This is a genomic window from Noviherbaspirillum sp. (genome assembly GCF_035254685.1).
Lineage (GTDB): Bacteria > Pseudomonadota > Gammaproteobacteria > Burkholderiales > Burkholderiaceae_D > Noviherbaspirillum.
The window spans coordinates 1-57,671 of the sequence record NZ_DATFAI010000022.1; the positions used below are offsets into that span (position 1 = coordinate 1).

The following is a 57,671-nucleotide window of genomic DNA, read 5'->3' on the forward strand; positions in this document are numbered from 1 at the left end:
GCGCTTTTCGACCACGGTGACTTCCTGCCCGAGGTGGAAGGTGGCGCCGAAGGGCTCGATCTGCTTGAGCAGGTTGTCGGTCAGTTCCTGGCCGGTGCAGCTGGGCACGGCGGGGATGTCGTAGATGGGCTTGTCCGGATAAAGCTCGACACATTGTCCACCCACGCTGGTCAGCGAATCGATCACATGTGCCTTGATCTCCAGCAGTCCCAGTTCGAAGACCTGGAACAGACCCACCGGGCCGGCGCCAACGATCACGGCATCGGTTTCGATCGGCCCTTTACCGGCGGTGCTTGCGGTATCGGGGGCTTGGGTGGATGCATTGATGCCGTTGCTGGTTTCCATACGACTATTGAGTTCCTGTTTCATTTCAAGGTTTCCACAAAATGCCGACGCTCCTTTTCGACGGCGAACGGCCTGTGGGCTGTTGCCCTGTTCTTATTGCGATTCTGTCTGCGACACGCCGGGCGCAGTCAAACTACTTGTCCAGATACGGCAGCTTGTCTTTGGTGTCCTTCCAGTCGTCGGCATCCGGCAGAGGATCCTTCGTCTTGGTAATGGATGGCCATTTGCGCGAAAGGTCGGCGTTGATCTTGATGAATTGCTGCTGGTCCGCCGGCACATCTTCTTCCGCAAAGATCGCGTTGACCGGGCACTCGGCAACGCACACGGCGCAGTCGATGCATTCGTCCGGATCGATCGTGAGAAAGTTTGGGCCTTCGCGGAAGCAGTCTACCGGGCACACATCCACGCAGTCGGTGTACTTGCAACGGATGCAGGATTCGGTCACAACGTGGGTCATAACAGTCCTATCTGAAAATTTTTTGAAACTGATCTGTTTTGAAGCCGGGGTGAAGGATGGGGCGCTGCAAGAATCAAAGGATCGTACAAAGGATGACATCACCGCGCCCTGTACACGCAACCCGCTGCAAAGCCTTGTATTTTAAGACAAGCGGGGGTTTCTAACAAACCGAACTTAGACAGAATACGCATAAGCAAATGTGACGGATCCGGGATGCTACCAAGGCTGAAAGGGTTATTCGCCGCGTGTGCAGGCGATGTGCTTCGCGTGTTTCTTGCCCCAATGGCAATTGCGCTCCGTTCCCTGTATCAAAAACAGGTGTTTGTCCTACGCAAAAAATGGAGGTGCATGAATGGCCGGGCACTTCAGTTGAATTATTTGCGGCCGCCGTTTGAAATTAAATCAAGCGCGACACAATCATGGTCTTCGCGCGATTCGGGTAGACTTTGGGGCTTGTCATCAAGGGGATATGCATGGACACGTCAGCAGCACGCAAAGCCATTTTCAGCCGTATTCGGCAGGCGCAGAACCGGCCGGTCGAGCCGACGCAAGCCGAGCGTGATGCCGTCCGCGAGTACGTCAGTGCACATTCGCAGGGGCCTCGGCCGGCGCTTGGCGACGACCTGGTCGAACATTTCAGGCAGCAGGCGCTGCGCATGTCCGATACCGTCGACGAAGTGGCATCCCTGGACGAGGTGCCCCAGTCGGTGGCGCGCTACCTGGACAGTATTGGCGTTGCGCGACAGGCCATCGCGTGGAAAACGCTGGACAGCCTTGCGTGGAGTGGAGCGGGCATGCAGATGGAATTCCGCGCACCGCGCAATGAAGATCTGGTCGGCATTACCGGTGCCTTCTGCGCGGTGGCCGAAACCGGCAGCCTGATGGTGCTGTCCGGGCCGGATACCTATTCGTCCGCAAGCCTGCTGCCAGAAACACATATCGCGATCCTGCCGGCCTCACGCATTGTCGGCGCCATGGAAGATGCGTTCGCGCTGGCGCGCAAGGAGCACGGCGATCTGCCGCGCGCGGTCAATTTCATTTCCGGGCCATCCCGCACCGGCGACATCGAGCAGACCATCGTGCTCGGCGCACACGGGCCTTACCGCGTCCACGTCATCGTCGTTCGCAACGCCTGACGGCGTCGCCCGCATCGCCGGCACACCTGTCAGCCCCCGTGCCGCACCGTGGTCAGATGCGGCGCCGGCGGCCAATACGCGTTATTGCTGATTGCGTGGCAGGATGGTGCCGCTAGAATAGCTATTTCCGTGTATAAACATCCAAATATCAGGAGACGGGTTTTGCGACACTTCACTGCCTTGTCGGTTTTTTTCGCCTTGCTGCTGGCCCAGCTTGCCTTTCCTTCCGTTGCATTCGCGGCGGGAGGATTCTCCGGTCCCGTCGTTGCCAGCATTCCCGTCGAATTCATCCTGTTCGCCGCCGTCCTGTTCTTCATCGCCTTTGTGCACGTCAATACGATGGTTACCGCAGTGACGGGTGCAATCATCATTTCGGCTTACAAGATCCTTTTCTCGCCGTTCAGCGAGGGCACCGGCATCAGCGGTCTGGCGGCGCATTTCGGGCATGAATGGGTCATCCTCGGCAATCTGCTGGCCTTGCTTCTTGGCTTTGCGCTGCTCGCCAAGCATTTCGAACGCAGCGAAATCCCCGCCGTGCTGCCGAACTACATGCCGGACGACTGGAAAGGCGGCTTTGTGCTGCTGGTCCTGGTCTTCGTCATTTCCTCTTTCCTCGACAACATCGCCGCAGCCATGATTGGCGGCGCGGTCGCGCACAGCGTTTTTCGCGGCAAGGTGCACATCGGCTACCTGGCTGCGATCGTTGCCGCGTCAAACGCCGGCGGATCGGGCAGCGTGGTTGGCGATACGACTACCACGATGATGTGGATTGCCGGCGTCGCACCGAGCGAGGTGTTCGAAGCCTATATTGCTGCGACCGTGGCGCTGCTCATCACGGCCATTCCCGCCTCGCTGCAGCAGCATGCGTATTCACCGATCACCAAGGATGCATCGCAAGGCGTGCGCGTCGACTGGACACGCGTGGCAATCGTCGCCTTCATTCTGATCGCGGCGATCTGCGCCAACCTGCTGCTGAACCTGAAATTCAATGACCTGGCCGATGCCTTCCCGTTCCTCGGCCTGGCAGTCTGGGTTGCGATCCTGGTGTCCGCGCCGCTGCGCCGTCCGGACTGGAACGAACTGCCCGGCGCGCTGCGCGGTTCGATCTTCCTCCTGTCGCTGGTCTGGTGCGCATCGATGATGCCGGTCGAGAAGCTGCCTGAAGCATCCTGGGTGAGTGCATTGTCGCTGGGCTTCGTGTCAGCGGTGTTCGATAACATTCCGCTGACCGCGCTGGCGCTGAAGCAAGGTGGTTTCGACTGGGGCTTCCTCGCGTACGCGGTGGGCTTCGGCGGATCAATGATCTGGTTCGGCTCGTCCGCAGGCGTGGCACTGTCCAACATGTATCCGGAAGCGAAATCGGTGACGCGCTGGCTGAAGCATGGATGGCACGTCGCGCTTGCTTACGTGGTCGGCTTCTTTGTCCTGCTCACCGTGTGGCACTGGCAGCCCGGCTCGCAATTGCGTGGTGCGGTCCAGCAGGCGCATGAGGCAAAGACGGCCGCAGTTCAGGGGGAGAGTACTGCTCCACAAGCAGGCATGATTTCCTCCACGCAGTAGTAAACGGAATCTGCAGCCAGCGTGGCGGCTGCCGCGTTGACTGCTTGTGCGCCTCCGAATATTCTTGACGAAAGTAAAGCCAGAGGATCGGGCATGGCCGATATCAGCATCACGCATGCGCACAAGTTGACGCACAAGAAGGCAAAGGCCGCCGCGCAGAAGGTGGCCGAGCAGATTGCCAGGGAATATGACATGGCCTCCGAATGGGAGGGCGATGTCCTGCTGTTCAGTCGCAGCGGTGTGTCAGGATCGCTGACCGTCTCTGAAGAGGAAGCGATCCTCGAAATCAGGCTGGGATTCCTGCTGAAGGCTTTTGCGCCGACGATCGAAGAAAAGATTGCGGCGAAGATGGAGAAGGTTTTCAGCGGCAAGGCATGAAACCCATGGATGCAGGTGCATTCCTGCATCCGGCACTGTTCCGCGGTCTCAGCCCTTCAGTTCGGCGATCAGGTCGATATACTGCTGCATCGCATCTTCTTTCGACGTTCCCTTCAGTCCGTCCCACGCATCGTACTTCGCGCGTCCGACCATGTCGGTGAATCCCGGGCGTTTGCCTTCCACATCACCGCTACTCGCCTGCTTGAACAGTGCATAAATTTTCAGCAGGGTCATATTGTCCGGCCGCTCGGGCAGGTTCTTGGAATCGGCGACCGCTTGTTCGAACAGGGCCTGCAGGCTCATCGCATTCTTCTCCTTCTAGATGTAATCAAATCAGTGTGATAGTGTCGCAACTGTTGCGATTTTTAAAACTGACGGAACCGAAACAAAATAACATAGAAAATTTCGTCACAAAAGAAAAGCTCTAGAAGGGATGCTCGATGTTGTCTGAAGCCGTGCCGGTACTGCGCCGGGAAAAGATGTCTACTGTCGATACCGCGTGGCTGCGGATGGATTCGGACAGCAACCTGATGATGATCGTTGCCGTCCTCATGTTCGACGAACCGATGGACACACGCCGCTTCCGCGATATCGTGCAGACACGCTTGCTGTCATATCCCCGCTTCCGCAGCAAGGTGTCGCGCGACATGACCGGCGGGGCATGGTGGGAAGAGCAGGAGGTCGACCTTGATTATCACATCCAGCATGATCGCCTGAGGTCCGAAGGGAAAAGCAACAAGGTCTTGCTGGAGCAGATGGTCAGCGGATTGTCCGCAACCCCGCTCAGCTTCGCGCGCCCCTTGTGGCAGATGCACCTGATCGACAATTGCGTCGGCGAGGATGGCAAGACCCGGCAGGCAATCGTCGTCCGCAGTCATCACTGTATTGCCGATGGCATTGCGCTGGTCGGCGTCCTCTTGTCGATGTTCGACAGTGTGCCGGATCGTGCAGACCGCGCAACGCCGGCAAGCGCGAACGCACTGGATGATGAAGACAATCCGTGGTTGAGCCTGATGCAGCCGGTGACCAGAAGCATGATCAGCGCGATCAACCTGTCGACCAGCCTGTGGAGCAAGTACATGTGGATGGTGGCCGATGCAAACAAGCTGATGGGCCGTCTTTCCGATATGGGGAACAAGGCAAGCCGGCTGACACTGGATGCGATCAAGCTGATGGCGATGGCGGACGATTCACGCACCCGGCTCAAGGGGAAGCCGGTGGGCACCAAGCACGTTGCCTGGAGCGAGCCCTTGCCGCTGCATGAAATCAAGGTCGTCGGCAAAGCGCTCGGCGGGTCAATCAACGATGTCCTCATGGCCAGCGTGGCCGGCGCGATCGGTGCCTACCTGCGCGCAAAGGGCGACAATGTGCCGGGCACGACGGACCTGCGCGCGATGGTGCCCGTGAACTTGCGCAAGGCCGGCGATGAGCACAAGCTTGGCAATGCATTCGGATTGGTGCCGCTGGTGTTGCCGGTCGGGATCGAGGATCCAATCGCGCGTTTGAGCGAAGTGCGGCGTCGCATGGCTGAACTGAAAGGCGGTTACCAGGCGCTGGTGGCGATGGCGGTGCTCGGCGTGCTGGGCGCGACGCCGAAGCAGATGCAGAACGAAATCCAGAACTATTTCGCGAAGAAGGCCACGGCCGTCATGAGCAATGTGCCGGGGCCGCAGACCCCACTCTACATGGCCGGCAGCCAGCTTGACCAGATCATGTTCTGGGTGCCGCAGTCGGGCGACATCGGTATGGGCGTATCAATCCTGAGCTACAACGGCTGCGTGCAGTTCGGGCTTGTCACTGATGACGCCATTGCTCGCGATCCGCACGAGATCATCCGACGGTTTGCACCGGAATTCGAAAAACTGGTGCTGCTGGCCCTGATGTCGGAGTGGTGACGCTCATTCACTGCCACCGCCGACCACTGCGCTACCGACGCTGACTGCTCCCTTCGCGACTGCAGTCGTCGCGCCCACCGCCATGGAGCCGGCGGTCACGCCGACGCTGACAGCAGTGGTCGCAACCGACGCCGCGGTGGTGGCAACCGATACGACTGTACAGCCGGACGCCAGGGACAGGAGCGCCGCACAGGCGCTGACGGCAAGAATTTTTTTTGAACGCATGAAACCCGAATCCGGTGAACGACTGCGAGCGGCAATCGCTGGTTGGTGAAAGCTGTTGTCGCTGTGGCTATCGAGCTCGCCAGGCAAACCGGATGAATTCTGCCTTCATCCAACCACCGGCTTCAGGACGCTGAATGCTCCGTGGAAAGAGTCGTCAGACGCCCAAAAGTTCCACTTCGAAAATCAATGTTGCATTTGGCGGAATGACGCCGCCTGCACCGCGCGCACCGTAGCCGAGCGAAGACGGAATGATCAGCTTGCGCACGCCACCGACCTTCATGCCTTGCACGCCTTCGTCCCAGCCTTTTATCACATGTCCTGCGCCAAGCGGGAATTCGAACGGATCGTTGCGGTCCTTGCTCGAATCGAACTTACGGCCTGCGCTGCCGTCGGGGTTTTGCAGCCAGCCGGTGTAATGCACGGTGACGTGCTGGCCTGCCTTGGCTTCATCGCCGGAGCCGACCTGGATGTCTTCATACTGCAGGCCGGAGGCGGTCATGATGGTGGACATGGTTTTCCTTTATTGTTTCGTTGCAGAGGACAGGAATTTTAGCAGGTAGGGCGGGGCGCAACCTGCAGCATCGCAAGCGCTTGACGGTACGGCGCGCCGCGTGGATCATCCAGACCGGCCGGCGTGCGCATTGCGAAGAGGTGTTGCGCAAGCCGGTCCATGTTCTTGAAGTTGCGAATCTGATGTGCGACGCGCACCTCGACTCGCGTGGAGAAAGGCTTTCTGATGCGACCTGTGTTGATTGCCTTCGGGCGCGCGGTATTGTCGCAACTGCATTTCCGCATGCTGTTGCTGACGGTGCTGCCTTTTGTGTTGTCGCTTGTCATTTGGGGAATCTTGCTGTGGCTCGGGTTGCAGCCGATGATCGACTGGCTGCATGCCTACTTTTCGGAAAGCGGTGGTTTCGCCGTCGCCGGAAATGTGCTGGGGTGGCTCGGCCTCGGTGCGCTCAAGACAGTGCTGGTGCCGCTGCTCGCCATGTGGGTGCTGCTGCCGCTGATGATCCTTACTGCGCTGGTGTTTGTCGGCGTCATGGCGATGCCGATCATCATCCGCCATGTCGGCGGCAGGCACTACCCTGAACTCGAGCCACGCAAGGGAGGCAGCCTGCTGGGCAGCCTCTGGATCGCGGCTTCGTCGTTCATCGTATTCGCCGTGCTGTGGCTTGTGACGCTGCCGCTATCCATGTTTCCGCCCTTGACCTTCGTGGTGCAGCCTGCGCTCTGGGGTTGGCTGACCTATCGCGTCATGGCCTACGACGCGCTCGCAGAACACGCGAGCGCCGAAGAGTGCAAGACCATCCTGCGCATTCATCGTTGGCCCTTGTTCGTGATCGGTGCCATTACCGGCGCCATGGGCGCTGCGCCTACCTTGCTGTGGCTTGGTGGCGCACTGTCAGTCATTTTCTTTCCGCTGCTGGCGGCCGGCGCGATCTGGCTTTATGTGCTGGTCTTCGTGTTCACGGGGCTGTGGTTCGAATACTACTGTCTTGAAGCACTGGCGAAATATCGCGCCCTGATGGCGGTGCGGGTCGATGTGAATCCGCCGCTGAAGGACATCAACTGAAGTGACGCAGTGCTGCGGAAGGATTCCGGCGCCTGAGGCATAATGCCCTTTTGACAAACACATTCATACCATGGCGATCGGTCTCATCATCATCGGCGACGAAATCCTGTCCGGAAAGCGTACGGACAAACATTTCCCCAAAGTGGTCGAACTGCTGAATGCGCGCGGCCTGCAACTGTCGTGGGCAGAGTATGTGGGCGATGACCGCGCGCGCATCACCGATGTGCTCAAGCGCAGCTTCGCGGGCGACGATATCGTGTTTTCCTGCGGCGGCATCGGCGCAACGCCCGATGACCATACGCGGCAATGCGCTGCCGCTGCATTGGGTGTTCCCCTTGTGCTGCATCCGGAAGCGAAGGCGAAGATCCAGGAACGGATTACAGACATGGCACGCGAGGCGGGCAAGGAGCCCGACTTCAGCAAGCCCGAGATGATGCATCGCCTGAAGATGGGTGAATTCCCCGAGGGCGCGGAGATCATTCCCAATCCGTTCAACAAGATCCCCGGATTTTCGGTCCGGCATGGCAAGGGCGCGCATTATTTCGTACCCGGATTTCCCGAAATGGCATGGCCAATGATCGCGTGGGCACTGGATACGCATTACGCGCATCTGTTTCAAAGCGTGCCGACGCTGGAGAAGGCAGTGCTGGTCTATGAGATTGCCGAATCAACGCTGACGCCGTTGATGGAAGCGATCGAGGCGGAATTCCCGCTGGTGAAGGTGTTCAGCCTCCCGAGTGTGGGCAATGCAAACACGCGCCGGCATATTGAGCTCGGGGTCAAGGGCGATCCGGTGCAGGTCAATGCCGCCTTCGACAGGATGCTGGGCGGACTGGACCAGTTCAAGGCGGATTACGAGAAGATTTGACTGCGGCTGGACGCTGAATAAAAAAATGCCCCGAACGTCGGGGCATGGGAAACGGTACCGATAGGAGGAGGTACTTGAGGTACCGAGGAGATCACTGACGATAATGCAGATGTCCGGGCAGGCGCCCGGACACCGTGAATCACTTCTTGCTGGCGCGGGAAGCGGCCTTCGGCGCTGCTTGCGTGAACTGGCCGACGGCGTTGTTGAGATTCGCTTCCAGTGCATCCGCTGCCTGCTTGGCGGTCTTGCTCAATTGTTCATAGCCGGCATTGGCGTTGCCGATGGCCGACTTCATGAGGGCAACAGCACTCTCGGTGCCCGCAGGCGCATTCTTGGTCACTTCGTCGACCAGTTCCAGCATCTTGCGGCTGGACTCGGCGATCTGTGCTTCGGCAGCCTTGTTGAACTCGGCTTGCACGCCGGAGGCAATCGATGCCAGGTGACGGCCGTAGGACAAGGCCTTTTCCGCATTCGGTTGTGCTTGCGCAGCAGCCAGTGCCATCCATTCCTGCGCATCCTTGACGGTCAGAAATTGCTTCGCTGCAGCACTGGACTCTTCCAGGGAAGCCTTGGCAACGTTGAGGTTTAGATCCACCATTTTTTCGACTCCCTCGAAAGTCTTGCTGGTCAACGTCGCAAGCAAGGCCAGCTGGGATTCGAAGTTGGCTTTGGACGCTGCGGAAAATTGCTCGGGAATCGTGAACATGTGGATCTCCTTCGATGAAAAAGTATTGGTCGGACGGTCCTGCGATCTGCCAGCGCCACATTGGTTTTGTGCGACGCAACAATTATTATTTTAAGGACAAATCGCGTCATGTCAACAAATATTGTTGCGGAGCACAAAAAAGAGCTCATCCAGATCAAGAAGTTGAACTGGTGCAATGTTTTCTTGGCGTTTATGCAATGGCGCCGCGGCCGGTCATGACTTTGTCTGCATGCTAAACTCGCTCCTTCATTTTTCGTCAGCACCAATTCGTGCAAGCCTTCTACAGCGATCATTTCGTCTTGCCGCTTCCCGAGGGCCATCGCTTCCCAATGCAGAAATACCGCATGGTGCGCGAGGCCGTACTTGCGACCATGCCGCAGGTTTCCTTTGACGAGGCGCCATTCACCAGTGACGGTGTGCTGGCGCTCGCACACCATCCTTCCTACATCGACCGGGTGTCGCGCGGAGCGCTTTCGCCTGCCGAGCAGAAGGCGATCGGCTTCCCTTGGTCGCCGCAAATGGTGGAGCGCTCGCGACGTTCGGCCGGCGCCACCATTGCGGCCTGCCGCGCGGCACTGGAATGGGATGTGGCGGCCAATCTCGCAGGCGGCACGCATCACGCTTACGCCGATCGTGGCGAGGGGTTTTGCGTCTTCAATGACGCGGCAATCGCCGCGAGACTGATGCAGGCCGAACGGCGCGTACGCCATGTCGCGATTGTCGACCTGGATGTCCACCAGGGAAACGGCACGGCATCCATCCTTGCCCAGGACGAGTCGGTATTCACGCTGTCGCTGCATGCCGCAAATAATTACCCGTTCAGGAAGGAATGCAGCGACCTGGACGTAGCGCTTCCCGATGGTCTTGGAGATGCAGGTTACCTCGATGTCCTGAGCACGGCGCTGGCCGGCATGTTCGCGCGCTTCAGGCCGGATCTGATCATTTATCTGGCAGGCGCCGATCCGCATGAGGGAGATCGGCTCGGCAAGCTCAAGCTCACACTGGGCGGGCTCGCCGCGCGTGACCGGATTGTGCTTGAGGAGGCACGCCAGCGCGGCATCCCGATGGCGCTCGCCATGGCCGGCGGCTACGGCAGGAACATCCAGGACACCGTCGACGTGCATGTGCAGACGATTTCCATTGCTTCAGAATACTCATCACATCATCCTGCCGCCAGTTCATGAGCACCGTACCATCCACTGCCCCTGTCGAAAGCGCTTCTACTGCCATCTGGGCTGCGGTCGCGCCGTTCATTTTCGTGCTGATATGGAGCACAGGCTTCATCGTCGCGAAGTTCGGGTTGCCCTATGCACCGCCGCTCACCTTTCTATTGCTGCGCTTTGCCGGTGTGCTCGTCGTGCTCTTGCCCATCGTGCTGGTGATGCGCGCGCCATGGCCGCACGGGCGAATCATGCGTATCGCGACCGCCGGGGTGTTGCTGCAGGCCGGCTACCTGGCCGGCGTGTGGTGCGCCATCAAGATCGGCATGCCGGCCGGACTTTCTGCACTGATTGTGGGCCTGCAGCCCGTCCTCACTGCGATGGCGGCGCCGCTTCTCGGCGAGTCGGTGCATAGGCGCCAGTGGCTTGGCCTGGCATTCGGCCTGTGTGGTGTGGGGCTGGTGGTGGCCAACAAGATTTCCCTGGTCGGGCTGTCGTGGCAGAGCATCGCGCTGTGCGTGTTTGCCTTGCTGTCGATCACCAGCGGCACGCTGTACCAGAAGCGCTACTGCGCGAGTTTCGACCTGCGCACCGGCACCATCATCCAGTTTGCCGCGTCGATCGTTGTGGTGCTGCCGTTTGCCGTCGCGTTCGAGCACCTGACGCCGGCATTCGACACGGTGCAATGGACGCCGCGCTTCATCGGTGCGCTGCTGTGGGCAGTGCTGGCGCTGTCGATCGGCGCGATCTTCCTGCTGTTTGCCCTGATTCGCAAGCGGGCCGCGACACAAGTAACAAGTTTGTTGTACCTGACCCCGCCCACGACGGCTGTCATGGCGTGGGCGATGTTTGGCGAGGCGCTCAGCGTGGCCGGCATGGCCGGCATGGCGCTGGCTGTGATGGGTGTGGCCCTGGTAGTGAAAAGGTGATTGATGCGACCGCAAGCAAAAAACCGAAGCGATTTCAAATATTTCCATCCGATCAGCACGCGCTGGATGGACAACGACGCGTATGGCCATGTCAATAACGTCGTGTATTACAGCTGGTTCGACACCGTGGTGAACCAGTTCCTGATTGCCAACCGCGTGCTCGACATTGAGCGCAGTCCAGTGATCGGACTGGTGATCGAAACGCAATGCAACTACTTCGCCTCGGTCACCTTCCCGGAACGCGTGACCGCGGGGCTGCGCGTCACGAAGCTCGGAAAATCGAGCGTGCGCTACGAAGTCGGCATATTTCGCGAAGACGAAGACACTGCATCGGCGCAGGGGCATTTCGTGCATGTGTACGTTGATCGCGAGTCGCGCAGACCAGGCACGATTCCGGACGCCATGCGCGCCTTGCTGCAGACGATCGAAGTGGAACAGCATCCCGCCTGATCCGATTGCGCGAGGCGAGTCACGCCGGCGCTGTCATGCTCTCCGAATGCGCTTGGATGTGCCTGAAATTATCAAAACGACATGGAATCTGCCCTCGCGGGTCTTGAGTGTCGGAAAGCACATTTGCGAACTCGCAATTTTCGATAAGAAAGTTGTTTAATTTTCTGCGCTAACTCTCTCATTTGCTTGCTGAATTTCACTGTTTTGCTACACTGCAAGATATAATGCGTTTAGCAAGTATTGGGGGAGGAGTGCAGATGTTCAAGTCCGCGCTGGGGGTAGCTGTTTCTTTATTGGCATTCATTATTGCTGCTCCGGCGGCCGAGGCGAGCACCCACTCCACCAAGTCCACCCAGAAGAAACATTCCGTCAAAAAATCGCCCGCCAGGCACAAGGCCAGCCCTTCGCACACGGCGCGCCATCATGTCGCCGCTACTGCGACACCGCATCATGCGAAGCACAAGAGCGGATATCAGCACGCTTCCTATTCTCCGTCTCATGTAGCGCCCGCAGCACCCACAACGCCCGACGTCCATACCGTGCCGCCCGTCATGACAGCTGGCGACCTTGCCGGACTGAACCTGACGCATGATCCGCTCGCATTGAAGTCCAATGCCGCTGTCGTTGTCGACCAGACCACATCGCAGGTCCTGTTTGAAAAGAATTCCGGTGTCGCACTGCCGATCGCTTCGTTAACGAAGCTCATGATGGCCACGATTGTTGTGGAAGCCCGCCAGAACATGGACGAAGTGCTCGAAGTGACGTCGGATGATATCGATCGCGAACGGCACAGCGCCTCGCGGCTGAGCGTTGGTGCCAGGATGACGCGGGCAAACATGCTGCATATCGCCCTCATGAGTTCGGAAAATCGCGCCGCGTCCGCGCTCGGACGCAATTATCCCGGCGGCTTGCCGGCGTTCGTCGCCGCCATGAATGCCAAGGCGAAGGCGCTCGGCATGAATGACACGCGTTATGTCGATTCAACCGGCCTGTCGAGCCAGAATGTTGCCAGCGCGCGTGACCTTGCGAGGCTGGTCGCTGCCGCCTATCAGCATCCGGTCATCCGCGAATACTCGACCGATACGCACTACACCGTCAATACTGGTATTCGCGGACGCCAGTTGCAATACCAGAACTCGAACCGGCTCGTCATGAGTCCGACATGGGAGATCGGCCTGCAAAAGACCGGCTACATCACGGAAGCAGGACGCTGCCTGCTCATGCAAACGAGAGTCAACGGACGTCCGGTCGTGATGGTATTCCTCGACTCGAAGGGCAAGGATTCGCGCCTTGCAGATGCAGGCCGTGTGCGACGCTGGCTGGAAGTCTCGAAGCCGCAGGCATTGAGACCGAGCGTGGCACACCAGGGCTGAACCACGGTAATCCGCCACACCTCGATTTGCGATTTCTGCCGGGCACTCGACGGCGATTGCTGCGTTGCCCATCCTCGCGATAGCAACACTATCGCTGCGGCCTTGCTCCAGACGCCTGCGTCCTCCCTGCGGGCGTTGTAAATCCAGGTACTGAGTAGCTTGTCAGCGCCGTATTCTGTTTTCTATGCTAAATTGGGGTTTGGACTGATCCACGGCATGTTTGCAAGATGGAATGCCAGTGCGAGATCCAGCCAGCAGCCGTCACGGCACAGGCACTGGAGCGGATGGTGCTTGTGCCTTAACTTTCATGGAATGGTGGCCAGGGGCTCGTCATGCAGCAGTTTTTCGCATTCAGACGGGCTCTTAAGATTGCCTTTTCGATGAGTTTTTCTCATTCATGTTTACGCCACGTGTCCTGCTTGTCAACGACGACCCCGCCAATCTGCTGGCGCTGAAAAGCCTTTTGTCCCCGCGGGATGACTACGAGGTGATCACCGCGCGGTCCGGCGAGGAAGCGTTGCGCTGGGTGCTGACCTATGATTTCGCGGTGATCCTGCTCGACGTCAACATGCCGGGCATGGATGGTTTCGAGACGGCGGAAGCAATCCATTCCCACCCGCGTTCCGCATCGGTGCCGATCATTCTCGTCACCGCGCATTATGCCGACGAAATGCATCGGCTCAAGGGCTACCAGCGGGGTGCGGTCGATTACCTCTTTACGCCCATCATTCCCCAGATCCTGCAGACCAAGGTTGCGGTATTTGTCGATCTGGCAAAGAAGAACCTGCAACTGAAACGGCAGACGCTGGAGCTGGAACGCCTGAACGCCACGCTGCAGGAACAGCGTAAGCAGGACCTGCAACACATCAACGAACGCAAGCAGGCCGAAGAAGCCCTGCGCCAGTCGCAGGAAGAGTTGCGGCAGCTTGCCAGCTACCAGGAGCGCATCAAGGAAGACGAGCGCAAGAGGATCGCGCGCGAAATCCATGACGAACTCGGGCAAAACCTGCTCGCCTTGCGCATCGACATCGCCATGCTGCATGCCCGCACCGGCACCACGCATCCGAAGCTCAACCAGAAGGTGCATGCCGTGCTCGATCACATCGACGCGACCATGAAGGCGATGCGCGCCATCATCAACAATCTGCGGCCGACTGTGCTCGACCTCGGCCTGAACGCTGCCATGGAGTGGCAGGTCAAGGAATTCCAGCGGCGTACCGGTATCGCCTGCGAACTCCTCATGCCGGACAAGGAACTGTCGGTGGACGACAACAGGGCGACGGCGGTGTTCCGGATCCTGCAGGAATCACTGAACAACGTCTTCCGACATGCCCGCGCGACCAAGGCGACCATCGAACTCCAGACGCAGGGCGAACGCCTGCTCATGACGGTTTCCGACAATGGCGTGGGCATCTTCCCGGGCTGCCGCCGGAAGGCCAATTCCTTCGGCCTGGTCGGCATCAAGGAGCGCGTCAGCGCCCTGGGCGGAGAATTCAAGCTTGATACTGCCCAGGACAAGGGCACATCCATTGCCATTTCCATTCCTCTTGACGACGATGCGGTCGACGCTGCCGACAATCCGCCAGCGCAAGAGAGACGAGCTTCCGACGGCAGGAAACCGATTGCCGCCGCACCGGCCAAGCGTGCGGAGACCTCGCGGCGCCGCAAGGACAAGGAACTGTCGGGAAAGCTGAACGAGCTGACCTGATCTGCCAGGTTTGATATTTCTCAATAGTGGTTCACATCCCTTCCGGAAGGCAGGGAGTAGCGGTTGCTAACCTTCACCGTTTAAGCACACAATAAATTTCGCAGTTTCCTTCAGGGAACTTCCGATACCTTTCTTTTTGCCCGGCTGCGGAGATGTCCTCGCCGCGCCTGTTCTCACCTGTACAACACGTGCTTACGCCAAGAGTCCTTGTCGTCAATGACGATCCTGCCACCCTGCTTGCGCTCCAGACGCTTCTGGCGGATGCCGCGGAGCGGGACGGCTACGAGATTGTCTGCGCGCATTCCGGCGAGGACGCGCTTCGCGAAGTGCTGCAGCGTGAATTTGCCGTTATCCTGCTGGACGTGAAGATGCCGGGCATTGACGGTTTTGAAACAGCCGAAGCGATACATTCGCACCCGCGTTCGGCAGCCGTGCCGATCATTTTCACCACCGTTTATTCAGGTGACGATTTCAACCGGCTCAAGGCCTATCAGAGCGGCGCGGCGGATTACCTGTTGATGCCGGTCATTCCGCAGGTGTTGCAGACCAAGGTGTCGGTTTTCGTGGAAATGGCGAAGAACAGGCTGGAACTGCAGGCCAAGACGCAGGCGCTGGAAGTGCTTAACCGCGATCTGCGCGTGCAGCAGATGCGCGAACTCAAGCGCATCAACGCGGCACTGGAAGCGGAGATCGTCGAGCGCCGTCGCGCCGAGCAGCGGGCACAGGATCTGGCGACGCGCGATCCGCTGACCCGGCTGCCAAACCGCCGTTCGCTGATCGAGCGCCTGGAGCATGCCATCGCGCATGCGTCACGACACAATGAATGCCTCGCCTTGCTGTTTCTTGACCTCGACAAGTTTAAGGCGATCAACGATACGCTGGGACACGAAGCGGGCGACGAACTGCTGATCCAGGTGGCAACGCGGATTGCGTCCTGCCTGCGGGAGGAAGACATGGTGGCGCGCCTCGGAGGCGACGAATTCGTAGTACTGCTGGAAAACCTGCCGGATGCAACACATGCGGCCGTGGTGGCACACAAGATCGTGCACGCAGTCGCGGCGATTGAACGGATAGGCGAGCACGCAATCAGCACGTCGACCAGTATTGGCATCAGCCTGTTTCCCGGCGATGGCGCGGATATGCAAACGCTAATGAAGCACGCCGACCTGGCGATGTATCGCGCCAAGAAACAGCAGCGCGGAAGCATCCGGTTTTTCCGCAGGGCGATGAACCCCGCCGTCGTGCCGGGACAGGATTAAGAAATCACAAAATCAGAAAATGGAGACACATACATGGACCTCAGAATGACCTTGCCCGATGAACTGGACGCCAAGCTCTTGCTCGGCGTGTTGACCGCATTGAAGAAGGGCGATTTTTCTACGCGGCTGCCGTCGGACTGGACTGGTGTCGCCGGCAAGATCGCCGATACGCTCAACGACATCATGGAAACCAATGAGCAACTGGCCGAGGAAATCACCGAGGTCAGCAGGGTTGTGGGACGCGAGGGGCGGTTGACCCAGCGTGCCGCGGTGCCGAGCGTGGCGGGTGGATGGTCGACTATCGTCAGATCGGTCAATACTTTGATCGACGACCTGGTGCGGCCGACCACGGAAATGGCGCGCGTCATCGGCGCGGTCGCGAAGGGCGACCTGTCGCAGACCATGACGCTGGACGTGGACGGACGTCCGCTGAAAGGGCAGTTTCTGCGTGCGGCAGCCACCGCGAACACCATGGTGGACCAGCTCTCGTCATTTGCTTCCGAAGTGACGCGCGTGGCACGCGAGGTGGGCACCGAAGGCAAGCTGGGCGGACAGGCGAACGTGCCGGGCGTGGCAGGCACGTGGAAGGACCTGACCGACTCGGTGAACTCGATGGCGGGCAACCTCACTTCACAGGTGCGGAACATCGCGGACGTGACGACCGCGGTGGCCAACGGCGACCTGTCGAAGAAGATCACGGTGGACGTGCGCGGCGAGATTCTGCAATTGAAAGACACCATTAATACCATGGTGGACCAGCTGCGTTCGTTCGCATCGGAAGTGACGCGCGTGGCGCGCGAGGTGGGCACCGAGGGCAAGCTGGGTGGGCAGGCCTACGTGCCCGGTGTGGGCGGCACCTGGAAGGACCTGACCGACAATGTGAACTTCATGGCGTCGAACCTCACGGGCCAGGTGCGCAACATCGCCGAAGTGACGACCGCAGTGGCGAACGGCGACCTGTCGAAGAAGATCACGGTGGACGTCAAAGGCGAAATTCTTGAACTGAAGGACACCATCAACGTGATGGTGGATCAGCTTTCCTCGTTCGCGTCGGAAGTTACCCGCGTGGCACGCGAGGTGGGCACCGAAGGCAAGCTGGGCGGACAGGCGAACGTGCCGGGCGTGGCAGGCACGTGGAAGGACCTGACCGACTCGGTGAATTCGATGGCCGGCAACCTGACTTCACAGGTCCGCAACATCGCAGACGTGACGACCGCGGTGGCCAACGGTGACCTGTCGAAGAAGATCACGGCCGACGCGAAGGGCGAAATCCTCGAACTGAAGAACACCATCAACGTGATGGTGGACCAGTTGAATTCATTTGCCTCGGAAGTGACGCGCGTGGCGCGCGAGGTGGGCACCGAAGGCAAGCTGGGCGGGCAAGCGAACGTGCCGGGCGTTGCAGGTACGTGGAAGGACCTGACGGACTCGGTGAACTCGATGGCCGGCAACCTGACGTCACAGGTGCGCAACATCGCGGACGTGACGACGGCGGTGGCCAACGGCGACCTGTCAAAGAAGATCACGGTGGACGTACGAGGTGAAATTTTCGAACTGAAGAACACCATTAATGTGATGGTGGACCAGTTGAACTCATTCGCGTCCGAAGTGACGCGCGTGGCCCGCGAAGTGGGCACCGAGGGCAAGCTGGGTGGACAGGCGCAGGTGAAGGGTGTGGGCGGCACGTGGAAGGACCTGACCGACAACGTGAACTTCATGGCATCCAATCTCACCGGCCAGGTGCGCAACATCGCCGAAGTGACCACGGCCGTGGCGCGCGGCGACCTGTCGAAGAAGATCACGGTGGACGTGAAGGGTGAAATCCTCGAATTGAAGAACACCATCAACGTGATGGTGGACCAGCTCTCTTCGTTTGCGTCGGAAGTCACGCGCGTGGCGCGCGAGGTGGGCACCGAAGGCAAGCTGGGCGGACAGGCGAACGTGCCGGGCGTGGCAGGCACGTGGAAGGACCTGACGGACTCGGTGAACTCGATGGCTGGCAACCTGACTTCACAGGTGCGCAACATCGCAGACGTGACGACCGCGGTGGCCAACGGCGACCTGTCGAAGAAGATCACGGTGGACGTGCGCGGCGAGATCCTGCAATTGAAGGACACCATCAACACCATGGTGGACCAGCTGCGATCGTTCGCGTCGGAGGTGACGCGCGTGGCGCGCGAGGTGGGTACCGAAGGCCGTCTCGGTGGTCAGGCGAACGTGCCGGGCGCGTCGGGCACATGGAAAGACCTGACCGATAGTGTGAACTTCATGGCATCGAACCTTACGGGTCAGGTGCGCAATATCGCCGAAGTGACCACGGCGGTGGCGCGCGGCGACCTGTCGAAGAAGATCACGGTGGACGTGAAGGGTGAAATCCTCGAACTGAAGAACACCATCAACGTGATGGTGGATCAGCTTTCCTCGTTTGCTTCCGAAGTGACGCGTGTGGCGCGCGAAGTGGGCACCGAGGGCAAGCTGGGCGGACAGGCGCAGGTGGAAGGTGCGGCGGGAACCTGGAAGGACCTGACAGACAACGTGAACTTCATGGCAGCGAACCTGACCGCGCAGGTGCGCGGCATCGCTGGTGTGGTGACCGCCGTCGCGAATGGTGACCTGAAGAAGAAACTGACTGTGGCGGCGCGCGGCGAGATCGCAGCGCTGGCGAACACGATCAATGAAATGACCGACACGCTGGCGGTGTTTGCCGACCAGGCGACAACCGTGGCGCGCGAAGTGGGCGTGGAAGGCAAGCTCGGCGGCCAGGCATCGGTGCCGGGGGCGGCAGGAACGTGGAAGGACCTGACGGAAAACCTGAACCGCATGGCGGCGACGCTGACCACGCAGGTGCGGGCGATTGCAGAAGTGGCAACGGCCGTGACACGCGGCGACCTGTCGCGTTCGATCCAGGTGGAGGCGCGCGGCGAAGTGGCGGACCTCAAGGACAACATCAACGAGATGATCCGCAACCTGAAGGAAACCACGCAGAAGAACGCGCAGCAGGACTGGCTGAAGACCAACCTCGCGCGCTTCACCCGCCTGCTGCAGGGCCAGCGCGACCTGAGCGCAGTGACAACGCTGATCCTGTCCGAGCTGGCACCGCTGGTCTCTGCGCATCACGGCGTGTTCTACATGATGGATTCGCAGCAGCAGGATGCGCGCCTGCGCATGATTGCGAGCTATGGCTATCGCTCCAGCCGCAAGCTGCCGACCTCCTTCCGTCCGGGTGAAGGACTGGTCGGGCAATGCGTGCTCGAGAAGCAGCGCATCTGGTTGACCAACGTGCCGCGCGACTACATCCAGGTGTCATCCGGGCTTGGCGCTGCGCCGCCGAACAATATCGTGGTGCTGCCGATCCTGTTCGAGCAGCAGGTGAAGGCCGTGATCGAGATCGCATCGCTCGACCGCTTCACCGAAACGCATTTGTCCTTCCTCGACCAGCTGATGGAGACCATCGGCGTCGTGCTGAACACGATCGAGGCCAACAGCCGCACGGAAAGCCTGCTGATGCAATCGCAGTCGCTGGCGCAGGAACTGCAGCAGACCAACCTGGAGCTGGCGGAAAAGGCGCGCCTGCTGTCCGAACAGAATATTGAAGTGGAGCGCAAGAACCGGGAAGTGGAACAGGCCAAGCTGGCGCTGGAAGAAAAGGCCACGCAGCTTGCCTTGTCATCGAAGTACAAGTCGGAGTTCCTGGCGAACATGTCGCATGAACTGCGTACGCCGCTCAACAGCCTCCTGATTCTCGCGCAGCAGCTTTCCGACAACCCGGAAGGCAACCTGACGGAGCGGCAGGTGGAATTCGCCAAGACTATCTACGGCTCCGGCAGCGACCTGCTGACACTCATCAACGACATCCTCGACCTGTCGAAGATCGAGTCCGGCACGGTCACGCTGGAGGTGAGCGAATACCGTTTCCGCGCCCTCAGCAATTACGTCGAACGCACCTTCCGTCACATGGCCGAAGCCAAGCAGCTGAATTTCTCGGTCGACCTGGGCGACAACCTGCCTGCATCCATGATGACCGATACCACACGGCTGCAGCAGATCCTGAAGAACCTGTTATCGAATGCGTTCAAGTTTACCAGCCATGGTGAAGTGGCCTTGCGCATCGGCATGGCAAGGGAAGGGTGGTCGCCGGATCATCCGCATCTCAATAACGCCGATGCGGTACTCGCCTTTTCGGTCAAAGACACCGGTGCCGGTATTGCGAGCGACAAGCTGCAACTGATTTTCGAGGCGTTCCAGCAGGCCGACGGCAGCACGGCGCGCAAATACGGCGGAACGGGGCTCGGCCTTTCGATCAGCCGCGAACTTGCACGCTTGCTTGGCGGCGAGATCCGGGTAGAAAGTGCCGTTGGCACCGGGAGTACCTTTACGTTGTACCTGCCGTACAACCATACGGGCTTTATCGGCTACGACCACTCGGCATCCCGCTCCCCCGCCGCAAAAGCGCGCTTGCTGCCTGCCCGGGTGGCGGATACGGAAGCTGATGAAATCGAGGTGGCGCAACTGGTCATGGATCCGCCGCGCTTGCCCTACCAGGGGACGGCGGACGACCGAGGGCTCATCTCGCCGGGTGACCCGTCCGTGCTGATTGTCGAGGACGATGTGCCCTTCGCGGATATTCTGCTCGACCACGCACGGGAAAAGAATTTCAAGGGCATTGTCACGCACCACGGCGATTCGGCGCTGACGCTGGCGCGCGATTACCTGCCGGCGGCCATCCTGCTCGACATTGACTTGCCGGACATCGATGGATTCACTGTCCTCGAGCGCCTCAAGCGCGATCCGTCGACGCGCCATATCCCGGTCCATGTGCTGACCAATCTGAAGGAGCGTGAGCGCGTGTTGCGGCAGGGGGCCATTTCGTATCTTCACAAACCCGTCAGCCGCGACCGCCTGCAGGAAGAGTTCGCGCGCATCCAGCAGTTCCTCATGCGCGGCAAACCAAGCCTGCTGGTGGTGGAAGATGACGCCATGCAGCGTCAGGCCATCATTGACCTGGTCGGTAGCAACGATGTGCATATCCATGCCGTCGGAACCGGGGCGGAGGCGCTCGCGGGATTGCGGTCGACGCACTTCGACTGCATGGTGCTGGATCTCACGCTGCCGGATATCAACGGCTTCGACCTGCTCGATACCATCGGCGATGATGCTGCATTGCGCGACTTGCCGGTCGTCGTTTATACCGCGAAGGACCTGACGCGCAAGGAGGTGACGCGCCTCAAGCGTATTGCGAAGACCATCGTGATCAAGGATGCGCGTTCGCCCGAGCGTCTGCTCGATGAAACAGCTTTGTTCCTCCATCGTTCGCCGACAACACTTCCGGAATTGCAGCGGCGCATGCTGGAAGACGTCCATGAAGCGGATGGCGGCCTGGCCGGCCACAAGGTCCTGATCGTCGACGATGACCTGCGCAACATCTTCGCGCTGAGTTCCGTACTGGAGCGCCACCAGATGAAGGTGCAGTTTGCCGAGAACGGCAAGGATGGCATCGAGGTGCTGGAGAAGGATCCGGAAATCGAGATCGTGCTGATGGACATCATGATGCCGGAGATGGATGGCTATGACACGATGCGCGCGATCCGCGCCATCCCGAAGTTCAAGTTGCTGCCGATCATTACGCTGACCGCGAAGGCGATGAAGGGCGACCGCGACAAGTGCCTTGCGGCGGGCGCTTCCGACTACATTACGAAGCCGGTAGATGTGGCGCAGCTGCTGTCGCTGATGCGAGTGTGGCTGCATCAATGAGCATGTCCGCGGTGAACGGCGAGCAGCCGGTGGAAGACCTGGAAACGGATCTCCTGCTGGAAGGTGTGTTCCGTCGCTTCGGCCACGACTTTCGCGGCTATCGGCGCCCGGTCCTTCAGCACAAGCTGCAGGCCGCGATGCAGCAGCTTGGCGTGAAAACGGTCTCGGGCCTGCAGGAGCGGGTGATGCATGAAACGCGTGCGGCGGAGAGCTTGCTGCGCGAACTGAGCGCGCATCCTGCGGGATTGCTCGAAGACGCGGGCTATCTGCGCATCTTGCGCGAGGCGGTCGTGCCGCTGCTGCGCTCGTGTCCGTCACCGAGGATCTGGATTGCGGAATGTCTGCATGCCGAGGATGCCTGCGTGCTGTCGGCCATGCTGGACGAGGAGCAGCTTCTCGACAGAACGCAGATATTCGCAACGGTGGAGAACGAATCGCTCCTGCATGAAGCGAGCGGAGGACGGCTTGCATTCGAGCATCTCGCACGCTACGCGGAGAACTATCGCGAGAGCGGGGGCAAGATAGATTTGCGCGAGTACTGCAGCAAGGAAAATGGGTACGCCGTGTTCAGCGACCGGTTGCGCGCCAATATCACCTGGGAGCAATACAGCCTGGCGACCAATGCCTCATTCAATGAGTTCCAGCTGATCATCTGCCGCCATGCGCTGGGGGAATTCGGAACGGTGCTGCGTAACCGTGCGCTGCGGCTCTTTTACGACAGCATGCCGCTGTACGGTATTCTCAGCCTGGATCCAGACGCCAGTCTGGAGGCGACGCCCTTCATTTCGCGCTACAAGGCGATTGCGCCGGAGCAGGGCTTGTACCGGCGCATTGCGTGACGATCAAGTAACGATCAAATAACGATCAATCAACGACCAATCTTGATCAATCTTGACGGACAGTCAGGCCGCGGCGCCTGTGCCTTCCGGCACGTAACCCAGCACGGCGGAGATCTGGTTCGCCGTGTTGATCAGGTCTTCCACCCATTCCTCCTGCAGGCGGTCTGCCGGTGCGGAAATTGACAGGCCGGCAATCAGTTTGCCAGAATCGTCATAGATCCCGGCCGCCATACAGCGCACGCCGAGTTCCAGTTCCTCGTTGTCACGGGCATAGCCGCGGGCACGCACGAGGCTCAGTTCCCGTTCCAGTTTGGCGAGGTCGGTGATCGAATTCTTGTTGTGGCCGGCCAGGCCGGTACGCGTTGCGTAGGAGCGGACCATTTTCGGATCGTCGATCGACAGGAACAGCTTGCCGGTCGAGGTCAGGTGCAGCGGCGCGCGTCCGCCGATGGCGCGGACCACCTGCATGCCGGAGCGCTCCGAAAATGCACGATCGATGTAGACGATTTCGTCGCCCTGGCGCACGGACAGGTTGATGGTCTGGTGAGTCTTGCGATGGAGGGCTCGCATGAAGTCGAGCGCGGCTTCGCGCACGTTCAGGCGGCTCTTGACGATGTTGCCCAGTTCCAGCAGGCGCATGCCCAAACGATAAGAACCGGCCTCCGCGCGGTCAACGAAGCGCTTGACGACCAGATCGTTCAGAATACGATGGGCGGTCGACGGATGCAGCCCTGTCACGCTGGAAAGTTCCTTCAGGCTGACCGGATCCGGATACTGCGCGAGTGCATCCAGAAGAGAAATCATGCGCTCGATCACCTGGATCGAAATTTGACTGTTCTCGGATGGTTGTTCAGGTTTCATGTCAGGCTTGGTGTATTGCATCAAGCTATGTTATACCACAATGTGAAAAAATGAAAAAGTCGTGCAAAAAATTTGGGGACGAAGACCGAATTTATTTCATCGTTATGCACCGCTCATTTTCTGCATGGCCACGTCATAATGACACTCATTGAAACCTGAGGAGACAGCGTCGTGCGCGTCGGATTTTTCCATACCTGCCTGATTGACATGATGCGGCCGGAGATCGGCTTTTCGGTGCTGAAACTGCTGGAGGCGGCCGGCTGCGAAGTGGTCGTTCCGGAAGCGCAGACCTGCTGCGGCCAGCCGGGCTACAGCTCGGGCGATCGCAAGGCGGCACGCGCGCTGGCAGAGAAATTCGTCGAGGAGTTCGAGAGCTTCGATTATGTCGTCATTCCGTCCGGTTCCTGCGGCGGCAACGTCAAGGTCCACTACGCGGACCTGTTCAAGGACGATCCGGCCTGGCTGAAGCGCATGGAGCGCCTTGCGCCGCGCGTCTATGAGTTGACTGATTTCCTGTGCAATATTGTCAAGATCGATAAATTGCCCGGCGAAGGCAAGTGCAGCATCAAGGGCAAGGTAACCTATCACGATTCCTGCTGCGGACTGCGTGAACTCGGCGTGGAAACGCAGCCGCGCGCGCTGCTGGAAAAGGTCGGCGTCGAGGTAACCGAAATGAAGGACCATCGCCAGTGCTGCGGCTTCGGCGGCTCCTTTGCTGTCAAATACGGCGACATTTCCTCGGCCATCGTCGATGAAAAATGCGAGAACATCCACGCATCCGGCGCGGAAGCGGTGGTGCTGGGCGACCTCGGTTGCATGTTGAATATCGAAGGCCGACTGCGCCGCACCGGGGATGAAAAGACGAAGGTGCTGCACGTCGCACAAGTACTCGCAGGAGATGCGTGATGCAGATCCAGTCCATGCATTTCAAGGCCCGCGCAGGGGAAAAGCTGGCCGACAAGCGCCTGCAGCAAAACCTGAAGAAACTGTCCACCAAGTTCGTCAGCGGTCGTGCCTCAGCGATCACGGAGCTCGATGATTTCGAAGGCACGCGCGACGCGGCCATCGAACGCCGCATGCGCGCGATCAATAACCTCGACGTATGGCTGGAAACCTTCGAAGCGGAGGCCACGCGCCGCGGCGCCACCGTGCTGTTCGCGGAGAGCGCGGAGGATGCGTCGCGCCTGGTGGTGGAGATCGCGAAGAAGCACGGCGTGAAGAAAGCCATCAAGTCGAAGTCGATGGTGTCGGAGGAGATGGCGCTCAACAAGGCGCTGGAATCGGCCGGCGTGCAACCCATCGAAACCGATCTCGGCGAATACATCCTGCAGATCAACAACAACGAAGCGCCGTCGCACATCATCGCGCCGGTCGTGCACAAGGACAAGGAAGAGATTTCCGACCTCTTCGCGCGCGTGCACCAGCGTCCGCGCCTGACGGACATTCCGCAGATGACGCGCGAGGCGCGCGAGATGCTGCGGCCGCAGTTCCTCTCCGCCGACATGGGCATCACCGGCGGCAATTTCGTGATTGCCGAGACCGGTTCGGTGGCGATCGTCACCAATGAAGGCAACGAGGGCATGTGCACCATCCTGCCGCCCAAGGTGCATGTGGTGGTGACCGGTATCGAGAAGGTGTTGCCGACGCTGGAGGATTTCGCGACGGTCATGCGCCTGCTGCCGCGTTCGGCTACCGGGCAGTCGATCTCGAATTATGTGTCGCTGCTGACCGGGCCGCGCCGCGAAGGTGACGTTGATGGTCCCGAGCACATGTATTTCGTGCTGGTCGATGGCGGCCGCACTGGACTGGTCGGTTCCGAGTTCCAGGATATGCTGCGCTGCATCCGTTGCGGCGCCTGCATGAACCATTGCCCGGTCTACCAGAAGATCGGCGGCCATACTTACGGCTGGGTCTATCCGGGACCGATGGGCAGCGTGCTCACGCCGTCCTACGCCGGCCTCGAGAACGCGCTCGACCTGCCGCAGGCGTCCACGCTATGCGGCGAATGCCATGTGGTCTGTCCTGTTAAAATCCCGCTGCCGGACCTGCTGCGCAAGCTGCGCGAAAAGCAGGTGGATGAACACCTGCGGCCGGCGTCGGAACGCCTCGGCCTGATGGCCTGGGCCTTCCTGGCGAAACGCCCAGCACTGTATCGACTGGCGACCCGCATCGGCGTACGCTTGATGCACTTCATGGCCGGCGGCAAGAAGACGATTTCGAAACTGCCGGGCGCCAGCGGCTGGACCGATTACCGCGAAATGCCAGCGCCCTCCGGCAAGACGTTCCGCGAGATGTATAAAGAGCGAAGATGACAGGACATCACCAGACCAGCGAGTTCAAGAGCAAGAGCGGCGTAAAGCGGATTTATGCCGCTCTTTTGTATTCGATGCACGGCTTCCGGACAGCCTGGCGGAACGAGCATGCATTCCGGCAGGAGCTGATGCTGGTCGTTCCCGGCATCGTCGTCGCCTTGCTGCTGCCCGTGCCCGCCCTGCACAAGCTGGCGCTGATTGCGGTTCTCGTCCTCGTGCTCATCGTCGAACTGCTCAACTCGGCTGTCGAAGCGGTGGTCGACCGCATCTCGCTCGAGCGCCATCCCTTGTCCAAGAATGCCAAGGATCTCGGCAGTGCCGCAGTCTTCCTTTCGCTCGCGCTTGCCGCGGTGACCTGGGCCGTCATCGTGCTGCCAGTATTCCTGAAATGATCTGCGCCATAGCCGTATGGCGGCAATGACGTTCGCGCTGCTTTTTTTCGCGACCCTGGTTGCCGCCGTCCTAGCAGGCAAGCTTCCCTCGCTCATCCTTGCAGGTTATTGCGTCGCAAGTGTCGTCGCCTGCGTTGCTTATGCGCTGGACAAGTCGGCCGCGCGCCGCGATGCATGGCGCATCAGTGAGCGGACCTTGCATCTGCTCGGGCTTGCAGGCGGCTGGCCCGGCGCCTTGGTCGCACAGCGCATGCTGCGCCATAAATCGGCGAAGCGTTCCTTCCAGGCGGTCTTCTGGATGACCGTCGTGCTCAATTGCGCTGCCTTGTCGATCTACGCGCTGCCCGACATGCACGAACACGTACTGTCGGTCTTGAGCGTCCCCTGATGCTTCAGCGAGGACGAAGCGTGCATGTCATTGCGCGCTTTCGCCGGACGGCGTATCCGATGCTGCCGCGCCGAGCTTCACACTGCCGTCGGGTTGCGGCACTTCGAGCGGCTTGACTTCCACGGGCGCCACGCCTTGTTCCTTGATGCCAAGCTTTTCGGCGGTCTTCGGCGTGACATCGACAATGCGGCCGTCCACATAAGGCCCGCGATCGCGGATCTCGACGACATCGCTCTTGCCGTTTTCCAGATTGGTCACCTTCGCCGTGGTGCCGAGCGGCAGCGTTTTGCTCGCTGCTGCGTTGGATTGCGGATTGAGCGGCGTGCCGTCCGCCATCTTCTTCCCGTGGAAATTCCGGGCATAGTAAGAGGCCTTGCCGCGGCGCGGCTTGCCGGAACGGTCAAGGCTGTGTTTGCTTGCATGTTTTGCGGCAGGCTTGGTGTCAGATGGCGTATCGTGGGCTGATGCGCCTGTGCCGAAGAAGATGGCGGCCGCCGTGATCCAGAATTTTTTCTTGTTCGCAAATCCCATTGCATGTCTCCTTTTGAGGTGTTTTCAGTGCAACAGAACCATGGATGAAACAGATCCTCCAGGTAATTGGCATGTTGACACCTGTTCGACGCCATCCATCACCCCAAAGTTTCTGGTGGCCTTCCTGCAACAGCTCGCTGGGATTGGCAAACGAACTTTCACATCGCCTCATGTCCAACCAAATTGCGACGCATGACATGCGATGGACCGGCAGAAAGGAAGGGCGATGAAAAATCCGTGGACTAGCAAGAACCCGTGGATGAGCATGTGGCTCAGCGGCGCCAATGCCATCGCCGGCTCGGCGCGCAACCGCGCTGCCGCGGAAAGCAAGCGCCAGGCAGCCATCGCCATGAAGAAAAACATGCAGCAGATTGCCGATTTCTGGAGCGGCGCATGGCTGGCACCGCCACCGAAGCGCAGGAAGCGACGCAGCCGCTGAGCGGATGCAACAGCAGATTCATTCCCCGTCATTTTCTTTCTGGAGAAATCACATGAAGCGCACGGCATCGGCCGCCTGGACCGGCGGCCTCAAGGATGGAAAGGGCAAGCTCTCCACGCAAAGCGGACTCTTGAAAGATACGCCCTATGGCTTCAGCACTCGCTTCGAGAACGAGCCGGGCACCAATCCGGAAGAACTCATCGCCGCGGCGCATGCCGGCTGCTTCACCATGGCCTTGTCGGCGCAGCTTGCGGAAGCGGGCATGACGGCGGAAAGCTTGCGGACTTCTGCCGAGGTCACGCTGGAAAAACTGGGCGACGGCTTCGCCATCACCGCCATCCACCTCAAACTCCTGGCGAAAATACCTGGCGCCGATCCGAAAGCCTTTCACGCGGCAGCGAACAAGGCCAAGGAAGGATGTCCCGTATCCAAGCTCTTCACGGCGCCAATCACACTGGACGCGACGCTGGAAGGCACGATCTGACTGCAATCGTGCCGGTGATCGTACCGGTACACGGCGCTACTTTTGCGGCGAATTGTTCTGAATCCATTGCGCGAAGGCTTGCAGGAATTTTTGCAGGAAATCGCGCGTCGAATCGTTCGCAAGGTTGCCCTTGTCGTCGAACAAGCTGGCGCCATTGCCAATGTAAGCCTCGGGCTGCTGCAGCATCGGCACGTTGAGGAACACCATGGATTGTCGTAGGTGCTGGTTGGCGCCGAAGCCGCCGATCGCGCCTGGTGACAGGCTGATGACCGCGCCCGGCTTGCCGTTCCATGCGCTCTGCCCATAAGGCCGCGATGCGACGTCGATGGCGTTCTTCAGCACGCCGGGCACGGAGCGGTTGTATTCCGGCGTGACGAACAGCACTGCATCGGCGTCCTGCACCTGCTTCTTGAAATCGGTGACTGATTGCGGCGGATTGGCCTCGAATTCCTGGTTGAACAGCGGCAGGTTTCCGATCTCGACGATGTGGAGCTTGAGCGCGTCCGGTGCCATCGCGATCAGCGCGTTGGCCAGCTTGCGATTGAGCGATTCCTTGCGCAGGCTGCCGACGAATACGGCAACGTTCTTGTTTGCATTCATGATGATCCTTTCAGGAAAAGGAGGTGAGGTTTATCAGTATAGACAGTGGCTCCGCCAATTCGATCAGCGCTGCGTGCACGCAGGGGAGAGTGTTATTGCGGACATGAAACTTGCAGGAAGTGTTTCGAGAGAATAATCTGCGGGCATCGGCACAATAAAAAAACGAAAGGAGTTTCCATGCACAAATACCAGAGCGGCGCGATGTCGGACGACATGGCCAAGTTTCTTCTGCGGGTGACGCTGGCCATCCTCATCCTCTTTCACGGGGTATCGAAAATCATGGGAAGCATTGGTCCCATTACGGGCATGGTGGCGAAGGTCGGCATGCCGCCGGCGCTCGGCTACCTGGTGTTCATCGGCGAAGTGCTGGCGCCATTGCTCGTGCTGGTGGGAGCATGGACGCGCCCGGCGGCATTCATCATCGCGATCAACATGGTGGTCGCGGTGCTTCTCGCGCATACGACGCAGTTTTTCAGCGTATCGAAAACGGGTGGCTGGGCGCTTGAACTGCAGGCGATGTATTTCATCTCCGCGATTGTGGTGACGCTGCTGGGCGGCGGCCGTTTCGGCGTTGGAGGGAAATGGAACTAGCGGTCCTGCTGCATTCATTCAAGTAATAACAATGTTCCATCATTGTGCGAACAATGGTGGAACATGCCTTGCAGTTGAGGAGATCAAAAGAAGAACGCGATCGTCCAGACCAGCACGATCAGCGCGACCGGCATGAGATAGGCCGTAAAGGCCAGCAGACGACGTGCCATTCCCGGCACTGCCAGCAATCGCCAGCCAAGCCCGGCTGAAAAGCTGCTCCCCGCGACGAGCAGCAGGATGCGGACCGCAGGCACCCATTCGAGTGGAATCCGCTCCGCCTTCAAGTGGCCCAGCGTCAGCATGGAAAGCCCGAGGAAGATGCCTGTGCCGGCCATCGGCACTAGTCCCAGCGCCAGGCGTCGCAGCGGCAGGGCGGGCAGGTTGGCGATGCGTGCCGCCAGCCAAAGCAATCCCAGTACGGCCGACCCGAGCGCGATGCCGCCGCCGAGGATATAGGCAAGGATGCAAAGACCGTCGAGCCAGGTGAACACATCATTCGCCTCAGGATAATGGGTGAGCATCCACCACGGCGCATTGTCCTGCAGCAGCAGGAAGGCATCATGGTCCACCAGCCAGGTCGCAACGACAGTCTTCATGTGCACGAAGAGACGGCTCGCCGACCACTGGAATGCCGCGGTCGCAATGCCGATCACACCGAAGATGAGCGTGAGCGCTTCACCCCGGCTGACATCCTTGCTGCGCGTATTGATGATTTCGCTTGCCGGGTTGCGTACCGCCAGCTGCACTGCGCCGCGATAATCGCTGCAACGTCCGCAGGCATGGCAAGCCGAAGCGCTCTTCATGTGGCGGATGTCGATCAGCGGCGCGCAGTTCACCATCGGCGCGCGCTCGGTGCTGCGCTTCCATGCTTCTTCATTGACGCGGAAGTGCAGCGGAGCGATCTTTGCGAGCAGGGCGAACACGCCGTTGGCCGGGCACAGGTAGCGGCACCAGACGCGCTTGCCCTTGCCATAGATGAAGCCGACTGCCATCGCGGCGACGGTCGATCCGCCCAGCACGAGCAAGGCCGCCTGCGGATATTCGTACACGCTTACCAGTTGGCCATACACAGTCGTGCAGACGAAGGCGACGAATGGCCAGCCGCCCCAACGCATCCAGCGTGGAATCGGGCGCCCCAAGCCGTGCCGGCTGGCCATCTCCGTGAGCGCGCCTTCCGGGCAGAACACGCCGCACCAGACGCGTCCCAGCAGCATGGTGCTCAGCATCACGAATGGCCACCAGATGCCCCAGAACAGGAATTGCGCGAACAGTCGCAGGTTGCTGTAAATGTGCGTATCTTCCGACGGCAGCGGCAGGAGAGCCGGGATGATCAGCAGGAGCAGATAGAAGAGGACGACCACCCACTGGATCGCAAGTATGACGCGCCGGTGCCGCTGCATCGCGCTGCCAAGCCGCGCCACGAAGCCGGTGGAGCGGGGCAGCGGCGGTTGAGTAGGAGCGTGGATGGTTGAAACGGACAGGTCATGCATGATGGCTCCGCACTCACTTCGCGATCATCCGGCCCTGGGCGGTCTTCGGATTGAATTCGCCGAAGAAGGTGTAGGTGCCGGGCTTGAGAGGCTGGAAAATGAGGAAGCTGGACGCTCCCGCTGCCAGCACCTTTTCCTTGTGCAGATCGGCGCTTTCGAACTCTTCCGCGCCAGGGCCTTCATTCTTGATCAGCAGGCGGAACTTGGTGTTCGCCGGTACCTCTATCGTTTCGGGAATGAAGCGTCCGGCGCGGATCAGGAGATTGAAGGTCGGTAGGTCGACGGCAAAGGATGACACTGCCGCAAGGAGTGCCGCCAGGACGAGCAAGCCAGTGGACAGTCGGGAAGCAAGTGCACGCATGGATTTCCTCAATAGGTCAGTTGGGCGCGCAGTCCGAAGACCTTGATCGCTTCGACGGTGCTGTCACCACCGGGGTGACTGATGTACTGGAAGTTCGGTGACAGATCGAACTGCTTGCTGATGCGATAGCGGTAGTAGGCCTCGGCGACGCGCTCCGAGGTGCCGACGGACGCAAAGCTGCGATATGCCTCGCTGGTCCTCAGCCATCCTGCAGCCAGTCCGAGCGCGTCTGCACCGCGATCCCAGTAAGCGCCGTTCAGTTCGCCGCCCAAGGTCAATGCCCGGTCGAACCGCGCCTGCCCACGCACGTGATAGCCGTAACGGCCGAACAGTGTCACGCCGTCGCCGACACGCTGGTCGGCGGAAATGCCCCAGCCAATATGCCGCTCGGTGTTGGTGATGCTGGTATCGAAATGGCCGGCCTGCGGGTTGTTCCATGCATAGATGCGGTAATTCCCTGCCAGTCCGCCGAACAGGCGCTGTTCAGTTTCTGCCTGCAGCATGATCGTCGGCGCCGACAGGCTGCGCTCGTAATTCGAACCCTTCGCGCCTGCGCCGAGCACGCCAATGGATGCCCGCCAGGATTCCGGTTTGCCGCTATCGTTGACATAGGCGATCCGCAGGCCGGGCGTGAAGCCGTTGGCATCTACGCCGATATCACCGCCGGCATCCAGCAACGGGTTGTGCACGAAGACAGCGTTGAGGAACTGGCGCGATTCGTCCCCGGCCACGGCGTTCTGGTCAAAGAAAACGAAGGGGTCCATCTTGCCGAAGGTGACCTCCAGCTTTTCCTTCGAACGCGGCTTGAATCCGCCGAACGGCAGCGGAATGTCCGCCTGGTACCAGGCCTCCGCGAGGAGCGCGACCGAATCGTCGAAAGGCAGGGCGCCCACTCTGAAAGCGGTGGAATTCGGCCTGCCAAAGACAGGGATGTCGTTCAGGCCCGCGCCTTGCCCGATGCGCACATGCGCGAATACCTTGTGCTCGATATCGCCGATCGGCTCCAGTGGCAGGCTGAGGGTGGCGTCCGCACGGTAATTGAGCTGGCTGACGGCGCCTGGTGCATCAGTGGGCCGCTGCGCCACCGTGGTCAGGCTGAAACCTGCGCTGATGCCGTCGAGGGCGCCAAGCTTCTTCACGACAGGCTGCATGCCCTGGGCCTGTGTCTCGACGGCTTTCAGCCGGCTGGTGAGTTCAGGTTCGTTCTCGCTGATGGTGTCGCTTGCCAGGCCGTTGGCAATGCCTTCCTTGTGCTGCTCCAGGGCCTGCAGGCGCTTCTCCACGTCGGCGCCGGACGCCGCCTGCTGTTGCGCACGGCGCATGCGCAGTTCCTGTTCCAGATCGGCATTGCGCTTCTCCAGCCGTTCCATGCGCTGGTTCAGCTTTTCAATCATTTTCATCAGATCGGCCTGGGAAGTCCCGGCGAGGGCGCTCTGTGCAGCGCAGATCAGCCCGACGGCGACAGCCAGTGGCTTGACTTTCAGAGACGGAACCATGGGTCAATACCCGCCTTTCTTGCCGGTTCCGACATAGGTGAAGTCATATTCGACATCGAAGGACTTGAACCATGGGCGCACACCGGTGAGGCGGTCGGTATGGCGACCGAAATGCGCGTGCTGGTTTCCGGAAGGCGGGAGGATCGTGTACCTGACGTGGTACTTGCCCGGACCGAACAGCTTGATGTTGTCGCCGTAATGCGGGCCGTCATTGGCCACCATGGGCATGAATTCACCGCTGAGCTTCTGGCTGCTGCCGCTCTTGCTGATTTCGTATTTCACGATGAGATACGGAATCCAGGCGCCTTCTTCGAAGCCGTTGGGGTTGCCGCCCAGTGCCTTGATGTCAGCCTCGATATGGATATCGGACTCCTCGGCCTTGCGCATCATGCCATCCGGCTCCATGACGACCGGTTGCAGGTACACCGCGGCGATTTCCATGCCGAACCGCTGCTGCGGGGAGCCGATGGGGTACTCGACGGCGCTGGCACTGCAGGCCGCCGTGAGGCCGAGCGCAAGAACCGCGCATTTGATGGAGGTATTGGACAAGGCTGCAAGCATCGGTGACTCCTTGGGTCTTGAATGTCAGATGGGAATTTTATTCAGGCAACTTCGTAAATGATAATCGTTCTCATTAAAATTGGGAAGAGGGCTCATCAATGTTTCCATTTTTTGTTGATTAAGACGCAAGTTAGCCGCACTGGCAATGGCAGGTCCGATATCAGGTCGGGATGTTGCGCGAGCCGTCCAAGGGGCGGCGAGGCATAGCGAATGGCCCAAGGCGAGCGAGTGGATTCCGCCTGCGGAGGGACGCTGGAAGGGCTGGAAATGAAAACGCCCGCGGGAGCGCGGGCGGTGCAGGACTTGAAACGAGGGCTACGGCATCAGTGGACGCTTGCTTGCCAGCTTCGCGTGGATTTCCTTGAGCGCCTTTTCCATGGTGGCAATGCGATAGTTCGTGGCCGGATGCATTGCCGTGTAGGCGTTCATTACGCTCGGCGGGAACTGGCTTGCCATGCGTTTCCAGAACGGGACGACCTGGGAAAGCTCGTAGCCGGCGCGTGCGAGCATGTAAAGCGATAGCTTGTCCGCCATTCCATCAAGAGATGCCGGCATCGGCTTGACGCCAGCGAGGCCGACCATGGTGCGCATGTCCGGATGGGCGCGTTGCAGGTTGTCGATGATGCCGCCGACGGTCGCGCTCATCTTCTGGCGCACGGCATGCGCGAGCGCATTGTGTGCCATTTCCTTGGCGATCACGTAAGCCAGCTCATCATCGGAGCGCACGGTGCTCATCATGCCGCGCGTGATCAGGACGCGATAGCCGTCGGAATACGCCGCCACGGTGTCCGCATTGCCCAGCTCCACGCCGTATGCGCATGCATAGGTCAGCGGAACATTCAGCGTCATGGTCGAGCCATTGCGCAGGATGGACAGCTTCACGCTCGAGCGGTCCATTACCAGCGGTGCCAGTATTGCTGCCGCATCGCGCTCGGCATTTTCCCCTTGCGGCATCGGCTTGTCTTCCACGGCAAGCAGGACATCGCCGCGCTGTACGCCGGCACGGGCCGCGCCGCTGCCCGGAAGTACGCCCATCACCTGCAGGCGGTCATCCAGGCCCAGCACCTTTTGCGCGGCGTTCACGTAATCGGCGGAGTAGGAGTATTTCGTCTTAGCAGTGAAGCCGAGGAGATTGCGTGCATTGCTCTTGCACAGCTCGGGATTGTTGACCAGCAGCGGTGCCGCCACTCGATACAGTCGATCCTGCAGCGAGACCAGCGATTGCAGTCCCTGCATCTCGGCCGGGCTGACGGACACCACTGGTTTTTGCGGGGCCGGCGCCGAAGGCTCTGCCGCCGGCTCTGTTCCGCCGGGCGGCGATACCGTGGTGGCGCAAGCGGCCAGCAACACCGCGGCCGGGAGCAACAACAGTCGCTTTCTTGTTGTGGCGCCTGTCAGGCCTTGCAGGGCAAATCGCATGATGCCGTTCTCCATTCGGTCAGTGCTTTCCGGTGCTGCCGAATCCGCCGGCGCCGCGCTCGCTGTTGTCGAATTCATCGACGACCTGGAAGCCGACCTGTAGCACGGGGACGATGACAAGTTGCGCAAGACGCTCCATCGGATTGAGCGTGAATGCCGCCTGGCCGCGATTCCACGTCGATATCATCAGCTGCCCCTGGTAATCCGAGTCGATCAGCCCGACCAGGTTGCCGAGCACGATGCCGTGCTTGTGGCCCATGCCGCTGCGCGGCAGGATCATGGCGGCGTATTTCGGGTCGCCGATGTGAATGGCAAGACCGGTCGGAACCAGGTGTGTCTCACCAGGCTGGATGGTCAGCGGCGCATCGATGCAGGCGCGGAGGTCCAGGCCGGCGCTGCCTTGCGTGGCGTAAGCTGGTAATTGCTCTTGCATGCGGGGATCGAGAATCTTGACTGCGATGGTTTTCATGGACAATTAGGATAAAGTGAGTCGCCCGCAATACTGGACGGGGTTACAAAAAGATACAGCGTGACACGAATCAGATGCGTACGGCGATTTCCGCAATGAGCTGGCGCGCGAGATCCTGCTTGTCGGCACGTGGCAGGCGCTTGTTCCCTTTGTCGTCGAACAGCACCAGTTCGTTTTCATCCTTGCCGAAGGTTTGATGGCCGATATTCCCGACCAGCAGCGGAACGCCCTTCTTCTTCCGCTTCTCTTCGCCGTAGCGCAGCAGGTTTTCCGACTCGGCAGCGAACCCGACGCAATACGGCTTTACGGGCAGGGCGGCGACAGCCGCGAGAATGTCCGGGTTCTGCTCGAATTCGAAGTGCGGAACATCGTCCTCGCTGGTTTTCTTCAGCTTCTGCTCGCTCGCATTCTTCACGCGCCAGTCCGCGACCGCTGCTACCGCGATGAACACGTCCTGCCCGTCGACGTGGGACAGCACAACGTCATGCATCTGCTGTGCTGTCTGCACGTTGATACGATGCACGCCATATGGCGTCGTCAATGCTGTCGGGCCCGAAATCAGGGTCACTTCCGCGCCAGCCTCGCGTGCCGCGCGAGCGATCGCATAACCCATCTTGCCGGAAGACAGATTGGTGATGCCGCGCACCGGGTCGATCGGTTCGAAGGTCGGTCCTGCGGTCAGCAGCACGTGCTTCCCGGCGAGGATCTTGCGCTGGAACGAGGCGATCACCTCTTCGAGCAATTGTTCGGGTTCCAGCATCCGCCCCATCCCGATTTCGCCGCAGGCCTGTTCACCGGCATCGGGGCCGAGGATGTTGACGCCGTCCGCCCTGAGCTGCGCCGCGTTGCGCTGGGTGGCCGCGTTTTGCCACATCTCCACGTTCATCGCCGGCGCAATCATCAGCGGCATGGTCATCGGCCGCGCCACGCACAAGGTCGAAAGCAGATCGTCGCAGGCGCCGTGCGCGAGCTTGAACATGAAATCCGCGGAACAGGGAGCGATCACGATGGCATCCGCATCGCGGCTGAGGTCGATGTGCGGCATGTTGTTGTCGACGCGCGCATCCCACTGGTCGGCGTACACCGGATGCCCCGATAACGCCTGCATGGTGACGGGCGTGATGAACTTCGTCGCTGCCTGGGTCATGACCACCTGCACGGACGCGCCTGCCTTGGTCAGCAGGCGGGTGAACTCTGCCACCTTGTAGCAGGCAATGCCGCCGGTCATGCCGAGGACGATTCTTTTGCCAGCGAGATCCATGAAGCCTCCCGTAATGTCATTGCAGAACCGGCCTGGAGTGCCGGCGTATGCCAGTCACTATGGGCGATGCCATGGCCCCGGGGCACGGCGCCCGGCCTTGCCGGCTGCGGGATTGCTAAAGCCCTGTAGTGTAGCAAAGAAGGGCGGCTTATTTCCCCACGCGCCGTAATTCGTCGAGGACGAACAGACCCGCGCCGCCGACGATGGCCATGTCCGCCACATTGAATGCCGGCCAATGCCAGGTGCCGACATAGAAATCGAGGAAGTCGATCACATGCCCGTAAACGATACGGTCAATCAGATTGCCGACGGCGCCGCCGAGGATCATCGCAAGCGCCCAGCAGAACATGCGCTGGCCCGCGTGGCGCTTGAGCAGGTACATGATGAATACCACTGCCGCGGCCGCGATGCCGGCGAATACATAGCGCTGCCATCCCGACTGGTTGGCGAGGAAGCTGAACGCCGCGCCCGTGTTATGCGCCAGGACGAGATTGAAGAAGGAGGTCACGGGCCGCGATTCGCCGAAGACGAACAGCTTGTTCATCACGACCTTGGTGATCTGGTCGATCAGGATGATGATCGCCGCAATGCCGAGCCATGGCGTGAGGCTGCTGCTCGGGCGTGCGGAAAGACTCTTGAAACTCTTTTGTTTTGCCATAGTGACTCAGTTGAATGGCATTCCTGCGCTTGCGCGGCGCAGGAATGCACAGTGGCTCAAGCGAACGTTCGCGTTTCGCCGCTGCCGAACAGGTTGCTGACGCAGCGTCCGCAAAGACCGGGATGCTCCGGATGCGATCCGACGTCGGCGCGGTAGTGCCAGCAGCGCTCGCACTTCTGGTTCGTCGACGGCGTAACGATCACCGCTTCCTCGGCTTCGCTGGCGACCTTGGTCACCTTTGCCTGCGAAGTGATGAAGACGAACTTCAGGTCGTCGTCCAGGCTGTTGAGCAGAGCATACTTGTCACCGCTCGCCTTGATTTCCACTTCCGCCTGCAGCGACGAACCGATACCGCCGGCAACGCGCACTTCTTCCAGTTGCTTGGTCACATTCGCGCGCAGTTCGCGCAGCACACCGAACTTGCCCAGCAAGCTTTCCGCGCCGGCGACCTCGGGCAGCGCGTAGTAGACCTGCGTGAAGATCGTCTCGCCGCTTTCCTCGTAGACTTGTTTGCCCGCGAAGACAGCCCATGCCTCTTCCGCGGTGAAAGAGAGCATAGGCGCCATGACGCGCAGCAACGCCTGGGTGATGTGCCAGATCGCGGTCTGCGCGGAGCGGCGAGCCTTCGACGTTGTGCCGCAGGTATAGAGGCGATCCTTCAGGATGTCGAGATAGAAGCCGCCGAGGTCTTCCGAGCAGTACATCTGCAGCTTGGCGACGACCGGGTGGAATTCATAGACCTCGAAATGCTGCAGGATCTCGGCCTGCAGCTGCGCCATGCGGGCGATCGCGTAACGGTCGATCTCGACCAGTTCGTCGAGCGGAACGGCATCCGTCTTCGGATCGAAGTCCGAAGTGTTTGCCAGCAGGAAGCGCAGCGTGTTGCGGATGCGGCGATAGGCTTCCACCACGCGCTTGAGGATCTCGTCGGAGATCGACAGTTCGCCGGAGTAGTCGGTCGATGCCACCCACAGTCGCAGGATTTCTGCGCCCAGCGTGTCAGACACCTTTTGCGGTGCCACGACGTTGCCCTTCGACTTGGACATCTTCTTGCCTTCGCCGTCCACCACGAAGCCATGCGTGAGCAGTGCCTTGTAGGGCGGGCATCCGTTGAGCATGGACGAGGTCAGCAGCGAGGAATGGAACCAGCCGCGATGCTGGTCCGAGCCTTCCAGGTAGAGGTCCGCGGGGAAGTGCGATTCCGCCGCATGCGAGCCGCGCAAGACCGTTTGGTGCGTGGAGCCGGAGTCGAACCAGACGTCGAGCGTGTCCTTGTTCTTTACATACGTCTCTGCATCTGCACCCAGCAGATCCTTGGGGTCGAGCGCCTGCCAGGCTTCAATGCCGTCCTTCTCCACCAGCTTCGCCACCGCTTCGAGCAGCTCAGGCGTGCGCGGATGCAGTTCGCCGGTTTCCTTGTGTACGAAGAAGGCCATCGGCACACCCCACTGGCGCTGACGCGACAGCGTCCAGTCGGGGCGATTGGCGATCATGCCGTGCAGGCGCGCCTTGCCCCAGCCCGGGTAGAACGCGGTGGCTTCGATGCCGGCGAGCGCGGTTTCGCGCAGTGTCGGGCCATTGTCCTTCGGCGTCACGTCCATGCCGGCAAACCATTGCGAGGTGGCGCGATAGATGATCGGGGTCTTATGGCGCCAGCAGTGCATGTAGCTGTGTTCGAACATCACAAGCTTGAACAGCGAGCCCACTTCATCCAGTTTTTCGCAGATCGGCTTGGATGCTTCCCAGATGGTCAGGCCGCCGAAGAAGGGCAGCCAGGAAGCATACTTGCCGTCGCCCATCACCGGCTTGAGGATTTCCTCGTCGGTCATGCCGTGCGCCTTGCAGGACTGGAAGTCGTCCAGGCCGTAGGCCGGTGCGGAGTGCACGATGCCGGTGCCGGTGTCGAGCGTGACATAGTCGCTGACATAGATCGGCGAGAAGCGATCATAGCCCCTGTCCGCATTGGCAAAGGGATGCCTGAACTTCAGCATCGAGAGCGCTTCGCCAGGCGCGGTCGCGATGATCTTGCCCTCCAGCCCGTAGCGTTCCAGGCAGGCAGTCACGAGTTCCACCGCGAGCAGCAGCAGGATGGATTCGCCCTTGCGCTCGGTCTGCACCAGCGCGTAGCGATGGTCCGGATGCACGTTCAGCGCCTGGTTGGCGGGAATGGTCCACGGTGTGGTGGTCCAGATCACCGCATAACCCTTGTCGGTCGGCAGCTTGTCCAGACCGAAGGCATGCGCGATTTTGTCGGGTTCTGCAAAGGGGAAGCCGACGTCGATCGCCGGGTCGCGCTTGTCCTGGTATTCGACCTCTGCTTCCGCCAGCGCAGAGCCGCAGTCGAAGCACCAGTTCACCGGCTTCAGGCCGCGATAGACATAGCCTTTCTCGAGGATCTTGCCGAGCACGCGAATCTCGTCGGCTTCATTCCTGAAATCCATCGTCTTGTACGGACGATCCCACTGGCCGAGCACGCCGAGGCGGATGAAGTCCTTCTTCTGGCGCTCGATCTGCTCGGATGCATAGGCGCGAGACTTGGCGAGCACTTCGGCGGTCGGCAGGTGCTTGCCGTACTGTTTTTCGATCTGGATTTCGATCGGCATGCCATGGCAGTCCCAGCCCGGCACGTATTGCGCGTCGAAACCCGCCATGTTGCGTGCCTTGACGATCATGTCCTTCAGGACCTTGTTGACCGCGTGACCGATGTGGATGTCGCCGTTTGCATACGGCGGACCGTCATGCAGGATGAACTTCGGCCGGCCGGCCGAGGCCTTGCGGATGCGTTCATAGATCTTCTTGTCCTGCCATTCCTTTACCCACTTCGGCTCGCGCTTGGCGAGGTCGCCGCGCATCGGGAAAGCTGTTTCGGTGAGGTTGACCGGATACTTGTTTTTTTGCTCTGACATGATGGTTTCAATCGTAAAAATTCGGTGGATCAAACAGGACGGCGCATGTTCGATCGTCAAATTCGGTCGGTGGCGGAAACGGCATGCGCCTGGCGTTCCTTGAAGAAGTCGCGGGCCTGCTGCGCGTCACGTTCGATGGCGGCGGTAAGCGTCGGCAGGTCGACATACTTTTCTTCATCGCGCAGTTTCTTGAGAAAATCGATGTGCACCACCTTGCCGTAGCATGGTTCGGCAAAGTCGAATACATAGGTCTCCAGCAGCACGCGGCCGCTGTCTTCCACGGTCGGCCGCACCCCGAGGCTGGCAACACCGGGCAAGGGCTTGTCGGCCAGGCCGCGCACCTCGACCACGAAGATGCCGGAGAGCGCAGGGCGCTTGTGTGCGATGCGCAGGTTCAGGGTGGGAAAGCCGATGGTGCGTCCCAGTTTCTTGCCATGGATGACGTGGCCGGAAATCGAATAAGGGTGACCGAGCAAGCGTTCGGTCAGCGTGAAATCGCTGCTGCCGAGCGCGGAGCGCACCGCGGAGGAGGAAATGCGGGTGCCGCCGTTGGTGACGGTCGGCAGTGCTTCGACGTGAAAGCCGAACTTTTTTCCGGCTTCCATCAGCATCGCGACATTGCCCGCGCGTTTTGCGCCGAAGCAGAAGTCTTCACCCACCATCAGCCATTTCACGTGCAATCCCTGCACCAGGACTTTTTCGATGAAGTCCTGTGGCGTCATTCCTGCGAAATGGGCGCTGAAATGCTCGACGATCACGCGGTCGATGCCTGCGTTGGACAGTGCCTGCAGTTTATCCCGCAGGTTGGCGATGCGCGCCGGCGCCTTGGAAATGTCGCCAGCGAGATGCGCAAAGAATTCGCGCGGGTGCGGTTCGAAGGTCATCACCGCTGCTTCGACCTTGAGCCTGGTCGCCGCCTCGCGCACGCGCGCCAGGAGTGCCTGATGGCCGCGATGTACACCGTCGAAGTTGCCGATGGTCAGCGCACAGGGCGCGCGCGACGCAGCATTGGGAAGTCCGCGAAATACCTTCATGCAGGTCAGTCTAAAGAAGCCGTCGAAAAACCTACGATTATAAGCGCTTTCCAGCGGTTTTCTTTCGTGCAAGGCCTCGATATTCAGGCCTGGAGCGGATCCTGCCGATAATAAGCTGCCAACAGCCGATAGATCTCGGGATAGTCTTCCGCCAGAGGTTGCGGCAGGACAAAAAATGCTTCGGATGCAACGGCAAAAAATTCTGCCGGATGCCGCGCCGCGTAGGGGTCAACAGGCAACTCCGCGAACAATTCATCGTACATGGCCGCATCAGCTTCCCTGGCGTCGTCGAAATCTTCCGGCAGCCGCGCCTCCAGCTCGTCGACGCGGCGCACGAAGTCGGCAAAAGCCTCGGAAAATGCCTGTTGCCAGATGCGTGGATCAATGCCCTGGTGATAGGCGGCAAGAAAGGGCGGGCAGCCATTCGCGTGGCCGTCGCCCATGTCGATCTTGTGCGCGAATTCATGGATGACGACGTTGTAGCCCGGCGCACCATGCTGCTGCACGTCCTCCCACGAGAGGACCACAGCACCGCCTACATCAATTGCTTCGCCGGTTGCCGGCTCATGCCATTCATGCACGACGCCCGCTTCGTCCAGTTCACTCTGCGGAATTACGAAGGCTGCGGGATAAACGATGATCCCGGCCATGTCGGCGTACAGGTCGAGCGTGAGATTGAGTACAGGCAAGGCAGCCTGCACGGCGATCATGACGGCGACCTCGTTGGTCAGATCAAATCTCGCAGCGCCAGTAAATGTTTTTCTTGCAAGCAGCGCTTCGGTTAGGGATTTCAAGCGCTCAAGGTCCTGCGGCGGCAGGCGTTGCAAGAAAGGAAGGCTCAAGACGGAATCCTGCCAGAGCCGATCCGGAATGCGCGGGTAGTCGCGGTGGAAAAGTTGACGGAGCCATTGCATGGCAACCATTGTCGCGGAAATCGCCCTGCCGCGACAACGGGTATGCGCTTAGGGCCTGTCCAGGAATAAATTGCACATTTTTCTCGGCCATGACGGGCGCACCGCGGCGATGTTCGCTGCTTGCAGTGCCCGCACTGCAAGCAGCGAACGCCTTGCATTGCATCCGGCCACGCCCGGCAAAATGCACAATTTATTCCCAAACACGCCCTTACTGGAAGCGTCCGAGGAAATGGTCCAGCAGGGCGCTCATGTTGCCCAGTCCACCGGGAGGAACATGGCCCGCAGGAGTCAGCTTATCGACCAGGTCCGGCAGCATCTGGCTCAGCCGGTTCGCGGCCTCATCTTCCGGTAGGCCGGTTTCTTCCGATATCTGCTGAAGCTGCCCTTCGTCGAGCACTTGGTGCAGTTGCTCAGGCGTGATCGGCACGTTGGTTCCGGATCCGATCCACGACGATATGACGTTGCCCAGGCCGGCTTCCTGGAATCGCTCCATCAAGCCATGCAAGCCACCGGCCTGGCCATTGTCTGCGAGTAATGCGAGGGCTGCCTGCAGCAGGCGTGTTTTTGAATCCATCATCGGAAGATGGTTATCGCCGAGCATGTCGAAAGCTTTATCCAGAATACCCATGGTGCCTCTCCGCTTGAATGGATAAAGCTGTCACCATAGAAGAGATGGCCGGTTTGCGGGCGGGAATCGAAGCCTTGTTTGATTTCGGCTTAAATGCGCTCAGATTTATGCGCTCAGATTTCGCTCCACACGGCGTTCAAGGCCGCGAGCGCTGCCAACCCGGCAGTCTCGGTGCGCAGCACGCGCGCGCCCATCGACAGCGGCAGCACGCCCTGTGCGATCGCCGCGGCTTCTTCCTCGTCCGTAAATCCGCCTTCCGGCCCGATCAGCAAAGTCACCGCCTGCGGGGGATGATGCCGCGCCCAGTCGGAGAGCGACTGCTCGCCGCGCGGCGACAGGAGGATGCGGCGATGCAGGTTCTGCTGGCGGATCCATTCGTCGAACTCGACGGGTTCGCACAGGCTGGCCAGACGGTTCCGGCCGCACTGTTCGGATGCCGAGACGATGATGCCTTCCCAGTGCTCCTTTTTCTTCGCCGCGCGCTCCGCGGACAGACGTACTACGCAGCGACGTGCGGCCAGCGGCTGGATGGCGGCGGCACCGAGTTCCACCGCCTTCTCGATGATCCAGTCCATTTTCGATCCCTCCGGCAGGGCTTGCGCGAGGGTGATCGCATAGGGCAATTCGACGTCACGCGGCGAAAACGTCTTCACTTCCGCGCTGGCGCGCTTCCTGTCCGGCGCGGACAGTGTTGCGACATATTCGCCGCCGTCGCCATTGAACAGCGTAATGGTGTCGCCGGCGGCGAGGCGCAGCACATGGATGTGGTGCGAGACATGCTCCGGCAGGGTGACGATGGCGCCGACCGTGAGCGGGAATGGGCAGAAAAATCGCGGCATGGAGTTTATGGGCGGGCGTCAGGATGGTCTGTTTCAAAAACAGCAACGGTTCCGCAGGCAGGACGTTTTTCCTGAAGCGGCGCATGCGGCGAGCGGTGAATTGACATGTCGTCCATGTTGGCAAGAGTCGATCCCCGATTTTAAATCCGGACGGTTCAGTCTGGTAAAATACTGGGCTTTGCACCCTCTGGTTCCACGCAGGGCCGGAGTCAGCACCAAGACCCGCCACACACTCTGATTTGACATGACTTCCTCTCTCCCGACCGACAAGATGGCCAATGCGATCCGCGCGCTGGCAATGGATGCAGTACAGAAGGCAAACTCGGGCCACCCCGGCATGCCGATGGGCATGGCAGAAATCGCAGTCGCACTTTGGGCGAAGCATTATCGGCACAATCCGGCCAATCCGCACTGGATCAACCGCGACCGTTTCGTGGTTTCCAACGGCCACGGCTCCATGCTGCATTACGCGCTGCTGCACCTGACCGGTTACGACCTGCCGATGGAGGAACTCAAGAATTTCCGCCAGCTGCATTCGAAGACAGCCGGCCATCCGGAAGTTCATGTCACACCGGGCGTCGAAACGACCACCGGCCCGCTTGGACAGGGCCTGACCAACGCCGTCGGCATGGCGCTCGCAGAACGCCTGCTCGCCGCCGAATTCAACAAGCCCGGCTTCGACCTCATCGACCACCACACCTATGTCTTCGTCGGCGACGGCTGCCTGATGGAAGGCATTTCGCATGAAGCCTGCTCGCTGGCCGGAGCGCTGCGCCTGAACAAGCTGGTCGTGCTGTACGACGACAACGGCATCTCGATCGACGGCCACGTGGAGGGCTGGTTCATCGACGACACCCCGAAGCGTTTCGAAGCCTACAACTGGAACGTGATCCGCAACGTCGACGGTCATGATGTCGCCGCCGTGGACGCGGCCATTGCCGCAGCGAAGAAATCCGACAAGCCGACCCTGATCTGCTGCAAGACCGTCATCGGCAAGGGCAGCCCGAACAAGGCCGGCACGCATGACGTGCATGGCGCGGCATTGGGCGACAAGGAAATCACCGCCACGCGCGAATCCATCGGCTGGAACTATCCGCCGTTCGAAATCCCGGCGGATGTCTATACGGCATGGGACGCCAAGGCTTCCGGCGGCAAGTTCGAAGGCGAATGGGATGCCCTGTTCAAGGCTTACGACGAACGTCATCCGCAGGAAGCGGGCGAGTTGCTGCGCCGCATGAAGGGTGAACTGCCGGGCAAGCTGAACGACGTCATCGACGCCTATGTTGCTAGCTGCATCGAGAAGAAGGAAAACATTGCAACCCGCAAGGCCAGCCAGAATGCGATCCAGGCACTGGCACCGGCGCTGCCGGAGTTCCTCGGCGGTTCGGCCGACCTGACCGGCTCGAACCTGACCAACTGGAAAGAATGCGTGGCGGTGCGCGCTAACCAGGCGGGCAACCACATCAACTACGGTGTGCGCGAGTTCGGCATGAGCGCCGTCATGAACGGTATCGCCTTGCACGGCGGCTACATCCCGTTCGGCGGTACCTTCCTGACCTTCTCCGACTACAGCCGCAATGCCCTGCGCATGGCTGCGCTGATGAAGATCCGCACGATTTTCGTGTTCACGCATGACTCGATCGGCCTCGGTGAAGACGGCCCGACCCATCAGTCCATTGAACATGTGTCCAGTCTGCGCCTGATCCCGAACCTGGAGAACTGGCGTCCCTGCGACACGGTCGAATCTGCAATCGCCTGGAAGCATGCTGTTGCGCGCCGTCACGGCCCGACCACGCTGATCTTCTCGCGTCAGAACCTGCCTTTCATGGACCGTACGCCGGAGCAGGTCCTCGCGATCAACCGCGGTGGCTACGTGCTGCGTGATGCGGCCGATGCCAAGGCCGTGCTGATCGCAACGGGTTCGGAAGTCGAGCTGGCGATGAAGGCCGCGGACGAACTGGCGAAGCAGGGCACCCAGGTGCGCGTGGTTTCCATGCCGTGCACCGACTTGTTCGATCGCCAGGAAGCCGCTTACAAGCAAAGTGTCCTGCCCAAGGGGCTACCGCGCGTTGCAATCGAAGCGGGCGTCACGGATTTTTGGTACAAGTACGTCGGTCTGGAAGGTGCGGTCGTAGGTATCGACACCTTCGGCGAATCTGCCCCGGCGGGCGTGCTGTTCAAGCACTTCGGCTTCACGACCGAGAATGTGGTCGCCAAAGTGAAATCGGTTCTGGTCTAAACGCAATTCGGATTACAACTCAGGAGAAAAACCATGACTATTCGCGTCGCAATCAACGGCTACGGCCGCATCGGCCGCAACATCCTTCGTGCACATTACGAAGGCGGCAAGAAGAACGATATCCAGATCGTTGCGATCAACGACCTCGGCAATGCGCAGCACAACGCGCACCTGACCCGTTATGACACCGCGCACGGCAAGTTCCCGGGCACCGTTGAAGTCGACGGCGAATTCATGATCGTCAACGGCGACAAGATCAAGGTCTTTGCGCAGCGCGATCCGGCACAGATTCCGTGGGGCGAGCTGAACGTCGACGTCGTGCTCGAGTGCACCGGTTTCTTCACCACGAAGGAAAAGGCGTCCGCACACCTGAAGGGCGGCGCCAAGAAGGTCATCATCTCCGCACCGGGCGGCAAGGACGTGGACGCGACCATCGTGTTCGGCGTCAACCAGAACGTGCTGAAGGCATCCGACACCGTCATTTCCAACGCCTCCTGCACCACCAACTGCCTGGCGCCGCTGGTCAAGCCGCTGCATGACAAGATCGGCGTGGTCAACGGTCTGATGACCACGGTGCACGCTTACACCAACGACCAAGTGCTGACCGACGTGATGCACGAAGACCTGCGCCGCGCCCGTTCGGCAACGATGTCGATGATCCCGACCAAGACCGGCGCCGCTGCTGCTGTTGGCCTGGTGCTGCCCGAACTGAACGGCAAGCTGGACGGCTACGCCATCCGCGTTCCGACCATCAATGTGTCCATCGTCGACCTGTCCTTTATTGCCGCCCGCGACACGACGGTCGATGAAATCAACGCCGTCATGAAGGACGCCGCCAATGGCGCGCTGAAGGGTATCCTGACCTACAACACCGAACCGCTGGTGTCGGTCGACTTCAACCACAATCCGGCTTCGAGCAACTTCGACGCGACTCTGACCAAGGTCTCCGGCCGCCTGGTGAAAGTCTCGTCCTGGTATGACAACGAGTGGGGCTTCTCCAACCGCATGCTCGATACGACCGTGGCACTGATGACCGCGAAGTAATCTGGCTTCTTCAGGCAAGCAAGAGCGCCCCGCATGTCGGGGCGTTTTTGTTATATTTCCCTTTTCACCGGCACTGGATGAAGGGTATGACGATGACGCGCATCAAGAAGTTGCTTAGAGAAAACAAAGGTTTTCTGTTCTTCCTGTTCGGCATGGTGCTGGTGCGCAGCGCGGTTGCCGATTGGTATGGTGTGCCTTCCGGCTCCATGTATCCCACGCTGATGATCGGCGATCGCATCATCGCTGACCGCCTCGCCTACGACGTCAAGATCCCTTTCACCGACGTGATCGTCAAGCACATCGCCGATCCGAAGCGCGGCGACATCGTCACCTTCAGCTCACCGGAGGACGGCATCCGTCTCGTCAAGCGCATCATCGGCCTGCCTGGAGATATCGTCGAGATGCGTGGCGAGGAATTGATCATCAACGGTGAGCCAGCATCCTATGCCGCGGCCGACGCCGCATTCGCCACCCAGCTGAGTCCGGATTATGCCGGCCGGCAGCTCGTGCTTAACGAAAAGCTCCCCGGTATCCAGCACCCGATCATCGTCATGCCCGAGAGATTCGCGGCGCGCTCGTTCGGGCCGGTGACCGTGCCGCCCGGCCAATACCTCATGCTGGGCGACAACCGTGACGCCAGCAAGGATTCCCGCTACATTGGCTTCGTCAAGCGCGAGCTGATCACCGGCCAGGTGAAGCGCGTGGCATTCTCCGTCGATACCGGCCATTTCTATCTTCCGCGCAGCGATCGTTTCGGCACTTCGCTGCAGTAGGGATTTTTGTCCACGGAAAACACGGAAGGCACGGAAAAGAAGAACACTGTGTTTCAACGGAATAGTTCACTTGGGTCGATGACTACGCCGGCCAAGTGCGCTACATAGGAAAATCCAAACACTATCCTTTTCCGTGCCTTCCGTGTTTTCCGTGGACCCCTACCATTTCGGCCATGCAGCAATCAGCGCTTCCGCGCTGGTGGCATCAAGCGGGCCGGCGAAATAGTATCCCTGGCCGAACTCGACCTTGAGTTCGCGCAGCTTGGCCAGTTGCGCGGCGGTTTCGACACCTTCCGCGATCAGGTCCATGCCCAGTGTGTGCGCCAGCGTGACGATGGCATGGATCACGTCGATGTCGCGGCTGCCGGTGTCCAGCCGTCGCACGAAGGAGGCATCGATCTTGAGCGTGTTGACGGGGAAACGATGCAGGTAGGACAGCGAAGAATAGCCGGTGCCGAAGTCGTCCATCAGCAGCTTGATGCCCTTGCCGCGCAGCTTGACGAGCACCGCCGCAGCTTCTTCCGCATGCTCCATGATCACGGTTTCCGTCACTTCCAGCTTCAGGCTCTGCGTATCGAGTGAAGTTTCGGTCAGAACCTCTTCGATCTGCTCCATCAGATTGGCCTGCGCAAACTGGCGGCCGGAGAGGTTGACGCTCATCTGCATCGGCGGCAGGTCGGGGAACCTGATCTGCCATGCCCGCATCTGCCGGCAGGCTTCGACCAGCACCCAGCGCCCGATATGCACGATCAGGCCGGTTTCTTCCGTCAATGGAATGAATTCATTCGGCAGCACCAGCGTGCCGTCGGGCCGGCGCATGCGCACCAGGGCTTCGAAGCCGGATAGCCGGCCGGTGTCCAGCGAGACGATCGGCTGGTAGTGCAGGACGAATTCCTGCCCCTTCACCACCGCCTGGCGCAGCCGCGTTTCCATGTCGAGCAAGGCTACCACGCGCGTGCGCATGCCGGATTCGAACACCTCGCAGCACGCGCCGCCGCGATGCACGGCGAGGTGGTTGGCAGTGGCCGCATCGCGCAGGATATCGGACGGATCGGCATAGGACGGCTTGCTCAGGGCAACGCCGATGCTTGCCGTGGTATAGACCTCGTGGTCTTCCAGCTGGTAGGCATTGGTCAGCGTGCTTTGCAGTTGGTCGGCGAAGCGGCGGGCCTCGTTTCCATCCTTGACACCGTTAAGCAGGAGCGCGAATTCATCGCCGCCAAGATGCGCTACCGTCTCTCCGATACGCAGGCTCGCTTTCAGCCGCAGGCCCACATTGATCAGCAACTGGTCACCGACTCCGCGCCCGAGGCTATTGGTGATGATCCGGAAACGGTCCAGGCTGAGGATCATCAGCGCAAAGCTGAAGTTGTTGCGCAGACGCGCCTGCTTCATGGCGTCCTCGATGCGCTCGAGCATCAACGCGCGGTTGGGCAATCCGGTCAGGCTGTCATACAAAGGCTCTTCTTCGATCACAGATTCGATCATGGCGCGTGCCGAAGCGGCGCCGATCACGCCGGCCAGTTGTGCTTCCGACATGCTCACCAGGTCGGCATCGGCTTCGCGCGGCCAGTCGAGCCCCTGTTGTTTTGCATAATTGCTGAAGGTCGCCACCGCGCGCGTCGAGCCGAGGAAGCGGGACAGCAATGCCTGCAGCTCGGGCAGCGAACCCTTGGTGCGCAGGATGCGTTCCGGCGTGCTGCGCTCATGCTTGAAGACATCGACGAATAGCGCTGCCTGCGTCCGCTCAAGCGCTGACTGGCCGGTCGTCACTGACACGCCAATGAATGCGCCGATGTTGGCGGCCATGCTCCAGACCATGGAATGCGTGATTTCGTCCAGCCCCGCCAGCCCGAACAATTGCAGGGGGCGCAAGAAGTCGATGCCGAACGGCCCGTGCTCCAGCAGTGTTATTGGCATCAGCCCGGAGCGTGCCAGCGCCGGCACCATGAGGGTATAGATCCAGACCGCAAAGCCCGCGCTCAGGCCGGCCAGCGCGCCCCGGCGCGTCGCGCCTTTCCAGTAAATGCCACCCAACACTGCCGGGGCAAGCTGCGCTACGGCGGAGAAGGAAATCAGTCCGATCGACGACAGGGTATAAGGCTCGCTCGCCCATCGATAGTAGGCGTAGCCAAGCAGCATGCCGAGCATGATGGTGACGCGCCTGATGAGCAACACCAGCCGTGATACGTCATTGCTTTCCGTCAGCTTCAGGCGCTTGATGCGCAGCAGCACCGGCATGACCAGATCGTTGCAGACCATTGTGGAGAGCGCAATGCTTTCCACAATCACCATCCCGGTTGCAGCGGAAAAACCACCGATGAATACCAGCAGGGCGAGGCCAAGCTGGTTCACCGACATCGGCAGCGTCAGCACAAAGGTGTCCGGATCGACGCCGGCATTCTGAAAATGCAGCATGCCGCCGAAGGTGATTGGCAACACGAAGATATTGAACAGCAGCAGGTACAGCGGCAGCAGCCAGATCGCCTTGTTCAGGTGCGATTCGTCGACGTTCTCGACCACGGCAACCTGGAATTGGCGCGGCAGGAAGATGATGGCCAGCATCGACAGGAATGCAACCGAGAACAGGGAAGCCCAGCTGTGGTACACATCCTCGCTGGCGCCGCCGATGACGAATACCGAGCGCGCCTGCGGCAGTTGCGCTGCCCTGGTGAAGACATCGCCGAAGCCATCGTAAATTCCGTAGGTCACGAAAAGGCCAACGCACAGGAACGCGGCGAGCTTCACGACTGACTCGAATGCGATGGCAGCGACCATGCCTTCGTGGCGTTCGGCGGCATCGAGATGGCGCGCGCCGAACAGGATGGTGAAGGCGCCCAGCAGCAATGCGACGTAGAAAGCAGTATCCATGAGCACGGGCGGATTTTCGATTTGCGCCCGGATAAGGTCGGGATAGTGCAGCAGGACGTTGAAGCTGGAGGAAATCGCCTTTAACTGCAAGGACATGTAGGGCGTGACGCCGACCACGGCGATGGTGGCGACCAGCCCGGCCAGCAGCGCGCTTTTGCCGTAGCGGGAAGACACGAAGTCGGCCAGCGACGTGATGTGATTGTCTTTCGCAATGCGGATGACCTTGCGCAGCACGATCCACCACAGCGTTGCCATCACCGTCGGGCCAAGGTACACCGGCAGGAAGCCGATGCCGCTGCTGGCGGCGCGCCCGACACTGCCATAGAAAGTCCAGGCGGTGGCATACACCGCCATCGACAAGGCATAGACATAGGGATTCGCAATAATGCTCTGGCCCCGGGCGGAGGCCCTGTCACCGTAATAGGCAATCGCGAACAGCACCCCGAGGTAGGAAAAAGCAGCGAGTGCGATCAGCCAGCCGGGCAGCATTGAAAGTATGTTTGAGGAAGTGTGTATTCGCGCGTCGGTTTACTTCTTTTCCACGACGAAGGCGAGCAGAGCCACCAGCAATGCCCAGGCTGCGAATACATAAAGATACAGAAGCGGAATTCCAGCCACTGTGGTGGGACGGTTAAAGAGGGCGAGCAGCGGGAAATTGAAGAGTGCATTTCCCAATAGAAACAACGCCGCAAGTCGCTGACCCTTGATGTTTGACTTGATCATGCAAATCTCCATGGCAGCCTGCCGCCATGCCTGCGCACGACGAAGTGCTTAAATCACTGTTCCAAACAATACTAATTTATAGCGAGATCGCAAAGAGCGCCACTGCATGCATCATAGAAACATTGCGCTTCGCGTCAGGTCTCGCTTCCCAGCATGGAAGACCACAGGCGCCTGACCTGCGCTGCTTCCTGCGCCACACGTTCGGTTTCCACCCGCGCGCGGTCGCTTCCCTGCAAACGGATCTGGTGCTGGAGCTTGCGGAAGCTACGGTAGGCATTCGCCACGTTCAGCGCCATGTCCTTGTCGACCAGACCCAGTTCTCCACAGAGCTTGAGCAGCGCGATATTGCCGATGTCGGCGGTCAGCTGCGGAAATTGCGCGGCATGGCGCAGTACCAGGTACTGCACGATGAACTCGATGTCGATCATGCCGCCGGCATCATGCTTGATGTCGAACAGCGGGGAACGGTTCGGATGCGCATCATGCATTTTCTTGCGCATGTCCAGCACTTCCTTGCGCAGCTCCGCGTCATCGCGCGGCTGACGCAGGACCTTCTCACGAATCTCTTCGAAGCGCGCGCCGATTGCTGCATCGCCAGCGCAGAAGCGTGCGCGCGTCAATGCCTGGTGTTCCCACACCCAGGCCGATTCGGCCTGGTATTTCTCGAACGCCGCAAGACGTGACACGAGCAGCCCGCTGGCGCCGTCCGGGCGCAGCGCGATATCGATGTCGAACAGGATCCCCGCCGGCGTATGGGTGGTCATCCAAGTAATGAAGCGCTGCGCCAGTTTTGCGTACAGCGCGGGAGCTTCCTGGTCGTCATCGTCGAACAGGAAGATGACGTCCAGGTCCGAGGCATAGCCGAGTTCCTTGCCGCCCAGCTTGCCGTAGGCGATGACGGCGAATCTCGGGTCCTCGCGATGACGGTTATGGATCGTCTTCCACACTGCCATGACCGTCGCGCCGACCAGGATGTCGGCCAGCGCGGAAAGATGGTCGGCCAGGCGTTCCACCGTCAGGTCGCCTTCCAGGTCCTGCGCCAGCAGGCGGAATAGTTGCGCATGGTGCAGGTCGCGCAGCACGTTCATCTGGTGTTCGGTGTCGCCCTCGCTGGCGTCGAGCTGGCGCCGCACCTCCTGCCCGAAGGCAGTCCAGTCCGGCGCAGCCTTCAGCGTGCGGTCCTCCAGCAATTCATCCAGCAGGATGGGGTGGCGCGTCAGGTACTTGGCTGCCCAGTCGCTTGCACTCATCATGCGGATCACGCGTTCCAGCGTGTGCGGATATTCGGTGAGCAGGGCCAGATAGGCGGCGCGGCGCGCGATCGCCTCGAAGAAGTCGAGCAGGCGGCCGAGCGTGGCGCTGCGGGCATTCGTTGTAGCCGCGATGATCGGCAGCGCGGAATTGATCAGCGCCATCAGCTTGCCGCGACTGGCTTCCGGCAGCGACTGGAGCTTGGGCGACTGACAAGTGAGCAGCAGGCGTTGCGCCGCGGCCGGGACCTCGTCGAAATGCAGGGCCGCAAGGCGTGCTTCGATGACATCCCGGCTGTCGGCGTCGCTCAGCATGACATGCGCTTCTGCTTGCGCCTCGTTCGTGCCGCCTTGCGCCTGTTGTCCACCGCGCTTGTCGGCGAAGATGGCGTCGAATTGCGCTGCGACGATCGCGCGATGCGCGTCGAGCTCTTCGAGCAGGGATTCCACATCCGTGAAGCCCATCATCCTGGCAATGGTTAGGCGGTCGTCCGGATTGGATGGAAGGGAGTGGGTCTGGGCATCGTCCAGGTATTGCAGGCGATGTTCGAGGTTGCGCAGGAAGGTGTATGCCTGCAGCAGCTGGTCCACTTCCTCCGGTGTCAGCAGGCCCTTCGCTGCCAACGTTGCAAGGGTCGTTCGCGTGGAGCGGTCGCGCAAAGAGGCATCGCGCCCGCCACGGATCAACTGGAAAACCTGCGCCAGGAATTCGACCTCGCGGATACCGCCGCGTCCCAGCTTGACGTTGTTGCTGCGCCCCGGGTGGCGCGCTTCCTGGCGCTTGACCTCCGCGCGGATCTGCGCGTGCATGTTGCGCAAGGCCTCGATCGCGCCGAAGTCGAGGTAGCGGCGGTAGATGAAAGGCCGAGCAATCTGTTCCAGCGCGGCGATGTCGGCCGGGCGGCCCGTCAGCGCGCGCGCCTTCACCCACGCATAGCGTTCCCACTCCCGGCCTTGCACGACGAGGTAGTCCTCTACCATGCCGAAGCTGGCGGCGAGCGGACCGGATGCGCCATTGGGACGCAAGGCCATGTCGACGCGGAAGCTGAAACCGTCTTCCGTGATCTCCGACAGTGCACCGATCAGTTTCTTGCCGAGCCGAGTAAAGAATTCATGATTTGATAACGATCTTTGTTCCGGCGAGGTCGTGCGTGTTTCACCATTTTCCGGATAGACGAAGATCAGGTCGATATCGGAAGAGACATTCAGCTCGCGGCCGCCCAGTTTTCCCATGCCGAGCACGATCATTTCCTGCTGCTCGCCCGATTCATTGCCGATCGGTGTGCCGTGCGCTTCGATCATTTCGGCCGTCAGCGCGGTGAGATGGGTCTGCACCGCGAACTCTGCGAAGCTGCTGATGGTCTCCATTACTTCGGCCAGGTCCGCCCGTCCGCCCAGATCGCGCTCGATCAATGTGGCGACGACAAGATTGCGTACGCGGCGCACCGCGCGCTGCAAAGGCATGCCGGCTGCTGTTTCTTTTTGTAAAAGCTGAGCAAAAATCGCAGGGGTAATAGATAATTGTGCAAGATCCGCAACCATGCCCGCTCGGGCGGGATCGGCGTTCAGCCAACGTGCGTAGAACCGGGATGCGACGGCGCTGGTCAAAAAAGATTGGGTCACAATATTGGGGGATGAAATTGGAAGTCGTATGCTTTGCACATGAATACCTGGCCGTTTGATCAGGATGGCCATTCCGGCTGCGCAAACATCCTATGATATCCATGCGAACATCTCACATGTCAATTTGACCCTATTCTACGCCGCTTGTTTTCTGATTGATGTCTATTGACCAAAACATTCCCCGCAAGCCCGCAGCCTGGTTGTCCCGATGGTGGTTTGCGTTCAAAGAATGTTATCTAATCGCCAACGCGCTGACGCATCATGCGCTTGGCTTCCTCCTCAAGCTCATTGTCTTCGCCTACTTTACCTTCTGCGTGCTGGTTCTCGGCCTGCGCTACGTGGTGCTGCCGAATATTGACAGCTACAAGCCGGATGTCGAACGGTTTGCATCGCGCGCCATCGGCAACAAGGTATCGATCGCGGATGTCGATGCATCATGGTCCGGCCTGCGGCCGCGCCTGTCGCTCGACAAGGTCGTCGTCCATGACAAGTTCGGCAACCCTTCGCTGACACTGCCCAATGTCTCCGCGACCTTGTCCTGGTGGTCACTGGTCGTCGGTGAACTTCGCCTGAATCGCCTGACGATCAATCGCCCGGACATGGACGTGCTGCGCGATGCGGACGGCAAGCTGTACGTGGCCGGCATCCCGATCGACACGGGCAAGACGGGCGGCGGAAAGGGTGCGGACTGGGTGCTGTCGCAGACGGAGATCGTGATCCGCGACGGCCGCCTGCGCTGGAACGACTACAAGCGCGCGGCGCCGGAACTGCTGCTCGACGATGTCAACTTCGTCCTGCGCAACCAGTGGAACCACCATCGCTTCGCCTTGAAGGCAACGCCTCCTGCCGCGTTTGCCGCGCCGCTCGACGTGCGCGCGTCCTTCGTCCATCCGCGCTTCGGCAGCGCCTCCGATGCGACGAAGTGGCGTGGCGAGATGTATGCCGACATGCGCAACACCGACCTGACGGTCTGGAAAGCCTACGTCGATTATCCGATCGAGATGCAGCAAGGGAAGGGCTCGGTGCGGGCCTGGCTGGATTTTGACCGTTCCAGGGTAGTTGATTTCACTGCCGATCTGACGCTCGCGAACGTTTCCGCGCGCCTGCGCAAGGACCTCGACCCGATGAACCTGGTCGAGGTCAGCGGGCGAGTCTCGGTGCGGGAGGATCTTGGTGCCGGAGTGGGCGACGGAAAGCCGACCTTCGGCCAGAACGGCCATTCCGTTTCGCTCACGGATTTCACCTTGCAGACGGATGACGGCCTTTACCTGCCGAAGACGACGATCAAGGAAAGCTTCGCGCCGGCCCGCAAGGGACATCCGGCGCGCACCGAGATCAACGCCAGATTGCTCGACCTGAAGACAATTGCCAATTTTGCCGAACGCCTGCCCTTGCCCGCGGAGCAGCGCCAGATGCTGGCGGATTTCGCACCGCGCGGCGTGCTCAGGGATTTTTCCGCGCAATGGCACGGCTCGTATCCGGACATCTCCGCCTACAGCATCAAGGGCGAATTCATTGGTCTGTCGCTCCAGCCGCAAACTGCACGCCCCGCACGGCCGAAATCGGCCGGCATGCCGGCCCAGGCTGCCGTTCCCGCCATCCCGGGCTTCGACAACCTGACAGGCAGGGTGGAAGCCAATGACCGCGGCGGCCTGCTCAGCCTCGCATCGGATAACCTCGTCCTGCAGTTGCCAGGCTACTTCGACCAAGCGGCCATGCCGTTCGAGCGCCTCAACATGCAGGCCAACTGGGTATTCCAGGAAAACAATCAGTTGCTGGTCGATCTGCAGAAGATGGATTTCGTCCAGGAGGGACTTGCCGGCTCGTTCTCCGGCCGGCACCTGATGCCGCTGGACCGGCAACCCGGCAAGCTGCAGGGCAATATCGACATCACCGGAAAACTGAACCGCCTCGAGTTGCAACAGGTCGGCCGCTACCTGCCGATCCAGACGCCGGCGACCCTGCGCGAATGGCTGACTGGCGCACTGGCAGGCGGAACCGTGAAGGATGTGCGCTTGCGGCTCAAGGGCGACCTGGACCAGTTTCCGTTCAATGCGGCCGCGCAGCGTGGCAGGCCCCGTGGAGAATTCAGCGTGGTTGGGCGCATTGAGGATGGCGTGCTGAACTACGCGCCCGGCAAGCTCGGCGAAGACGGCAAGTCGCCGCTGTGGCCGGTGATCGACAAGATCAACGGCATGATCTCCTTCGATCGCGCGCGCATGGAAATCACTGCCGACAGCGCCAGGACATCCGGCACCAGCCTTTCGCGTGTGAAGGCGGTGATCCCGGATCTGTCGCGCCATGACATGGTGCTTGATGTCGACGGCGATGCCGCCGGGCCCCTGCAGGAATTCCTGCGGTTCACCAATGAAAGCCCGGTGGCCGGCTGGATCGACCACTTCACGGAAGAGACGAAGGGGACTGGCAATGCGAAGCTTGCGCTGAAACTGCAGCTTCCCCTTGAGGATCTGCGCGAAGCGAAGGTGAACGGAACACTGCAGTTCGTCGGCAACAACGTCACGCTGAACAACGTGATGCCCCCATTGCAGGCATCGAATGGCAAGCTGGAATTCCACGAAAAGGGCTTTTCCATCGGCGGCATCAAATCGAATTTCCTCGGTGGCCCGGTTGTGGTGTCCGGCGGCACGCAGCGCGACGGAACGATCCTCGTGAAGGCCGAGGGCAGCCTGACCGCGGACGGCGTGCGCAAGGTTTACGCTTCACCTGACGCGCAGCGTTCCTCTGAACGCATTGCCGGCAACACGCGCTATACGACGACCGTCCGCGTGAAAAACAAGCGCCCTGAGATCGTGGTCGAATCGAACCTCGCCGGCATTTCGCTGGATTTTCCCGTGCCCTTGCGCAAGGCCGCCAACGAGATCCTGCCGCTGCGCTTCGAGCTCCTTGGCCAGCCCTCGACGGATGCGTCCATCTCGCGCGACGAAATGAAGCTGTCGCTCGGGTCCGCGATTTCGGCACGCTACGAGCGCCAGAAGGGCACGGAGAAGGATGCCGAATGGCGCGTCGTGCGCGGCGGCATCGGCGTCAATGTGCCCGCGCCGCAGCCGGACAGCGGATTGATCGCCAATGTCAGCCTGAAGTCGCTTGACCTGGATGCGTGGCGCCGCGCCATGACGTCAGTCGTGTCGGTTGGCCACCAGACGGAGACGCGCAACCCGGCGGATGCTCTCTCGATCTCCCAGTACATCGATCCGGAAGTGCTGGCGGCGCGCGCCACCGAGCTGATCGTGGAAGGCCGGACCCTCAACAACGTCGTGGTGGGTGCTTCGCACCAGAAGGGCGCATGGCAGGCGAACATCGACTCCGACCAGGTTTCGGGTTATGTCACCTGGACCGAATCGCCGTCGGGCCAAGGACTCGGCAAGATCACCGCACGCCTGGCCTCGCTCATCATTCCCAAGTCGGCGGCGTCGGAAGTAACCGAACTGTTCGAAGGCAAGGACACCACGACCCAGATGCCGGCGGTCGATATCGTTGCCGAGAACTTCGAACTTTTCGGCAAGAAGTTCGGCCACCTCGAACTGATGGCCCAGAACCGTCGTGGCTTTACCGGGCGCGAATGGCGGATCAGCAAGCTGTCGATCGCAAATCCCGACGCCGAGCTGAAAGCAATCGGCAAATGGACGAACAGGGATGGTGAGAGCCTGTCAAATCTGAACTACACCCTGAACATCAGCGATGCCGGCAGACTGCTCGACAGGTTCGGCTTCAACAATGTCCTGCGCGGCGGCAAGGGCAAGATGGAGGGCGATATCAGCTGGAAAGGCTTGCCGTTCTCGCTCGACATCCCCAGCCTGAGCGGTCAGTTGCGCCTCGATCTCGCCTCCGGCCAGTTCCTGAAGGTCGAGCCGGGTGCGGCAAAGCTGTTGGGCGTGCTA

Annotated in this window: 50 protein-coding genes (1 of these 50 running past the window's edge); 25 read left to right on the forward strand and 25 right to left on the reverse strand. The window is 60.4% G+C overall.

The window, feature by feature from the left end; translation table 11 throughout:
• Both VJ698_RS08040 and fdxA read right to left on the reverse strand, forming a co-directional pair.
• Nucleotides 1-345: NAD(P)/FAD-dependent oxidoreductase (locus VJ698_RS08040; RefSeq protein WP_414691140.1), on the reverse strand; the 345-nt coding region annotated here is incomplete at its 3' end.
• 133 nt (nucleotides 346-478) lie between these two features.
• On the reverse strand, nucleotides 479-802 hold the full coding sequence (gene fdxA, locus VJ698_RS08045; RefSeq protein ID WP_324102221.1) for a ferredoxin FdxA: 324 nt from the start codon (nucleotides 800-802) through the stop codon (nucleotides 479-481).
• Nucleotides 803-1,275: 473 nt separating this feature from the next.
• Between fdxA and VJ698_RS08050 the strand changes: the two genes are divergently transcribed.
• From VJ698_RS08050 to VJ698_RS08060, 3 genes are all read left to right on the forward strand, one after another.
• Entirely contained in the window at nucleotides 1,276-1,938 is a 663-nt protein-coding gene (locus tag VJ698_RS08050) for a lactate utilization protein C (protein ID WP_324102222.1), read from the forward strand.
• A gap of 162 nt (nucleotides 1,939-2,100) precedes the next feature.
• A complete protein-coding gene (locus VJ698_RS08055; protein WP_324102223.1) occupies nucleotides 2,101-3,498 on the forward strand; it encodes a citrate transporter in 1,398 nt (465 codons plus the stop codon).
• A 93-nt stretch (nucleotides 3,499-3,591) separates the two neighbouring features.
• Nucleotides 3,592-3,876 (forward strand): polyhydroxyalkanoic acid system family protein, encoded by a 285-nt coding sequence (locus VJ698_RS08060; protein ID WP_324102224.1) that lies wholly within the window; start codon nucleotides 3,592-3,594, stop codon nucleotides 3,874-3,876.
• A gap of 48 nt (nucleotides 3,877-3,924) precedes the next feature.
• Here VJ698_RS08060 and VJ698_RS08065 read toward each other — a convergent pair whose 3' ends face one another.
• Complete coding sequence (locus VJ698_RS08065) at nucleotides 3,925-4,179, reverse strand: acyl-CoA-binding protein (protein ID WP_324102225.1); 255 nt, start codon at nucleotides 4,177-4,179, stop codon at nucleotides 3,925-3,927.
• Between the two features lie 137 nt (nucleotides 4,180-4,316).
• On the opposite strand from VJ698_RS08065, the gene VJ698_RS08070 reads away from it, so the two are divergent.
• Nucleotides 4,317-5,771 carry a wax ester/triacylglycerol synthase family O-acyltransferase gene (locus tag VJ698_RS08070; RefSeq protein WP_324102226.1) on the forward strand — a complete coding sequence of 485 codons (1,455 nt, stop codon included), beginning with the start codon at nucleotides 4,317-4,319 and terminating at the stop codon, nucleotides 5,769-5,771.
• A 3-nt stretch (nucleotides 5,772-5,774) separates the two neighbouring features.
• On the opposite strand, the gene VJ698_RS08075 is transcribed toward VJ698_RS08070, so the two are convergent.
• The gene (locus tag VJ698_RS08075) at nucleotides 5,775-5,996 is read right to left on the reverse strand and encodes a hypothetical protein (RefSeq protein ID WP_324102227.1); all 222 of its coding nucleotides are present in this window, start codon (nucleotides 5,994-5,996) and stop codon (nucleotides 5,775-5,777) included.
• Nucleotides 5,997-6,150: 154 nt separating this feature from the next.
• Complete coding sequence (locus VJ698_RS08080; protein ID WP_324102228.1) at nucleotides 6,151-6,507, reverse strand: FKBP-type peptidyl-prolyl cis-trans isomerase; 357 nt, start codon at nucleotides 6,505-6,507, stop codon at nucleotides 6,151-6,153.
• A gap of 225 nt (nucleotides 6,508-6,732) precedes the next feature.
• Between VJ698_RS08080 and VJ698_RS08085 the strand changes: the two genes are divergently transcribed.
• Nucleotides 6,733-7,572: an EI24 domain-containing protein gene (locus tag VJ698_RS08085; protein WP_324102229.1), complete on the forward strand. Its 840-nt coding sequence runs from the start codon at nucleotides 6,733-6,735 to the stop codon at nucleotides 7,570-7,572.
• 70 nt (nucleotides 7,573-7,642) lie between these two features.
• On the forward strand, nucleotides 7,643-8,440 hold the full coding sequence (locus VJ698_RS08090; protein ID WP_324102230.1) for a competence/damage-inducible protein A: 798 nt from the start codon (nucleotides 7,643-7,645) through the stop codon (nucleotides 8,438-8,440).
• A gap of 139 nt (nucleotides 8,441-8,579) precedes the next feature.
• On the opposite strand, the gene phaP is transcribed toward VJ698_RS08090, so the two are convergent.
• The gene (gene phaP / locus VJ698_RS08095) at nucleotides 8,580-9,146 is read right to left on the reverse strand and encodes a TIGR01841 family phasin (RefSeq protein ID WP_324102231.1); all 567 of its coding nucleotides are present in this window, start codon (nucleotides 9,144-9,146) and stop codon (nucleotides 8,580-8,582) included.
• A 269-nt stretch (nucleotides 9,147-9,415) separates the two neighbouring features.
• Between phaP and VJ698_RS08100 the strand changes: the two genes are divergently transcribed.
• From VJ698_RS08100 to VJ698_RS08135, 8 genes are all read left to right on the forward strand, one after another.
• On the forward strand, nucleotides 9,416-10,330 hold the full coding sequence (locus VJ698_RS08100) for a histone deacetylase (RefSeq protein WP_324102232.1): 915 nt from the start codon (nucleotides 9,416-9,418) through the stop codon (nucleotides 10,328-10,330).
• Nucleotides 10,327-11,235, forward strand: a complete 909-nt coding sequence (locus VJ698_RS08105; RefSeq protein ID WP_324102233.1) for a DMT family transporter — start codon at nucleotides 10,327-10,329, stop codon at nucleotides 11,233-11,235. The genes VJ698_RS08100 and VJ698_RS08105 overlap by 4 nt, the downstream gene beginning before the upstream one ends.
• A gap of 3 nt (nucleotides 11,236-11,238) precedes the next feature.
• Complete coding sequence (locus VJ698_RS08110; protein WP_324102234.1) at nucleotides 11,239-11,685, forward strand: thioesterase family protein; 447 nt, start codon at nucleotides 11,239-11,241, stop codon at nucleotides 11,683-11,685.
• Between the two features lie 257 nt (nucleotides 11,686-11,942).
• On the forward strand, nucleotides 11,943-13,058 hold the full coding sequence (gene pbpG / locus VJ698_RS08115; RefSeq protein WP_324102235.1) for a D-alanyl-D-alanine endopeptidase: 1,116 nt from the start codon (nucleotides 11,943-11,945) through the stop codon (nucleotides 13,056-13,058).
• Between the two features lie 397 nt (nucleotides 13,059-13,455).
• A complete protein-coding gene (locus VJ698_RS08120; protein WP_324102236.1) occupies nucleotides 13,456-14,766 on the forward strand; it encodes a response regulator in 1,311 nt (436 codons plus the stop codon).
• Between the two features lie 188 nt (nucleotides 14,767-14,954).
• Entirely contained in the window at nucleotides 14,955-16,025 is a 1,071-nt protein-coding gene (locus VJ698_RS08125; RefSeq protein WP_324102237.1) for a GGDEF domain-containing response regulator, read from the forward strand.
• Between the two features lie 33 nt (nucleotides 16,026-16,058).
• Nucleotides 16,059-21,776 carry a HAMP domain-containing protein gene (locus VJ698_RS08130; RefSeq protein ID WP_324102238.1) on the forward strand — a complete coding sequence of 1,906 codons (5,718 nt, stop codon included), beginning with the start codon at nucleotides 16,059-16,061 and terminating at the stop codon, nucleotides 21,774-21,776.
• On the forward strand, nucleotides 21,773-22,615 hold the full coding sequence (locus VJ698_RS08135) for a CheR family methyltransferase (RefSeq protein ID WP_324102239.1): 843 nt from the start codon (nucleotides 21,773-21,775) through the stop codon (nucleotides 22,613-22,615). Before VJ698_RS08130 ends, VJ698_RS08135 begins: the two co-directional genes overlap by 4 nt.
• A gap of 63 nt (nucleotides 22,616-22,678) precedes the next feature.
• Here the strand turns inward: VJ698_RS08135 and VJ698_RS08140 are convergent, their stop codons facing one another.
• The gene (locus tag VJ698_RS08140; RefSeq protein WP_324102240.1) at nucleotides 22,679-23,476 is read right to left on the reverse strand and encodes an IclR family transcriptional regulator; all 798 of its coding nucleotides are present in this window, start codon (nucleotides 23,474-23,476) and stop codon (nucleotides 22,679-22,681) included.
• A gap of 171 nt (nucleotides 23,477-23,647) precedes the next feature.
• On the opposite strand from VJ698_RS08140, the gene VJ698_RS08145 reads away from it, so the two are divergent.
• From VJ698_RS08145 to VJ698_RS08160, 4 genes are read left to right on the forward strand one after another with little or no spacing between them, the layout of a single operon-like run.
• Nucleotides 23,648-24,382 (forward strand): (Fe-S)-binding protein, encoded by a 735-nt coding sequence (locus tag VJ698_RS08145; protein ID WP_324102241.1) that lies wholly within the window; start codon nucleotides 23,648-23,650, stop codon nucleotides 24,380-24,382.
• Nucleotides 24,382-25,788 carry a LutB/LldF family L-lactate oxidation iron-sulfur protein gene (locus tag VJ698_RS08150; RefSeq protein WP_324102242.1) on the forward strand — a complete coding sequence of 469 codons (1,407 nt, stop codon included), beginning with the start codon at nucleotides 24,382-24,384 and terminating at the stop codon, nucleotides 25,786-25,788. Before VJ698_RS08145 ends, VJ698_RS08150 begins: the two co-directional genes overlap by 1 nt.
• Nucleotides 25,785-26,180 carry a diacylglycerol kinase gene (locus VJ698_RS08155; RefSeq protein WP_324102243.1) on the forward strand — a complete coding sequence of 132 codons (396 nt, stop codon included), beginning with the start codon at nucleotides 25,785-25,787 and terminating at the stop codon, nucleotides 26,178-26,180. Before VJ698_RS08150 ends, VJ698_RS08155 begins: the two co-directional genes overlap by 4 nt.
• Before the next feature lie 25 nt (nucleotides 26,181-26,205).
• Entirely contained in the window at nucleotides 26,206-26,568 is a 363-nt protein-coding gene (locus VJ698_RS08160; protein ID WP_324102244.1) for a DUF1294 domain-containing protein, read from the forward strand.
• Nucleotides 26,569-26,595: 27 nt separating this feature from the next.
• Here the strand turns inward: VJ698_RS08160 and VJ698_RS08165 are convergent, their stop codons facing one another.
• A complete protein-coding gene (locus tag VJ698_RS08165; RefSeq protein WP_324102245.1) occupies nucleotides 26,596-27,099 on the reverse strand; it encodes a septal ring lytic transglycosylase RlpA family protein in 504 nt (167 codons plus the stop codon).
• A gap of 226 nt (nucleotides 27,100-27,325) precedes the next feature.
• Here VJ698_RS08165 and VJ698_RS08170 point away from each other — a divergent pair, with 226 nt between their 5' ends.
• Together VJ698_RS08170 and VJ698_RS08175 are read left to right on the forward strand one after the other, a co-directional pair.
• Nucleotides 27,326-27,538, forward strand: a complete 213-nt coding sequence (locus tag VJ698_RS08170; protein ID WP_324102246.1) for a hypothetical protein — start codon at nucleotides 27,326-27,328, stop codon at nucleotides 27,536-27,538.
• Nucleotides 27,539-27,590: 52 nt separating this feature from the next.
• Nucleotides 27,591-28,022 (forward strand): OsmC family protein, encoded by a 432-nt coding sequence (locus VJ698_RS08175; RefSeq protein WP_324102247.1) that lies wholly within the window; start codon nucleotides 27,591-27,593, stop codon nucleotides 28,020-28,022.
• Nucleotides 28,023-28,058: 36 nt separating this feature from the next.
• On the opposite strand, the gene VJ698_RS08180 is transcribed toward VJ698_RS08175, so the two are convergent.
• Entirely contained in the window at nucleotides 28,059-28,622 is a 564-nt protein-coding gene (locus VJ698_RS08180) for an NAD(P)H-dependent oxidoreductase (protein WP_324102248.1), read from the reverse strand.
• A gap of 177 nt (nucleotides 28,623-28,799) precedes the next feature.
• Here VJ698_RS08180 and VJ698_RS08185 point away from each other — a divergent pair, with 177 nt between their 5' ends.
• Nucleotides 28,800-29,213, forward strand: a complete 414-nt coding sequence (locus tag VJ698_RS08185; protein WP_324102249.1) for a DoxX family protein — start codon at nucleotides 28,800-28,802, stop codon at nucleotides 29,211-29,213.
• An 83-nt stretch (nucleotides 29,214-29,296) separates the two neighbouring features.
• On the opposite strand, the gene VJ698_RS08190 is transcribed toward VJ698_RS08185, so the two are convergent.
• From VJ698_RS08190 to VJ698_RS08250, 13 genes are all read right to left on the reverse strand, one after another.
• Nucleotides 29,297-30,613, reverse strand: a complete 1,317-nt coding sequence (locus VJ698_RS08190) for a 4Fe-4S binding protein (protein ID WP_414691141.1) — start codon at nucleotides 30,611-30,613, stop codon at nucleotides 29,297-29,299.
• A gap of 103 nt (nucleotides 30,614-30,716) precedes the next feature.
• Nucleotides 30,717-31,064: a cupredoxin domain-containing protein gene (locus tag VJ698_RS08195; protein ID WP_324102251.1), complete on the reverse strand. Its 348-nt coding sequence runs from the start codon at nucleotides 31,062-31,064 to the stop codon at nucleotides 30,717-30,719.
• Between the two features lie 8 nt (nucleotides 31,065-31,072).
• Nucleotides 31,073-32,560, reverse strand: a complete 1,488-nt coding sequence (locus VJ698_RS08200; RefSeq protein ID WP_324102252.1) for a carbohydrate porin — start codon at nucleotides 32,558-32,560, stop codon at nucleotides 31,073-31,075.
• 3 nt (nucleotides 32,561-32,563) lie between these two features.
• Nucleotides 32,564-33,121 (reverse strand): iron transporter, encoded by a 558-nt coding sequence (locus VJ698_RS08205; protein WP_324102253.1) that lies wholly within the window; start codon nucleotides 33,119-33,121, stop codon nucleotides 32,564-32,566.
• 315 nt (nucleotides 33,122-33,436) lie between these two features.
• Nucleotides 33,437-34,540, reverse strand: a complete 1,104-nt coding sequence (locus VJ698_RS08210; protein WP_324102254.1) for a M48 family metallopeptidase — start codon at nucleotides 34,538-34,540, stop codon at nucleotides 33,437-33,439.
• Between the two features lie 19 nt (nucleotides 34,541-34,559).
• Nucleotides 34,560-35,009 carry a dUTP diphosphatase gene (gene dut / locus VJ698_RS08215; RefSeq protein ID WP_324102255.1) on the reverse strand — a complete coding sequence of 150 codons (450 nt, stop codon included), beginning with the start codon at nucleotides 35,007-35,009 and terminating at the stop codon, nucleotides 34,560-34,562.
• A gap of 70 nt (nucleotides 35,010-35,079) precedes the next feature.
• Nucleotides 35,080-36,270: a bifunctional phosphopantothenoylcysteine decarboxylase/phosphopantothenate--cysteine ligase CoaBC gene (gene coaBC, locus VJ698_RS08220; protein WP_324102256.1), complete on the reverse strand. Its 1,191-nt coding sequence runs from the start codon at nucleotides 36,268-36,270 to the stop codon at nucleotides 35,080-35,082.
• A gap of 148 nt (nucleotides 36,271-36,418) precedes the next feature.
• Nucleotides 36,419-36,928 (reverse strand): signal peptidase II, encoded by a 510-nt coding sequence (lspA, locus tag VJ698_RS08225; RefSeq protein ID WP_324102257.1) that lies wholly within the window; start codon nucleotides 36,926-36,928, stop codon nucleotides 36,419-36,421.
• Between the two features lie 56 nt (nucleotides 36,929-36,984).
• Nucleotides 36,985-39,834 (reverse strand): isoleucine--tRNA ligase, encoded by a 2,850-nt coding sequence (ileS, locus tag VJ698_RS08230; RefSeq protein ID WP_324102258.1) that lies wholly within the window; start codon nucleotides 39,832-39,834, stop codon nucleotides 36,985-36,987.
• 56 nt (nucleotides 39,835-39,890) lie between these two features.
• Complete coding sequence (locus tag VJ698_RS08235; protein WP_324102259.1) at nucleotides 39,891-40,868, reverse strand: bifunctional riboflavin kinase/FAD synthetase; 978 nt, start codon at nucleotides 40,866-40,868, stop codon at nucleotides 39,891-39,893.
• A gap of 83 nt (nucleotides 40,869-40,951) precedes the next feature.
• The gene (locus VJ698_RS08240; RefSeq protein ID WP_324102260.1) at nucleotides 40,952-41,791 is read right to left on the reverse strand and encodes a M90 family metallopeptidase; all 840 of its coding nucleotides are present in this window, start codon (nucleotides 41,789-41,791) and stop codon (nucleotides 40,952-40,954) included.
• 199 nt (nucleotides 41,792-41,990) lie between these two features.
• Complete coding sequence (locus VJ698_RS08245; RefSeq protein ID WP_324102261.1) at nucleotides 41,991-42,410, reverse strand: YidB family protein; 420 nt, start codon at nucleotides 42,408-42,410, stop codon at nucleotides 41,991-41,993.
• Nucleotides 42,411-42,523: 113 nt separating this feature from the next.
• Nucleotides 42,524-43,249: a 16S rRNA (uracil(1498)-N(3))-methyltransferase gene (locus VJ698_RS08250; protein WP_324102262.1), complete on the reverse strand. Its 726-nt coding sequence runs from the start codon at nucleotides 43,247-43,249 to the stop codon at nucleotides 42,524-42,526.
• A gap of 244 nt (nucleotides 43,250-43,493) precedes the next feature.
• On the opposite strand from VJ698_RS08250, the gene tkt reads away from it, so the two are divergent.
• The 3 genes from tkt (at nucleotide 43,494) to lepB (ending at nucleotide 47,305) form a co-directional block, all read left to right on the forward strand.
• Nucleotides 43,494-45,488 (forward strand): transketolase, encoded by a 1,995-nt coding sequence (gene tkt, locus VJ698_RS08255; protein WP_324102263.1) that lies wholly within the window; start codon nucleotides 43,494-43,496, stop codon nucleotides 45,486-45,488.
• 33 nt (nucleotides 45,489-45,521) lie between these two features.
• Complete coding sequence (gap, locus tag VJ698_RS08260) at nucleotides 45,522-46,532, forward strand: type I glyceraldehyde-3-phosphate dehydrogenase (RefSeq protein ID WP_324102264.1); 1,011 nt, start codon at nucleotides 45,522-45,524, stop codon at nucleotides 46,530-46,532.
• A gap of 86 nt (nucleotides 46,533-46,618) precedes the next feature.
• On the forward strand, nucleotides 46,619-47,305 hold the full coding sequence (gene lepB, locus VJ698_RS08265) for a signal peptidase I (RefSeq protein WP_324102265.1): 687 nt from the start codon (nucleotides 46,619-46,621) through the stop codon (nucleotides 47,303-47,305).
• Between the two features lie 159 nt (nucleotides 47,306-47,464).
• Here the strand turns inward: lepB and VJ698_RS08270 are convergent, their stop codons facing one another.
• From VJ698_RS08270 to glnE, 3 genes are all read right to left on the reverse strand, one after another.
• A complete protein-coding gene (locus VJ698_RS08270) occupies nucleotides 47,465-50,665 on the reverse strand; it encodes an EAL domain-containing protein (RefSeq protein WP_324102266.1) in 3,201 nt (1,066 codons plus the stop codon).
• Between the two features lie 39 nt (nucleotides 50,666-50,704).
• Entirely contained in the window at nucleotides 50,705-50,899 is a 195-nt protein-coding gene (locus tag VJ698_RS08275; RefSeq protein ID WP_324102267.1) for a hypothetical protein, read from the reverse strand.
• A 134-nt stretch (nucleotides 50,900-51,033) separates the two neighbouring features.
• Nucleotides 51,034-53,772 (reverse strand): bifunctional [glutamate--ammonia ligase]-adenylyl-L-tyrosine phosphorylase/[glutamate--ammonia-ligase] adenylyltransferase, encoded by a 2,739-nt coding sequence (glnE, locus tag VJ698_RS08280; protein WP_324102268.1) that lies wholly within the window; start codon nucleotides 53,770-53,772, stop codon nucleotides 51,034-51,036.
• A 158-nt stretch (nucleotides 53,773-53,930) separates the two neighbouring features.
• On the opposite strand from glnE, the gene VJ698_RS08285 reads away from it, so the two are divergent.
• Nucleotides 53,931-57,671: the 5' portion of a YhdP family protein gene (locus VJ698_RS08285; protein ID WP_324102269.1), read on the forward strand. It continues 435 nt past the right edge of the window; only the first 3,741 of its 4,176 coding nucleotides appear in the window; its start codon is at nucleotides 53,931-53,933; its stop codon lies beyond the right edge, outside the window.

Coding starts and splice junctions, on each gene's coding strand:
- coaBC (WP_324102256.1), bottom strand. CDS start 36,270: ATGGATCTCGCTGGCAAAAGAATCGTCCTCGGCATGACCGGCGGCATT.
- pbpG (WP_324102235.1), top strand. CDS start 11,943: ATGTTCAAGTCCGCGCTGGGGGTAGCTGTTTCTTTATTGGCATTCATT.
- VJ698_RS08105 (WP_324102233.1), top strand. CDS start 10,327: ATGAGCACCGTACCATCCACTGCCCCTGTCGAAAGCGCTTCTACTGCC.
- VJ698_RS08195 (WP_324102251.1), bottom strand. CDS start 31,064: ATGCGTGCACTTGCTTCCCGACTGTCCACTGGCTTGCTCGTCCTGGCG.
- VJ698_RS08155 (WP_324102243.1), top strand. CDS start 25,785: ATGACAGGACATCACCAGACCAGCGAGTTCAAGAGCAAGAGCGGCGTA.
- VJ698_RS08150 (WP_324102242.1), top strand. CDS start 24,382: ATGCAGATCCAGTCCATGCATTTCAAGGCCCGCGCAGGGGAAAAGCTG.
- VJ698_RS08165 (WP_324102245.1), bottom strand. CDS start 27,099: ATGGGATTTGCGAACAAGAAAAAATTCTGGATCACGGCGGCCGCCATC.
- VJ698_RS08205 (WP_324102253.1), bottom strand. CDS start 33,121: ATGCTTGCAGCCTTGTCCAATACCTCCATCAAATGCGCGGTTCTTGCG.
- VJ698_RS08200 (WP_324102252.1), bottom strand. CDS start 32,560: ATGGTTCCGTCTCTGAAAGTCAAGCCACTGGCTGTCGCCGTCGGGCTG.
- tkt (WP_324102263.1), top strand. CDS start 43,494: ATGACTTCCTCTCTCCCGACCGACAAGATGGCCAATGCGATCCGCGCG.
- lspA (WP_324102257.1), bottom strand. CDS start 36,928: ATGGCAAAACAAAAGAGTTTCAAGAGTCTTTCCGCACGCCCGAGCAGC.
- phaP (WP_324102231.1), bottom strand. CDS start 9,146: ATGTTCACGATTCCCGAGCAATTTTCCGCAGCGTCCAAAGCCAACTTC.
- lepB (WP_324102265.1), top strand. CDS start 46,619: ATGACGATGACGCGCATCAAGAAGTTGCTTAGAGAAAACAAAGGTTTT.
- ileS (WP_324102258.1), bottom strand. CDS start 39,834: ATGTCAGAGCAAAAAAACAAGTATCCGGTCAACCTCACCGAAACAGCT.
- VJ698_RS08170 (WP_324102246.1), top strand. CDS start 27,326: ATGAAAAATCCGTGGACTAGCAAGAACCCGTGGATGAGCATGTGGCTC.
- VJ698_RS08175 (WP_324102247.1), top strand. CDS start 27,591: ATGAAGCGCACGGCATCGGCCGCCTGGACCGGCGGCCTCAAGGATGGA.
- fdxA (WP_324102221.1), bottom strand. CDS start 802: ATGACCCACGTTGTGACCGAATCCTGCATCCGTTGCAAGTACACCGAC.
- gap (WP_324102264.1), top strand. CDS start 45,522: ATGACTATTCGCGTCGCAATCAACGGCTACGGCCGCATCGGCCGCAAC.
- VJ698_RS08190 (WP_414691141.1), bottom strand. CDS start 30,613: ATGCAGCGGCACCGGCGCGTCATACTTGCGATCCAGTGGGTGGTCGTC.
- VJ698_RS08240 (WP_324102260.1), bottom strand. CDS start 41,791: ATGGTTGCCATGCAATGGCTCCGTCAACTTTTCCACCGCGACTACCCG.
- VJ698_RS08160 (WP_324102244.1), top strand. CDS start 26,206: ATGACGTTCGCGCTGCTTTTTTTCGCGACCCTGGTTGCCGCCGTCCTA.
- VJ698_RS08080 (WP_324102228.1), bottom strand. CDS start 6,507: ATGTCCACCATCATGACCGCCTCCGGCCTGCAGTATGAAGACATCCAG.
- VJ698_RS08140 (WP_324102240.1), bottom strand. CDS start 23,476: ATGAAACCTGAACAACCATCCGAGAACAGTCAAATTTCGATCCAGGTG.
- VJ698_RS08075 (WP_324102227.1), bottom strand. CDS start 5,996: ATGCGTTCAAAAAAAATTCTTGCCGTCAGCGCCTGTGCGGCGCTCCTG.
- VJ698_RS08065 (WP_324102225.1), bottom strand. CDS start 4,179: ATGAGCCTGCAGGCCCTGTTCGAACAAGCGGTCGCCGATTCCAAGAAC.
- VJ698_RS08250 (WP_324102262.1), bottom strand. CDS start 43,249: ATGCCGCGATTTTTCTGCCCATTCCCGCTCACGGTCGGCGCCATCGTC.
- VJ698_RS08060 (WP_324102224.1), top strand. CDS start 3,592: ATGGCCGATATCAGCATCACGCATGCGCACAAGTTGACGCACAAGAAG.
- VJ698_RS08090 (WP_324102230.1), top strand. CDS start 7,643: ATGGCGATCGGTCTCATCATCATCGGCGACGAAATCCTGTCCGGAAAG.
- VJ698_RS08210 (WP_324102254.1), bottom strand. CDS start 34,540: ATGCGATTTGCCCTGCAAGGCCTGACAGGCGCCACAACAAGAAAGCGA.
- VJ698_RS08235 (WP_324102259.1), bottom strand. CDS start 40,868: ATGAAGGTATTTCGCGGACTTCCCAATGCTGCGTCGCGCGCGCCCTGT.
- VJ698_RS08085 (WP_324102229.1), top strand. CDS start 6,733: ATGCGACCTGTGTTGATTGCCTTCGGGCGCGCGGTATTGTCGCAACTG.
- VJ698_RS08050 (WP_324102222.1), top strand. CDS start 1,276: ATGGACACGTCAGCAGCACGCAAAGCCATTTTCAGCCGTATTCGGCAG.
- VJ698_RS08070 (WP_324102226.1), top strand. CDS start 4,317: ATGTTGTCTGAAGCCGTGCCGGTACTGCGCCGGGAAAAGATGTCTACT.
- VJ698_RS08185 (WP_324102249.1), top strand. CDS start 28,800: ATGCACAAATACCAGAGCGGCGCGATGTCGGACGACATGGCCAAGTTT.
- VJ698_RS08275 (WP_324102267.1), bottom strand. CDS start 50,899: ATGATCAAGTCAAACATCAAGGGTCAGCGACTTGCGGCGTTGTTTCTA.
- VJ698_RS08120 (WP_324102236.1), top strand. CDS start 13,456: ATGTTTACGCCACGTGTCCTGCTTGTCAACGACGACCCCGCCAATCTG.
- VJ698_RS08130 (WP_324102238.1), top strand. CDS start 16,059: ATGGACCTCAGAATGACCTTGCCCGATGAACTGGACGCCAAGCTCTTG.
- VJ698_RS08245 (WP_324102261.1), bottom strand. CDS start 42,410: ATGGGTATTCTGGATAAAGCTTTCGACATGCTCGGCGATAACCATCTT.
- VJ698_RS08270 (WP_324102266.1), bottom strand. CDS start 50,665: ATGCTGCCCGGCTGGCTGATCGCACTCGCTGCTTTTTCCTACCTCGGG.
- VJ698_RS08135 (WP_324102239.1), top strand. CDS start 21,773: ATGAGCATGTCCGCGGTGAACGGCGAGCAGCCGGTGGAAGACCTGGAA.
- VJ698_RS08180 (WP_324102248.1), bottom strand. CDS start 28,622: ATGAATGCAAACAAGAACGTTGCCGTATTCGTCGGCAGCCTGCGCAAG.
- VJ698_RS08110 (WP_324102234.1), top strand. CDS start 11,239: ATGCGACCGCAAGCAAAAAACCGAAGCGATTTCAAATATTTCCATCCG.
- dut (WP_324102255.1), bottom strand. CDS start 35,009: ATGAAAACCATCGCAGTCAAGATTCTCGATCCCCGCATGCAAGAGCAA.